Source organism: Candidatus Thiodiazotropha sp. AKAK2 (assembly GCF_058244685.1).
In genome coordinates this window covers 115,343-173,013 of the sequence record NZ_JBSYOP010000036.1, presented here as the reverse complement: position 1 = coordinate 173,013, position 57,671 = coordinate 115,343, and the positions used below count along the sequence as shown (strand labels likewise).

The 57,671-nt window shown below is 48.5% G+C and carries 47 protein-coding genes (2 of these 47 running past the window's edge); 31 read left to right on the top strand and 16 right to left on the bottom strand.

Annotated elements, in window-relative coordinates; all coding sequences use genetic code 11:
- The 3 genes from AC4IE8_RS18835 to AC4IE8_RS18825 form a co-directional block, all read right to left on the bottom strand.
- On the bottom strand, positions 1-253 hold the start of the coding sequence (locus AC4IE8_RS18835) for a tyrosine-type recombinase/integrase (RefSeq protein WP_490791735.1). It extends 1,427 nt beyond the left edge of the window; the window shows 253 of its 1,680 coding nt (coding positions 1-253); the start codon lies at positions 251-253; its stop codon lies beyond the left edge, outside the window.
- Positions 254-437: 184 nt separating this feature from the next.
- Positions 438-635 (bottom strand): helix-turn-helix domain-containing protein, encoded by a 198-nt coding sequence (locus AC4IE8_RS18830; RefSeq protein ID WP_490791734.1) that lies wholly within the window; start codon positions 633-635, stop codon positions 438-440.
- Between the two features lie 121 nt (positions 636-756).
- Positions 757-1,467 carry a hypothetical protein gene (locus tag AC4IE8_RS18825; RefSeq protein ID WP_490791733.1) on the bottom strand — a complete coding sequence of 237 codons (711 nt, stop codon included), beginning with the start codon at positions 1,465-1,467 and terminating at the stop codon, positions 757-759.
- A gap of 117 nt (positions 1,468-1,584) precedes the next feature.
- On the opposite strand from AC4IE8_RS18825, the gene AC4IE8_RS18820 reads away from it, so the two are divergent.
- The 11 genes from AC4IE8_RS18820 to AC4IE8_RS18770 all read left to right on the top strand — a co-directional run bounded on the left by AC4IE8_RS18820 (position 1,585) and on the right by AC4IE8_RS18770 (position 18,530).
- Positions 1,585-1,806: a hypothetical protein gene (locus AC4IE8_RS18820; protein ID WP_490791732.1), complete on the top strand. Its 222-nt coding sequence runs from the start codon at positions 1,585-1,587 to the stop codon at positions 1,804-1,806.
- A 196-nt stretch (positions 1,807-2,002) separates the two neighbouring features.
- Positions 2,003-2,209: a helix-turn-helix domain-containing protein gene (locus AC4IE8_RS18815; RefSeq protein WP_490791731.1), complete on the top strand. Its 207-nt coding sequence runs from the start codon at positions 2,003-2,005 to the stop codon at positions 2,207-2,209.
- On the top strand, positions 2,206-2,820 hold the full coding sequence (locus AC4IE8_RS18810; protein WP_490791730.1) for a DUF1819 family protein: 615 nt from the start codon (positions 2,206-2,208) through the stop codon (positions 2,818-2,820). The genes AC4IE8_RS18815 and AC4IE8_RS18810 overlap by 4 nt, the downstream gene beginning before the upstream one ends.
- Positions 2,817-3,428: a DUF1788 domain-containing protein gene (locus tag AC4IE8_RS18805; RefSeq protein WP_490791729.1), complete on the top strand. Its 612-nt coding sequence runs from the start codon at positions 2,817-2,819 to the stop codon at positions 3,426-3,428. Before AC4IE8_RS18810 ends, AC4IE8_RS18805 begins: the two co-directional genes overlap by 4 nt.
- Positions 3,429-3,443: 15 nt before the next feature.
- Positions 3,444-6,956 carry a BREX system P-loop protein BrxC gene (brxC, locus tag AC4IE8_RS18800; RefSeq protein WP_490791728.1) on the top strand — a complete coding sequence of 1,171 codons (3,513 nt, stop codon included), beginning with the start codon at positions 3,444-3,446 and terminating at the stop codon, positions 6,954-6,956.
- An 8-nt stretch (positions 6,957-6,964) separates the two neighbouring features.
- Entirely contained in the window at positions 6,965-8,635 is a 1,671-nt protein-coding gene (locus AC4IE8_RS18795) for an ATP-binding protein (RefSeq protein ID WP_490791727.1), read from the top strand.
- Between the two features lie 133 nt (positions 8,636-8,768).
- On the top strand, positions 8,769-12,446 hold the full coding sequence (gene pglX / locus AC4IE8_RS18790; protein ID WP_490791726.1) for a BREX-1 system adenine-specific DNA-methyltransferase PglX: 3,678 nt from the start codon (positions 8,769-8,771) through the stop codon (positions 12,444-12,446).
- A gap of 35 nt (positions 12,447-12,481) precedes the next feature.
- A complete protein-coding gene (locus AC4IE8_RS18785; RefSeq protein WP_490791725.1) occupies positions 12,482-12,862 on the top strand; it encodes a GxxExxY protein in 381 nt (126 codons plus the stop codon).
- Between the two features lie 44 nt (positions 12,863-12,906).
- Positions 12,907-15,405, top strand: a complete 2,499-nt coding sequence (gene pglZ, locus AC4IE8_RS18780; RefSeq protein ID WP_490791724.1) for a BREX-1 system phosphatase PglZ type A — start codon at positions 12,907-12,909, stop codon at positions 15,403-15,405.
- 11 nt (positions 15,406-15,416) lie between these two features.
- The gene (gene brxL / locus AC4IE8_RS18775; protein WP_490791723.1) at positions 15,417-17,471 is read left to right on the top strand and encodes a BREX system Lon protease-like protein BrxL; all 2,055 of its coding nucleotides are present in this window, start codon (positions 15,417-15,419) and stop codon (positions 17,469-17,471) included.
- A 195-nt stretch (positions 17,472-17,666) separates the two neighbouring features.
- Complete coding sequence (locus AC4IE8_RS18770) at positions 17,667-18,530, top strand: hypothetical protein (RefSeq protein ID WP_490791722.1); 864 nt, start codon at positions 17,667-17,669, stop codon at positions 18,528-18,530.
- Between the two features lie 7 nt (positions 18,531-18,537).
- On the opposite strand, the gene AC4IE8_RS18765 is transcribed toward AC4IE8_RS18770, so the two are convergent.
- Positions 18,538-20,043, bottom strand: coding sequence for a sigma-54 interaction domain-containing protein (locus tag AC4IE8_RS18765; protein ID WP_490791721.1), 1,506 nt, complete (start codon positions 20,041-20,043; stop codon positions 18,538-18,540).
- A 217-nt stretch (positions 20,044-20,260) separates the two neighbouring features.
- On the opposite strand from AC4IE8_RS18765, the gene AC4IE8_RS18760 reads away from it, so the two are divergent.
- From AC4IE8_RS18760 to AC4IE8_RS18745, 4 genes are all read left to right on the top strand, one after another.
- Positions 20,261-21,388, top strand: coding sequence for a metallophosphoesterase family protein (locus tag AC4IE8_RS18760; RefSeq protein WP_490791720.1), 1,128 nt, complete (start codon positions 20,261-20,263; stop codon positions 21,386-21,388).
- Positions 21,385-24,105 (top strand): AAA family ATPase, encoded by a 2,721-nt coding sequence (locus tag AC4IE8_RS18755; RefSeq protein ID WP_490791719.1) that lies wholly within the window; start codon positions 21,385-21,387, stop codon positions 24,103-24,105. Before AC4IE8_RS18760 ends, AC4IE8_RS18755 begins: the two co-directional genes overlap by 4 nt.
- 535 nt (positions 24,106-24,640) lie before the next feature.
- The gene (locus tag AC4IE8_RS18750) at positions 24,641-25,591 is read left to right on the top strand and encodes an ImmA/IrrE family metallo-endopeptidase (protein ID WP_490791718.1); all 951 of its coding nucleotides are present in this window, start codon (positions 24,641-24,643) and stop codon (positions 25,589-25,591) included.
- A gap of 379 nt (positions 25,592-25,970) precedes the next feature.
- Positions 25,971-26,819: a GIY-YIG nuclease family protein gene (locus AC4IE8_RS18745; protein WP_490791717.1), complete on the top strand. Its 849-nt coding sequence runs from the start codon at positions 25,971-25,973 to the stop codon at positions 26,817-26,819.
- A gap of 12 nt (positions 26,820-26,831) precedes the next feature.
- On the opposite strand, the gene AC4IE8_RS18740 is transcribed toward AC4IE8_RS18745, so the two are convergent.
- The gene (locus tag AC4IE8_RS18740) at positions 26,832-28,508 is read right to left on the bottom strand and encodes a recombinase family protein (RefSeq protein WP_490791716.1); all 1,677 of its coding nucleotides are present in this window, start codon (positions 28,506-28,508) and stop codon (positions 26,832-26,834) included.
- On the bottom strand, positions 28,505-28,873 hold the full coding sequence (locus AC4IE8_RS18735; protein ID WP_490791715.1) for a hypothetical protein: 369 nt from the start codon (positions 28,871-28,873) through the stop codon (positions 28,505-28,507). Before AC4IE8_RS18735 ends, AC4IE8_RS18740 begins: the two co-directional genes overlap by 4 nt.
- A gap of 143 nt (positions 28,874-29,016) precedes the next feature.
- Here AC4IE8_RS18735 and AC4IE8_RS18730 point away from each other — a divergent pair, with 143 nt between their 5' ends.
- The 12 genes from AC4IE8_RS18730 to AC4IE8_RS18675 all read left to right on the top strand — a co-directional run bounded on the left by AC4IE8_RS18730 (position 29,017) and on the right by AC4IE8_RS18675 (position 42,190).
- Positions 29,017-30,021, top strand: coding sequence for a hypothetical protein (locus AC4IE8_RS18730; protein WP_490777325.1), 1,005 nt, complete (start codon positions 29,017-29,019; stop codon positions 30,019-30,021).
- A gap of 632 nt (positions 30,022-30,653) precedes the next feature.
- Entirely contained in the window at positions 30,654-31,787 is a 1,134-nt protein-coding gene (locus tag AC4IE8_RS18725; protein ID WP_490777324.1) for an RNA ligase RtcB family protein, read from the top strand.
- Positions 31,784-32,431: a peptide chain release factor H gene (prfH, locus tag AC4IE8_RS18720; protein ID WP_490777323.1), complete on the top strand. Its 648-nt coding sequence runs from the start codon at positions 31,784-31,786 to the stop codon at positions 32,429-32,431. The genes AC4IE8_RS18725 and prfH overlap by 4 nt, the downstream gene beginning before the upstream one ends.
- Positions 32,428-33,897 (top strand): PcfJ domain-containing protein, encoded by a 1,470-nt coding sequence (locus tag AC4IE8_RS18715; RefSeq protein WP_490791714.1) that lies wholly within the window; start codon positions 32,428-32,430, stop codon positions 33,895-33,897. Before prfH ends, AC4IE8_RS18715 begins: the two co-directional genes overlap by 4 nt.
- Before the next feature lie 11 nt (positions 33,898-33,908).
- Positions 33,909-34,727: a hypothetical protein gene (locus tag AC4IE8_RS18710; protein ID WP_490777321.1), complete on the top strand. Its 819-nt coding sequence runs from the start codon at positions 33,909-33,911 to the stop codon at positions 34,725-34,727.
- Between the two features lie 177 nt (positions 34,728-34,904).
- On the top strand, positions 34,905-35,933 hold the full coding sequence (locus tag AC4IE8_RS18705) for a tyrosine-type recombinase/integrase (protein WP_490791713.1): 1,029 nt from the start codon (positions 34,905-34,907) through the stop codon (positions 35,931-35,933).
- A gap of 255 nt (positions 35,934-36,188) precedes the next feature.
- Complete coding sequence (locus AC4IE8_RS18700) at positions 36,189-38,798, top strand: DEAD/DEAH box helicase (protein WP_490791712.1); 2,610 nt, start codon at positions 36,189-36,191, stop codon at positions 38,796-38,798.
- A gap of 123 nt (positions 38,799-38,921) precedes the next feature.
- Positions 38,922-39,107: a hypothetical protein gene (locus tag AC4IE8_RS18695; RefSeq protein WP_490791711.1), complete on the top strand. Its 186-nt coding sequence runs from the start codon at positions 38,922-38,924 to the stop codon at positions 39,105-39,107.
- A 156-nt stretch (positions 39,108-39,263) separates the two neighbouring features.
- Positions 39,264-39,899, top strand: a complete 636-nt coding sequence (locus AC4IE8_RS18690; RefSeq protein ID WP_490791710.1) for a hypothetical protein — start codon at positions 39,264-39,266, stop codon at positions 39,897-39,899.
- Positions 39,896-40,132, top strand: a complete 237-nt coding sequence (locus tag AC4IE8_RS18685; protein WP_490791709.1) for an ABC-three component system middle component 6 — start codon at positions 39,896-39,898, stop codon at positions 40,130-40,132. Before AC4IE8_RS18690 ends, AC4IE8_RS18685 begins: the two co-directional genes overlap by 4 nt.
- Positions 40,129-41,874: a DUF2326 domain-containing protein gene (locus AC4IE8_RS18680; protein WP_490791708.1), complete on the top strand. Its 1,746-nt coding sequence runs from the start codon at positions 40,129-40,131 to the stop codon at positions 41,872-41,874. The genes AC4IE8_RS18685 and AC4IE8_RS18680 overlap by 4 nt, the downstream gene beginning before the upstream one ends.
- A gap of 115 nt (positions 41,875-41,989) precedes the next feature.
- A complete protein-coding gene (locus tag AC4IE8_RS18675) occupies positions 41,990-42,190 on the top strand; it encodes a hypothetical protein (RefSeq protein ID WP_490791707.1) in 201 nt (66 codons plus the stop codon).
- Between the two features lie 2 nt (positions 42,191-42,192).
- Here the strand turns inward: AC4IE8_RS18675 and AC4IE8_RS18670 are convergent, their stop codons facing one another.
- The 8 genes from AC4IE8_RS18670 to AC4IE8_RS18635 form a co-directional block, all read right to left on the bottom strand.
- Positions 42,193-42,432, bottom strand: a complete 240-nt coding sequence (locus AC4IE8_RS18670; RefSeq protein WP_490791706.1) for a type I toxin-antitoxin system ptaRNA1 family toxin — start codon at positions 42,430-42,432, stop codon at positions 42,193-42,195.
- 66 nt (positions 42,433-42,498) lie between these two features.
- Positions 42,499-43,920, bottom strand: a complete 1,422-nt coding sequence (gene trbL, locus AC4IE8_RS18665) for a P-type conjugative transfer protein TrbL (RefSeq protein WP_490791705.1) — start codon at positions 43,918-43,920, stop codon at positions 42,499-42,501.
- 10 nt (positions 43,921-43,930) lie between these two features.
- A complete protein-coding gene (gene trbK, locus AC4IE8_RS18660; protein WP_490791704.1) occupies positions 43,931-44,167 on the bottom strand; it encodes an entry exclusion lipoprotein TrbK in 237 nt (78 codons plus the stop codon).
- A 12-nt stretch (positions 44,168-44,179) separates the two neighbouring features.
- The gene (trbJ, locus tag AC4IE8_RS18655) at positions 44,180-44,977 is read right to left on the bottom strand and encodes a P-type conjugative transfer protein TrbJ (protein ID WP_490791703.1); all 798 of its coding nucleotides are present in this window, start codon (positions 44,975-44,977) and stop codon (positions 44,180-44,182) included.
- 19 nt (positions 44,978-44,996) lie between these two features.
- Positions 44,997-46,763, bottom strand: coding sequence for a TraI/MobA(P) family conjugative relaxase (gene traI, locus AC4IE8_RS18650; protein WP_490791702.1), 1,767 nt, complete (start codon positions 46,761-46,763; stop codon positions 44,997-44,999).
- Entirely contained in the window at positions 46,760-47,125 is a 366-nt protein-coding gene (traJ, locus tag AC4IE8_RS18645; RefSeq protein ID WP_490791701.1) for a conjugal transfer transcriptional regulator TraJ, read from the bottom strand. The genes traI and traJ overlap by 4 nt, the downstream gene beginning before the upstream one ends.
- Positions 47,126-47,441: 316 nt before the next feature.
- Positions 47,442-47,783: a TraK family protein gene (locus AC4IE8_RS18640; protein WP_490791700.1), complete on the bottom strand. Its 342-nt coding sequence runs from the start codon at positions 47,781-47,783 to the stop codon at positions 47,442-47,444.
- A 243-nt stretch (positions 47,784-48,026) separates the two neighbouring features.
- Positions 48,027-48,896, bottom strand: coding sequence for a replication protein RepA (locus tag AC4IE8_RS18635; protein WP_490791699.1), 870 nt, complete (start codon positions 48,894-48,896; stop codon positions 48,027-48,029).
- 315 nt (positions 48,897-49,211) lie between these two features.
- Here AC4IE8_RS18635 and AC4IE8_RS18630 point away from each other — a divergent pair, with 315 nt between their 5' ends.
- The 4 genes from AC4IE8_RS18630 to AC4IE8_RS18615 all read left to right on the top strand — a co-directional run bounded on the left by AC4IE8_RS18630 (position 49,212) and on the right by AC4IE8_RS18615 (position 54,098).
- Complete coding sequence (locus AC4IE8_RS18630) at positions 49,212-49,997, top strand: hypothetical protein (RefSeq protein WP_490791698.1); 786 nt, start codon at positions 49,212-49,214, stop codon at positions 49,995-49,997.
- Positions 49,998-50,024: 27 nt separating this feature from the next.
- Entirely contained in the window at positions 50,025-50,192 is a 168-nt protein-coding gene (locus AC4IE8_RS18625; protein ID WP_490791697.1) for a hypothetical protein, read from the top strand.
- Positions 50,193-50,413: 221 nt separating this feature from the next.
- The gene (locus AC4IE8_RS18620) at positions 50,414-50,722 is read left to right on the top strand and encodes a hypothetical protein (RefSeq protein ID WP_490791696.1); all 309 of its coding nucleotides are present in this window, start codon (positions 50,414-50,416) and stop codon (positions 50,720-50,722) included.
- 217 nt (positions 50,723-50,939) lie between these two features.
- Positions 50,940-54,098 (top strand): DEAD/DEAH box helicase, encoded by a 3,159-nt coding sequence (locus AC4IE8_RS18615; protein WP_490791695.1) that lies wholly within the window; start codon positions 50,940-50,942, stop codon positions 54,096-54,098.
- A 124-nt stretch (positions 54,099-54,222) separates the two neighbouring features.
- On the opposite strand, the gene AC4IE8_RS18610 is transcribed toward AC4IE8_RS18615, so the two are convergent.
- Positions 54,223-56,106 (bottom strand): UvrD-helicase domain-containing protein, encoded by a 1,884-nt coding sequence (locus AC4IE8_RS18610; protein WP_490791694.1) that lies wholly within the window; start codon positions 56,104-56,106, stop codon positions 54,223-54,225.
- Positions 56,107-56,108: 2 nt separating this feature from the next.
- A protein-coding gene (locus AC4IE8_RS18605) for an ATP-dependent nuclease (RefSeq protein ID WP_490791693.1) crosses the window boundary here: on the bottom strand, positions 56,109-57,671 show its 3' portion. The gene runs 447 nt beyond the window's last position; only the last 1,563 of its 2,010 coding nucleotides appear in the window; the start codon falls outside the window, past its right edge; it ends in the stop codon at positions 56,109-56,111.

The window sequence follows — 57,671 nt, the reverse complement described above, 5'->3', positions numbered from 1 at the left end:
GGATGTTCTGCCAGCGCTTACGGGAGATACCCGCATTGGCATAGTGAATATCATTCAACCGATAGCGCAACAGGGCAAGCTCAGCCGGTATGCTGTCGAGGGGGTGATTCAGAACCCGGCCAATGGCGCGAATCGCAGAGGCCCCGTCCCGCTTCTGGGTGGGTGTCAGCGAGGTTACATCATCCAGGGCCGACAGAGCATCCTGCAGGGTCCGCAGCTGGGCGGAATCGTTCTCTTTGATCGTACTGGGCATTAGATCTCCTAGGTTCGGGAACACAAAAAAGAAGCCACCGCTGGACACGGGATGACAGCCGTGGACAGGGGCCCCTTTTCGGGAAGACTATCATAAAGAAAATGGAACAATTTCAATGAGATAGTATTCCCGAGGGTGGTGTAAGTTACTGAATTGACAGGACAGGAGTGGACAGCTGTGTTCATTACAAACACTGCCTCCTGCAGTAGGCTTCGACATCCTGAGGGTCGATACGCCACTGGGTGCCAACACGATGGGCGGATAATTCGCCAGACTTGATTAGCCGGTTGATGGTCCTGACGGAAACACCCCAATGCTTCGCCAGTGTCTTCTGGCTGAACAGGGGCTTTCCGTTACCGTAAGGAATGTATTTTTGGTTCATTGACGGTTCCCGCACTCAAAAAATGTTGTGGGGGAACCCTAGTCAAATTCGGAAGATGTTCAGCATGGGGAATAAATACCCCCCAGGCCAAGTGAAGATTCAAGTGATAGTTTTTAATTGATTATTGCTTCGTGGATATTTCAACCCCAAGCCGGGTGACCTCATCCACCGGTGGTCGTAACTGTCTCGGGATCAGGCTGATGACGAGTGAAACAAAGGCACGAAAGGGACCTTGTTCATTATATGTTCTCGCATATTGGTAATGCCCATCAGAATCGGAGTCTTCATGTGTTTCCAATGCAACTGAGCGCCCCGGCGACTTACCTGTGGCATTCTTGTAGACCTCAGCCAGTCCCTTCGAGAATCTATGCTGGGCATAGTTGATCGTGGCCTTGGGCCGTCCCCGCTTGGGCTTTTCGAGAGAAGCAAAGGCCGCTTCAGCCGCCTGTCGCAGTCGTTTTGAATTAGTGGGACTTGACTCCAAGGCGCATGGACCATCTGGATGATGATCTTCAATCAAAGCCCGTGTGGCAGGATCGATTTCCCATACTGTATGGTCAAGTAGCCCTCTCTTGGCCAACAGATACTCCAGGGTGCGATAGACCTGCGCTTCAGAGCCTGCCTTGTTTACATCACGCAACACGCTCCAACAACGCCTTAGTTCAGATGAGAGATTGTTTAAGACAGCATCAATTTCTGTCTCTTCGGAGAGCTCAAATACTTCTGTAATAGCATCACGGTAACGGGTTAATCGCCGATCTATCGCATTGCCAACCGTTGGGCACCATTTGTCGCCGTGATGATTGATTAGAGGTTGGGTGGTTTTTGGCATACAGCGGTGAAGTATAACTGACTCAAACATATATAGTCTGGTCCCAGAATTCTCTGTGATATCAGTTCAGCAACAGTCCCATTCCGCAAGTTGCTGATCTCGCTTGAGCGTCGCTCGTTGAAGCATCAGACTGTTGAAGATATCTCACGGCTGGGGTTGGGCAGAGGAGACGAGGGTGCCTGGAAGGGCAGCGATGGTCTTGTATATGAAGCGTTCACCGATAGCATCCTGGCTCATGTAGGCGGCCTGTCACAATTCAAGGATTTGCTCTCTCGCCTCGACCAGACTTTCAGCACTTGGCAATCTGTCGCCTTTCTTCTGATTCACGCTCTGATGTGATGAGAAGATGCTAGTGCCCATAGATTCGCCCAAATTAGACAGTAATCGGGTGAAATCGGCAATAATCGGTTGACATAAGATGCTAAACCGCATAATTTTCAACGATTTGGTCCAAGCGATGGAGGCCGGTTGTTACCGTGCCGGCAGTTCGCAGGCCTATGACTTTTTGACTCATCGTTCACGAGGAATCTGAGGAATGGTTGAGATGGAAGACCGCTGGCTTTCAATCACCGAGATATGCAAATACCTCGGGGTCAGTAATGACACTGTGTACAAGTGGATCGACAAGCATGGCATGCCGGCCCACAGGATGGGGCGTCTTTGGAAATTCAAGAAAGATGAGGTTGATGAATGGGTAAAAGCGGGTGGAGCTGATCAGACAAATAGAAGTGGAGCAGAATGAATACTGAGAAATACAGTATGTCATTCACAACAGGCGCGCTCTTTCACCTGGAGTCGGTCAAAATCGCTGGTCGGTATCTGGAGAAAGGTGACTGGAACGAGGTGCGGGATGAAGTGATTTCCAGAAACACTCTCCAGGCAAGGACAGCAAACAGCGCCAAACGTATTTGTAGGGAAATATGTTCACGACTCAAACGCCTGAATAGAGATGAATTGGAGCTTGTTGTTGAAGGGGATCATCAGGAACAGGCATATCTTCTCTGGCTAGCGATTTGTCGCCGTTACCGCTTTATCTACGATTTCTCGGCCGAGGTGATCAGTGAGCGATTTCTAACGCTTAGGTACGATGTTGGTTACGAAGATTTTGATGCATTCTTCAACTCTAAAATGGAATGGCATGAGGAAATGGAGCGAATATCGACTACAACAAGAAAAAAACTTCGTCAGGTCATGTTTAAGATGTTGCATGAATCTGAGTTATTAAACTCGGGTAACTCTATTGTTCCTGCGATGCTGAGCTCCCGGTTAATTAATGTGATTTGCGACCATTCAAATCAGGATTTACATCTTTTTCCGATCATGGAAACAACATTACAGGGATGTGCTAAATGAAGGCCGACTTAAGCAGGGCGCCAGTGCAGGAACGCTATCGGCATCTGTTAAGAGTAATCGGGGGTGAGCGTTTTCTCAAAATGCAAGGGCTAGGCAATGAAGTGCCATTTTTTGTATGCCCTTACAAGCCTGAAGAGGCAGTGGATATGGATCGCCTGCGAAAGCAGCTTATCAACAAATTAGCTCAAAATGGAATCGCAGTATTAGATATACAACTGTATGACCTGGTGATACAGATACTGAAAAAGGAAGGGGACTGGGAGTGGTGTATGGAAGAAGAAAAATCCGTATCAAAGGATGAGCTTAAAGAAGAACTACAGTCCATGCTTGATGTAGAGACCGTACTCACGCCAGCAATCGAAGAAATAATGGGTGCTTCAGAATTCGCGGTAATGTTTATATCGGGTGTGGGAGAAGTCTTCCCCTATATACGTTCACATAATGTACTCAACAATCTGCAAAAAACAGCGAAAGAAAAACCAACGGTAATGTTCTTTCCGGGGGAATACACACACTCGCTGGAGTCGGGTGCCTCGTTGGAGCTGTTCGGGCGGTTGCGCGACGATAAGTATTACCGTGCATTTAATATCTATCATTCCGAAGTATAAGACGAGGGAAGCTCAATGTCGCTGAGAGAAATTTTCCAGAAGCCAGTCGATCGCAACATTGAAGGCGTAATCAAAGCGGATGATGACGCGAGCCTCCGTTTGGAGCTCGATGAGTATGTTATAACCCACGAGGTAGAAAAGCGCCTCGATATTTTTCTTGATGCCTACAATAATTACCAGGGCGCGAATGGAGTATGGGTTTCAGGGTTCTTCGGCTCCGGTAAATCTCACCTTCTAAAAATGCTGGCGCTGGTGCTGGAAAATCGAAAGGTAGAGGGAGAATACTCGGCGGATCTATTTTTATCCAAACCAACCTTCAAGGATAATGAAATACTCCGGGCTGACCTGGAAAATGCCGTCGCAATTCCCTCCAAAAGCATTCTCTTCAATATAGATCAAAAGGCTGATGTCATCAGCAAGACCCAGCTCGATGCGTTGCTGGCAGTATTTGTAAAAGTGTTCAATGAGGAGTGCGGATACTACGGGAAACAACCCTATGTTGCGGAGTTTGAGCGTGATCTCGATTCAGATGGTCTGTTTGAGGCATTCAAGGACAAATTCCAGGAGATAACATCAAAAGAGTGGGATTGGGCGAGACAGCGTACGAAGCGCATGGCATCCCAGGTTGATGAAGCCTATAACGCAATCACTGGGCAATCAGTCAGCCAGATACTGGATAAGTACCGTAGTGACTATCACCTGTCCATTGAAGATTTCGCGGAGCAGATTCTTGCCTACATTGACAGGCAAGGCACGGATTTTCGATTGAATTTCTTTGTCGACGAGGTGGGCCAATACATCGCGGATAACGTGAAGTTGATGACCAACCTGCAGACCATTGCAGAAAGTCTGGCGACGAAATGTAGAGGACGTTCCTGGATTATTGTCACTGCGCAGGAGGATATGAATTCTGTTGTTGGTGAAATGGGCAAACAGGAAAGCAATGACTTTACAAAAATTCAGGCGCGATTCAAGAACCGAATGAAGCTAACCAGCCAGGATGTGGCTGAGGTAATCCAGAAACGCCTCCTGTTAAAGAACGAGAGAGGCATTAGTGGACTATCCGATCTCTATCACGACCAGGAAAATAATTTCAAGACACTTTTTGACTTTGCGGATGGGTCGCAAACCTATCGAAACTTTCAGGACAGAGAGCACTTTATACACAGCTACCCATTCATTCCGTATCAGTTCGCATTGTTTCAGTCAGCGATTCAGAATCTTTCCCTGCATAGCGCTTTTGAGGGTAAACACAGTTCCGTGGGCGAGCGGTCAATGCTTGGGGTGTTTCAGCAGGTTGCTATCCATATCGCAAATCATCAGGTGGGTCAGCTTGCAACCTTCGATTTAATGTTCGAGGGAATCCGCACCGCACTGAAATCACAAATACAGAGGGCGGTTATTCAGGCGGAAAACCATCTGGATAATCCTTTTGCTGTGCGCATCCTGAAGGCTCTGTTCCTAGTCAAGTACGTAAAAGAGTTCAAGGCAACAGTACGCAACCTATGTGTACTGATGCTGGATGAATTCAACCAGGATTTGCCGGTGTTGCGCAAGAAAGTGGAAGAAGCGCTTAACCTTCTGGAGCAGCAGACCTACATCCAGCGCAATGGTGAGCAATACGAATACCTCACCGATGAGGAAAAAGACGTCGAAGAGGAGATCAAAAACACCGAGGTTGAATCAGCCGATGTTGCAAATGAACTGGAAAAGATTGTATTCGACCATGTGATAAAGAACCGCAAAATACGGTTTGATGAAAACGACCAGGACTATCCATATTCTCGCAAGCTGGACGACCGGTTGCATGGCCGGGAGTACGAATTAGCGATTGATGTCATCACGCCTTTTCATGAAAACGCAGAAAGTCTGGATGTTTTGCGAGGGCATTCAATGGCCCGACCCGAACTCATGGTCATTATGCCACCGGATGATCGCCTCATGCGTGATATCACACTGTACAAGCAAACCGAGAAATATATTCGCCAGAACATATCGGTGACACAGCAGGACACGGTCAAGCGGATCCTGGAGAGTAAGGGATTTCAAAATAGAGAGCGCTATTCGGAGATCCAACAGCGAGTGAAGCGGTTGCTTGGACAGTCCAGGATGCTTGTGGCTGGCGGGGATGTCGAGATCGGCAGTACAGATGCCCAATCAAGAATCACGCTGGGATTCCATGAATTGATCCGCCGGACGTATCCCAATCTCAGCATGTTGAGAGGGATCGCATTTACGGAAAATGATGTCTCAAAATACCTCAAGCATTCGCAGGAAGGCCTGTTTGGCAATGATGCAACCTCGATGGCCGAGTCGGAGCAGGAGATGCTTGCCTTTATTCAGAGCAACAATCGGGGTGGAGTGAGAACCACGCTGAAATCGCTGATTGAAAAATTCGAGCGCAAGCCCTACGGATGGTACTACGCAGCCATTCTTTGCACTTTGGCGATGTTGTGCGCCAGAGGCAAAGTGGAAATACGAAAAGACGGCAATATTCTGGAAGAGGATGACCTCGAGCACGCATTGCTCAACAGTCGGGCTCATGCGAATGTGGTGCTGGAGCCACAAATTGACTTCACGGCCTCTCAGGTTCGTAAACTCAAAGAGTTCTATGAGGACTTTTTCGATGCGCCGCCGCAGGCCGGCGAAGCGAAGGCTCTTGGAAAAGAGACAGCAACAGCGTTTCAGGAGCTGATCGCTCAGCTAAACGTGCTTGTTGCACAGACGGGGCAATATCCGTTTCTGAATGCACTGACGCCGGTAGAGGAGCAGCTCAAGGCAATCTCAGGAAAACCCTATACCTGGTATCTGACGGAGCTGCTTCGCCAGGAGGATGAACTGCTGGACCTCAAGGAGCAAGTGATCGATCCCATCGTTAAATTTATGAGCGGACCGCAGAAGGATATCTACAGTCAGGCAAAAGCATTCGTTCATAACCAAGAGCCGAATTTTACCTATGTAAAAGGCGAGGAAGTTAGTCAGATACGGTCGGTGCTAAACGATCCGGCGTGCTTCAAGGGCAATCGCATCCAACAGCTGAAAAGCAGGCTGGATGAACTGATGGAAGAGGTTGATAAGAAAGTACAGGAAATACGCTCCCAAGCCATAGAAATACTGGGTGCAATGCAGTCACGCATGCAGAGCATGGACGAGTACAAGACGCTTCCCGAAGTTCGGGCGGCTGAGCTGGATACGCCGTACAAGGAACTTGTCGATCACATCAACCAACAACCCTTGATCGCGGTAATCAATGACCGCATGCGCTATTTCGAGGAACAAGGTTATCAAATGCTTCTGGCGAAGATGGTCGAAATGGCCAATCCAAAACCAGCCGCAGCATCCAAAGAAAATGGAGAACCGTCAATAAAAGTCGCTGAGCCAAAAGTTGAATATATTTCAACCCGAAAAATCAGTGTTTCCTTCGACAAAGCCTGGCTGGCGAATGAGGCTGACGTCGATCACTACTTGGTGTCCCTGCGCGAAGCCTTGCTGGAAGTGATCCGCAAAGGCAAAAGGATTCAGATCTAGGAACACGAATGGACCCGAATAAACAGGAAATCGCGAAACTGATCCAGCAAGGTGAGAGCCTGTCACTGGAGTTCAAGAGCGACCTGAAGTCTCTTCCGGATCGGGACCTGGTAGCAACGGTCGTTTCTTTGGCCAATACCGAGGGCGGAGACCTGTTACTTGGCGTTGAGGACGATGGCACCATTACCGGCTTGCATGCGAATCACCTCAATGTGTCGGGTATTCCTTCACTGATTGCCAATAAGACCAACCCTGCTATCTCAGTCAGAGTAGAGCGCTACGACCTACAGGGTAAGACCGTCGCCCGCATCTACGTCCCCAAGACCCGGCAACTGGTATCAACCTCCGATGGTCTTCTGGTCCGAAGACGCCTCAAACTTGATGGCACACCGGAAGCGGTGCCGTTCTACCCGCACGAGTTTATACAGCGCCAGTCTTCCATGGGTCTTGTCGATCCCTCAGCGATGGTGCTTGAGGAAATAGACGCCAGCCAACTCGATCCGCTGCAACGGCAGCGCATTCGTAACGCCATCAAAAAATACGGTGGCGAACAATCTCTGCTGGCGCTGGCAGATGACGAACTGGATGGCGCCCTGGGGCTGTGTCGCGAGATAAACGGCATCAGGCGACCAACCATCGCTGGCTTGCTGCTGCTGGGAACAGAAGAACTGTTGCGCGCGAACCTGCCCGCTTACGAAGTCGCCTTTCAAGTGCTGCATGGTACGGATGTCAGGGTGAATGAGTTCTTCCGCAAACCTCTGCTGGAAACCTTCGAGGAGGTGGAGCTTCTTTTCAAGGCAAGAGTCGAAGAAGAAGAGATTCAGGTTGGTCTCTTCCGGGTGCCGGTACCCAACTATGATCGCCGCGCCTACCGTGAAGCCTTCGTCAACGCCCTGGTGCACCGTGATTTCAGTCGTCTGGGCGCCGTGCATGTCAAGATCACGAACGAAGGTCTCTCGATCAGTAATCCCGGGGGGTTCGTCGAAGGCGTTACACTGGATAATTTGCTCGTTGCCGATCCCCGCTCCCGTAATCCACTGCTTGCTGATGTGATTAAGCGGATCGGCCTGGCCGAGCGCACCGGGCGCGGCATTGACCGCATTTATGAGGGCATGCTGCGATATGGCCGGCCGGCACCGGATTATTCCATGTCCGATGAATTTACGGTTTCTGTGCAGATGGTTAATGCGGTCGCCGATCTCGATTTTCTTAAAATGGTGGTCGAGCAAGAGGACAAGCTGGGGAACATGCCCATCGATTCCCTGATCATCCTGTCCCGCCTGCGTGAAGAACGCCGCCTGACCACCGCCGATCTCGCGCCATCCGTCCAAAAATCGGAGGCCAATGTCCGCGCAACCGTGGAAAAGCTGGTAGAAACCGGATTTCTGGAACCCCACGGTACCGGCCGAGGCCGGACCTATACCCTCAGCGCTGCCCTGTACCGTAAGGCAGGAAAGAAATCGGAATACATCCGCCAGGCCGGCTTTGCACCCATCCAGCAGGAGCAGATGGTGCTCAACTACATCGATAAGCACGGCAGCATAAAGCGTGCGGATGTCATGGACTTATGTCATGTCACCCAGGACCAGGCGTATAAACTTCTCTTGCGCCTGAAGAAGCGGGGCGAGATTGTTCAGATTGGCGATAGGAAAGGGGCTGTTTATGAGCGCAAGCGTTAATTTATGCGCTCGGCGTAAATATATGCGCCCATTTATGCGTCCGCGCATAAAAGCGTGTATAGAAAGCGCCCCTTCCGTGGTTAAAGATTATTCGCGTGGATTCGCGTCCATTCGTGATTCAAAGGATTCTTGAATGGAAACAGCCAAACTAAAAAAATTCGCCCAGTTTGCCCGCCGCAGCCTGATTGAGCAGGTCTCGACCAAGTTGAAGCTGGTGCTGGCCGTTGACAGTGCGGCGCGGCGTGAAAGTGCGGAGGCGGTTAAAAAACTCGAAGAGCAGATCAAGGCAAATGACAAAGAGCAGGTGATCGAAAAGGTGGCCTACATCTGGTTCAACCGCTTCTGCGCCCTGCGCTTCATGGACGTGAACCGCTACAGCCGAATCGGCGTGGTGTCGCCTGCCGAGGGGCAGTTCCAGCCCGAGATTTTGGCCGAAGCTAAAATGGGCCACATAGACGAAGACATGGTGCAAGACCAGGCCCGGCAGCAGATCTTCGCGCTACTTGACGGTAAAGCACCCAGTAGCGACCCGCAAGGGGAGGCATACCGTCTGTTGGTGGTGGCCGTCTGCAACTTTTGGAACAAGGCGATGCCGTACCTGTTCCAGCGCATCGAGGACTACACGGAACTACTGATGCCCGACGACCTGCTTTCGGGCAACTCTATCCTCGCCTATACACGGGAGGCAATGACGCCGGATACCTGCGAGGATGTCGAGGTGATCGGCTGGCTATACCAGTTCTACATCTCCGAGAAGAAAGACGAGGTGTTCGACGGCCTGAAGAAGAACAAGAAGATCACGCCGGAGAACATCCCCGCCGCTACCCAGCTATTTACCCCGCACTGGATCGTCCGCTACCTGGTGGAAAACTCCCTCGGCCGCCTGTGGCTGCTCAACCGTCCCGGCTCGAAGCTGGTCGAGCAGATGGACTACTACATCAGGCCCGAAGAAGATTTAACCACGAAAAACACGAACGACACGAAAAAAGAGCACGAAGAAACCTTTCGTGATTTTCGTGCCTTTCGTGGTTCAGAAAAAGATTTTTTAGTGGTCAACTCGCCTGAAGAGATCAAAATCTGCGATCCGGCCTGTGGCTCCGGCCACATGCTCACCTATGCCTTCGATCTGCTTTATGCCATCTACGAGGAGGAAGGCTACGAGCCAGCCGAGATTCCGGAGAAGATCCTCACCCACAACCTCTACGGCATTGAGATCGACGAGCGCGCCGGAGAACTGGCCGCCTTCGCCCTGACTATGAAAGCCCGCGGCAGGCAGCGCCGATTCTTCAACAAGGGCGTCAAGCCGAATATCTGCGTATTGGAGAATGTGTACTTTGATGAGGAAGAACTCAAGGAGTATATGGATTACATCGGGCGCGACTTGTTTACCGCGCGTCTGCAAACCACCCTGCGCCAGTTCGAAGAGGCCGATAACTTTGGCTCACTGATACGCCCGGATCTTACCGATGTCGACGAGATATATAGCGTACTGGAAGCCAGGGATGTGTCCGGGCAACTGTTTCTTAAAGTAACGCATGACAAGGTGCTGCAAGCCCTGCGGCAGTCCGAGTTCTTAAGCCCGAAATACCATGTAGTGATTGCCAATCCGCCGTATATGGGAGGCAAGGGGATGAATGGGCGATTGGGCGCATGGCTCAAGGATAACTACGCTGATGTGAAGTCTGATTTGTTTTCAGCCTTTATTGTTCGCAATACCGAGCTGGCTTTGCCAAAAGGCCAGCTCGGTTTTATGTCACCCTTCGTGTGGATGTTTATTTCATCCTACGAGAAACTTCGAAGTTTCCTGATCAATCAGAAGACCATCACCTCGCTGGTTCAGCTTGAGTATTCGGGCTTTGATGGCGCAACAGTCCCTATTTGCACTTTCACGGTTGAGAACACGCACCAACCTGAATATAGAGGCGGATTTGTTCGCCTATCGAATTTTCGTGGAGCTACTAATCAGGCCCCTAGGACATTAGAGGCGATAAAGAATAAAGATTGTGGTTGGTTTTATCGTTCATCTGGAAGCGACTTTAAAAAGATACCTGGTAGCCCAATTGTTTACTGGGCTTCTGAAAGAATTTTAGAGCTTTTCCAGGGCAGCGCTTCCCTATCTGAAAAAATCGAGACGAGAGAGGGACTCACCACAGGTAGCAATGATTTATTCCTACGGTTTTGGCATGAGGTTCAACTAAAAAATATTGGTTTTGGAATAGAAGACAATAATGAAGCGCAAAGGAGTCAAAAACGATACTTCACATGTATCAAGGGCGGGGATTTTAGGCGCTGGTCTGGAAATTTCGAGTACATCGTCAATTGGTTTAATGACGGTGAAGAACTCAAGGCATTCAAAGATCCTGTAACAGGTAGGGTAAGATCCCACAATTACAACGGTGACTATGCTTTTAGGACAGGCTTTACATGGTCAGGGATTTCAAGCGGAACATTTGCTGTTCGACATGTGCCGACTGGTTTTATGTTTGACACAAAAGGACCAATGGGGTTTTCCAAAGAATTGAGTGATCAACCCCTGCATGAAGCGCTTTTGAACAGCGCAGTCACGAATCACTTGATAAAGATGCTTGCACCAACGCTTGATTTTAAGCTCGGGCACATTTTGAATTTGCCAGTTGTTAGGAATGTTTCTAGTGATATTTGCCAAACTAGTAAATCAGCGGTCAAATTATCCAAGCGTGACTGGGACTTCTACGAAACCTCCTGGGACTTTTCCAGCATGCCTTTGCTGAATCCCGACTACCGCCAGCCGAAACTGAAGGCCACCTATCAGAAGCTCCGAGTTCACTGGCGGGAGATGACGTTGGAGACTCAGCAGCTAGAAGAAGAGAACAACCGCATCTTTATTGAGGCCTATGGTCTGCGGGAAGAGATAAGGCCCGACGTACCGCTTAATGAAATCACCCTGACCTGCAACCCACATTACCGCTACGGTAACGACAAAAGCGAGGAAGAGTTGGAGGCACTGTTGCTGGCCGACACCATCCGCGAGCTGGTCTCCTATGCCGTGGGCTGTATGTTCGGCCGCTATGCGCTGGACAAGCCGGGGCTGATCCTGGCCAACCAGGGCGAGACCATCGAGGACTACTATGAAAAGGTTTTTAACCACGAAATACACGAACCACACGAAAAGGAAAACCAAGAAAACTTTCGTGATTTTCGTGCCTTTCGTGGTTCCTGTCTTTTCCCGGCAGACGATGACAATGTGATTCCCATGCTCGACGGTGACTGGTTCACCGACGACATCGCCGAGCGCTTTCGTCAGTTCCTGCGCGTAACCTTTGGGGAGGAACAATACGAAGAAAATCTCCAGTTCGTCGAGCAGGCGCTGAATATCAAGGGCAAGCGCAATTACGGCATCCGCGACTATTTTCTCGGTGAGTTCTACACCGACCATGTGAAGCGATACAAAAAGCGTCCTATCTACTGGTTGTTCAGCAGTCCCAAGGGGAGCTTCAACGCACTGATCTACATGCACCGCTACCGCCCGGATACCGTCAGCGTGGTGCTCAACGACTATCTTCGCGAGTTCCGCACCAAGCTGACCGCTCGCAAGAACCATCTTGATGCGGTGAGTGTCAGTGCAAGCGCCACCCAGGGCGAAAAGACCAAAGCCCTGAAGGAGATCGATAAGCTGATCAGGATGATCCAGGAGATGGAAGAGTACGAGCGTGACGTTCTTTATCCACTCGCCACTGAACAGGTTGAGATTGACCTCGATGATGGCGTGAAGGTGAATTACAACAAGTTTGGCGTGGCTTTGAAAAAGATTGCAGGGCTAAGTGGAAAATGAACCACGAAATACACGAAAGGCACGAAATACACGAAATGCACGAAAAGATTATTTTCAAGGATGAATGCTATGCCATTCAGGGGGCGATATTTGATGTCTATCGGGAGATGGGGTGTGGTTTTCTGGAAGCTGTATATCAAGAGTGTTTGGAAGAAGAGTTATTGCGCAGAAAGATCCCTTTTAAGGCGCAACCTGAAATTTCACTTTCATATAAGGGGGCGCGGCTTAAACAAACATACAAGCCTGATCTGATTTGCCATGAGAAGATAATTGTTGAATTAAAGGCTGTAAAAGAGGTGGCAGCGGTACATGAAGCCCAGCTACTCAATTACCTGAAAGCTACGGAAATGAAACTCGGTTTGCTGGCGAACTTCGGAGCTTATCCAAAAGCAACAGTCAAAAGGTTTGCTCTATGAATATTTCGTGTTTTTCGTGCCTTTCGTGGTTAAAGGTCTTGTAAATGAATAATCGTATTGCGCAAGCCTTAACCAAACTCTTCGAGCGTCACCGCATTATTTTCTGGTACGACGCGAAAAAGGAGTTGCGTAGTGAATTTGAGGCGCTTGAACTGCCTGATATCGAGAAGCTGGAACTCGCCAATAACGAGTTCAGTGTGAAATATCACCTGTTACGTGAAGCGCCGGAGCAGAAGTTCCTTCTCTACCACGAAGGCCCGCAGCCCGAATACCTCGATAACTGGCTGCTTGATGTGCAGCTTGCACAAGGTGAGTTCCGAACCGACCAGATCGGGCTCTGGCTGAGTGAACTGGAGCTGAGTCTCGAGTTCGCTGAGGTGATACAGGCCCATGAGGAGTTCTTTAAAGCAGTCAAGCGCAAGGATAGTCTGAAACGGCTGCTGAAATCCGATGATACTCCCGGGATGGTTCGGCTGAAGACGCTGGGTGTATGTGCCGGCGCGGAGCCCCGGCTGGATACCGTGCTGGAAAGTTTGCTGGCAGAGCTCTCGGAAGACCGAGATGACAAGTTCAAACTAATTGCGCGCTGTGGCCTGGACACTTTTCTCTGGGAGCAAATGAATCGGACCTATGGCTATCAGTCCGATACGCCCGGTATCCGGGATTTTGCGATCGAGCTGTTCAAATCCTGTTATGCCATGGGCACGGAGGGTCAGGTACTTCTATCTTCCGACTCGCTGGTGTTTCTGAGACGGTGGAAAGACAGCCGCCAGTATGAGGCGTCTTTTGAATCCCTCTCTGACGAGTGTGCGGATCTGTTGGGTATTGAACAGGATCTCAACAACAGAGATTTCCGGACATTGATTGATCTGGACTATTTCCGGTTGATTGATCAAAAGATCATCAGTGAGCTGGTACGGCAGGTGGTGGGCAGGACGGTATCCACCGGGGATGTAGCACTCTGGGTGCGCCAGCGGAGACAGGGGCACTGGTATCAGGGCTATCGGCATCTTTACGAAGCGGTGGACTATGCAGCGCAATTTGTCCATATGCTTGATGAGGCCACACTGGAGATGGAGTCCATGGCCGATGGTATTCAACGTTATTCCGGTTCCTGGTTCCGGCTGGATCAGCTCTACCGAAAGTACAATTACCATGTCCGTGGCTCTGGACAATCCTCCCTGATGGGGCCGTTAACCGAGCAGATTGAAAACCTGTATTCCAACAATTATCTGCTGAAGCTGAATGACCGCTGGCAGGTTTATGTGGATGCAGTCAATCGATGGTATGTGCCATCTGTTTTGCTACAAAAGGAATTCTTTAATCGGTGTGTGCAGCCCTTTTTGAATAAGGATAAAAAGGTCTATGTAATCATCTCTGATGCCTTGCGCTATGAAATTGGTGACGAGTTATTGAGCCTGATTCGACAGGAAGATCGGTTCGACGCCAGCCTTGAACCGGCGCTTTCGATGCTACCGAGCTATACCCAACTGGGAATGGCGGCGTTGTTGCCAAATAAAGCCCTCGGGCTGGCTGATAATGATACTGGCGCGGTCGACATTGATGGGCAGAGCTCCCAGGGAACGGCAAACCGAATCAAGATTCTTGATCAGGCCATCAAACAGCGTGCAACAGCGCTTCGCGCGGAAGAACTGATGTCTCTTAACAAGGATCATTGCCGTGCATTGGTTCGTGACCACGATGTGGTGTACATCTATCACAATCTCATTGATAAAACCGGTGATTCCAGAGATTCAGAAGAACGGGTATTTGATGCGGTTGAGGATACCCTGCAGGAACTGGTAAAGGTTATCAAAAAACTGGCCAGCGCCAATGCCAGCAATCTGTTGCTGACCTCGGATCATGGGTTCATTTATCAGAACCGGGTTTTGGAGGAAAGTGATTTTTCAAGCGCGGCTGTAGAGGGTGAGCAGGTACTCTTTCGCAACCGGCGTTTTGTCTTGGGAAAGGGATTGAAGCAGGTGCCTGAACTCCGGGCGTTCAAGTCGGAAGAGCTGGGCCTGGCGGGCAGTATGGAAGTTCATATCCCGAAATCAATTAACAGGCTGCGCGTAAAAGGCGCTGGTAGCCGGTTTGTGCATGGGGGCGCCTCGCTTCAGGAGGTAGTGATACCTGTTATTTGGATCAACAAAAAACGCAAGAGCGATATATCTTCCGTTGAAGTGGATATTTTGCGTGGAGGCACCTCGGTGATCACATCGGGGCAGCTGGCATTGGTGTTTTACCAGACCGAGCCATCAACCGAGAAGGTTCAACCCAGAATCCTGCGGGCGGGCCTCTACACTCAGGACGGAGAGCTTATTTCAGACTCGCATGATCTTGTCTTTGACCTGATCTCGGATAATCCAAGAGAGCGGGAATTGCAGGTCCGGTTTGTCCTGACCCGAAAGGCAGACGAGGCAAACGGGCAGGAGGTCATGCTTCGACTGGATGAGAAGGTGCCGGGTACATCCCATTACAAAGAATACAAATCACTCACCTATGTGATGCGGCGCTCCTTTACAAGCGATTTCGATTTTTAGGAAGGTCAACCATGAATACCTTGGATGATAAAGTAAATAAACACTTCCCCGGTCTTGTGGTTCGAAAGGATTTGGTCAAGACCGTCAAGGGAAATGCGATCGTTCCATCCTATGTCCTTGAATATCTGCTCGGCCAATACTGCGCAACCAACGATGAAGCTTCTATCCAGACAGGGATTGAAACAGTAAAGGAGATTCTGCGTAAGCACTACGTACACCGAAACGAAGCAGGCCTGGTACGGTCGACAATCAAGGAGAAGGGCCACTACAAGGTCATTGACAAGATCAGCGTAGCCTTGAATGAAAAAACAGATGCGTACGAGGCGACGTTCGCCAATCTTGGCATCAAAAAGGTACTAGTCGATTCAGGCACCGTAAAAGCCCATCCGAAGTTGCTGGTGAGCGGTGTCTGGTGTATCGCAGATATTGACTATGAATTCACAGAGGATAAAAGCGCGAGCCCCTGGATTCTGGCCACCCTGAAGCCGATACAGTTATCTTATTTCGATTATGAGGGTTATCTTGAAGCACGAAAACAGTTCACGCTTGATGAGTGGATAGATCTGCTGGTTCAGAGTATTGGGCTTAATCCGGAGTTACTAGGCCGACGAAGCAAAATAACGCAACTGATCCGCCTCATTCCATTCTGTGAACGGAATTACAACCTCATAGAGCTTGGGCCGAAGGGAACGGGCAAGTCACATATCTACTCTGAATTTTCACCTCATGGCATCTTGATCTCCGGGGGTGAGGTTACTGTTCCCAAGCTATTCGTAAACAACTCAACAGGCAAGATTGGGCTGGTTGGGTATTGGGATGTTGTGGCTTTTGATGAATTCGCCGGCAAAAAGAAAAAAGCCAATAAAGCGCTGGTGGACATTATGAAAAACTACATGGCCAATAAGACCTTTTCGCGAGGTATAGAAACGCTGGGAGCGGAGGCGTCGATGGTCTTTGTAGGCAATACACAGCATACCGTGCCTTATATGCTGAAACATGCGGATCTCTTTGATGAACTGCCTGAGCAGTACCATGACTCCGCTTTTCTTGATCGTATCCATTTCTATATACCTGGATGGGAGGTGGATATTATTCGGGGAGAGATGTTCTCGGACGGGTATGGATTTGTTGTGGATTATCTCGCCGAGATCCTGCGATCACTGCGCGATCATGATTACTCCGATCGCTATCAGGACCATTTCACATTGGTTCCAGATATTTCGACCCGGGATCGGGATGGTATCCATAAGACTGTGTCAGGGCTGATTAAGATCCTTTATCCACACGGAGAGGCGTCGTCAGAAGAGATCGAAGAGATACTCAAGGTGGCAATCGAAGGGCGTAAGCGCGTCAAGGATCAATTGATGCGTATCGACACGACTTATACGGACGTGCGCTTTGCATACGAAGATAAGTCAGGAAATGCCTATACAGTGAGCACACTGGAAGAAGAGGAGTATCCCCATCACTATCACAAAACAATCGCTGAAGCAGCACCCGACGTAGGGCAGATGCCTAAATCAGCGCAGGAAGCAGTCGATACCGGAAAGACCACTAGTAAAATAGAGCCTGAACAACCGAGCGAAGGGCATTTGACCTTCAGTGAAAACCAAAAAGGTGTTTCATACGATAAGCTTTTAGGACCCTATGTCCGTGGTGCGAAACAAATTACAGTAACAGACTCGTACATACGGCTCTTTTACCAGGTCAGAAACTTTATGGAATTCGTTGAGACACTTGTAAGGTATAAAGAAGCCGATGAGGAGCTTTCACTCAAACTGGTTACTTCTGAAGATGATGTAAGAAGTGAACAACAGCGAGAGAATCTGGACAAAATCAAAGATGCATGTGAAGCAGTTGGTATTGACTTCGAATGGGTGTTTGACCAGACAGGTTCTATTCATGCGCGTCATGTGATCACCGATACGGGGTGGAAGATATCACTCGATCGTGGACTCGATATATTCCAGCACTACGAAATGAATGATGCGTTTACGTTTACCAACCGGTTGCAGCAGTTTAGGCAGTGTAAGGCGTTTGAAGTGACATATCTCAGACAAAAATAGTTTAGGTGATATTCTTAATCTAGCATACGAAATAATTGATCGTTGTCCTGCATAATAGCCCAATTAACTTATAAGAGAGACACATTATCGTGTCTGTGATTAAACCAGGAATAGCAATTGGATCATATTCACAATAAGTAAAGGTTTGTGCATGTCAAGATTAGCCAGAAAAAAACATGAGGTGTTGTCAGAAGTATGTCTAAAACGAAAATGCCAAAGATTCTAAGAGAACGTATAAGTGGATTAGCACGTTCATTACATTGGGAAGAACAACTTAAATCAGACGGTGGTGATAGATACGACAAACTGGTGAGCTTAACTCATCATAAGTACCCATCACGTGTCTGTATCGACAAGAATGCTGGCATCACTAAGTCTGGGGTTGTTAAATATTTTAAGGTCATCGTGCATCCTGATTATTATCAGTCAGATCTAGAGAGTACAATGCATGGGGTAAGGCCGGCAATTAATCGAGTGACTAAGGAAAACCGTCATAGTCACAGTGGCTTTCGGGGTTTTCCTACTTACGAAGGGAATGATGAACCCTGTGGTAAAGGGTATATCACAGAGGGAGAGGAAGCGCTTGCTTGGCTTCTTAAACAATTGGTAAGCCAAGAGAAGGAAGAGGTTAAACATAAGCAGGATCAAATAGTAATTGATCGAGGCTTAGTAATCGACACACCATGGATTGATAAGATCCTGAATGGTGAAAAGATATGGGAAATGCGCTCTCGGCAGTCAACTCATCGAGGATGGTTTGCTCTTATCAGAAAGGGGAGCGGTGTTGTAGAGGGTGTTGCTCGATTGGTTGATTCTAGAGGACCGTTAACTTCTGTGGAGTTAATGGAGGCAATTGATCGTCATGCAATAAAGTCAGAAATTGATCCTAAGGAATGGGTGGATAGATGGAATATCGCATGGGTTTTGGCTAATGTTCATGTATTACAAAATCCAGTTCCCTATGTACATAAGCCTGGTGCCGTTACATGGGTGAAACTTGATGATAAGGCGATTAAAGAAGTGAATATGCAGATTGAAGAGCTGCTTTCTATTGCTTAGCGATTGTCTAATCCACTCTATACTTTTGTACCCAGTTCGAAAATGTCTGATAGCTGGGTAAGCCCACAAGGTTTGCAGCACGGCTTTTATTGCCGGCAGTCGTCTCGAGAGCCCGGCGTAGGTAGTGCTTCGCCACATCCTCCATTAATGCCGGAAGGTCAAATCCAGGTTCAAGAGGTCGATTTAAGATGCCATCTACCGAAGTGGTTGTCGTAGGCAGCTCTAGCAAAGCTTCTGCGATGTCTTGCTCATCGATTGTGGGGTTTGTGGACCAGACGGCGGCTCTGGTCAGGGTGTTCGCTAACTCACGGATGTTTCCAGGCCAAGCGTGCCGTTGTAAAAGGTTCCTTGCAGATGGTGAGAGTGATTTTTCCTGCCAGGTGGGGTCTGTGGAGCTCTCAGTATTGAATCTGTCTATTAGATGATTAGTGAGTAGAGTGAAATCACCTTTACGTATGCGTAGGGGGGGGAGCTTTATCAATGCAACCGCAATCCTAAAAAAGAGATCATCACGGAACCGCTTGGCTGCGACTTCTTCAGCCAGCATACGATTAGTCGCGGCGACGATTCTTACGTCAATTGGTACGGGTTTAGTGGTGCCGACGCGAACTACCTGCCGCTCTTGAAGAATGCGTAGCAGTTTCACCTGAAGTTGCAGGGATAGTTCGCCGATTTCATCCAGGAACAAGGTCCCGCCATTAGCAGCTTCAAAATACCCGGTCCGATCTGAAATGGCCCCAGTAAATGCACCTTTCTTATGGCCAAAAAACTCTGATTCCGCTAGCTCATAGGAAACGGCGCCACAGTTGACGGCAATGAAAGGGTGGTCGCGTCGTGGGCTGGCGCGGTGAATCGCTCTTGCCAGCATTTCCTTGCCGGTACCACTTTCCCCTTCGATGAGAATCGGTACTGATCGAGGTGCAACCATTTGTGCCTTCTCGATAACACGCCGCATCACTGGGCTACGGTGAACGATATCAGAGAATTCAGGTGCGTCTTGTGGAGCACCTGAGCTTAATCGTGCTATATCCCCGTCTGCACGGCGGTACACCTCAGGGATGAACTCTGCAGATATATCAAAAGGGATGTTGGCCGTGTGAACACCCTGCTGTTTCGAAGACTCTATGAGTTCGGCACCATACCGGGTTTTGGCGATGATAATCCAGACTGCCGCCATGGCAGGCGTACCTGGGCTCAAGTGGAAAGTTAGGCGGGCAGAATCCCCATGTTCGGCTAGAAGTGTGCCAACCTTGTCTGTGACAGCCTGGTAGATCTCACCGAAGTTGGTGGGGCCTGAGAGTTCTATGAGATTCAATTCTACAACTGTGGATGTATGCTTCTTAACCCAGCTTATGTAGTCAGCCGACTCTGCTCTGGGGTAGTTACTGAGCAAGACGATAAGGTCAAAAGATCGTTGGGTGATAGCTTGGCCTATCGGGCCCAACCCGGCTTGCTCATCGCCTGATGCAGCATTCAGGTCAGTCTGGCCGATCCAGCTTAGTAGGATGTTCATGGGTGCTCAGGTATAAAGTTTTAATAAAAATGTATAAGAAAATTTGTATAAAGACAAGAAAAATAGTAGTAACTGCAGTGGCATTACTAACCGTGGCCTGAGAGAAAACTGCATAACTTATTGAAAATAAGTATATATATTGGAAATTTATTAAGTCTCGGAGACTTGGCACGCCAACTGCAATATTAGTGGTAACTGTAAAAAAGGAGAAATTACGATGAGCGTAACTTTCATACATACTGCAGACTGGCAAATCGGTAAGCAGTTTAAAAACGTCTCGGGAGATCCGGGTGCTGCACTGCGAAGTCAACGGTTGGATACTGTCAAGACTATTGCCGAACTCGCCCAGGAGCGGCAAGTGGACGCTGTTATGGTGGCTGGGGATGTCTTCGAGGATAACGCCGTCTCTGATGAAACGCTCAGGAGAACTATGAATGCGATGGCTTCTTTTAAGGGGCCCTGGGTATTGCTGCCCGGCAACCACGACTCGGGTTTGACCCAGAGCGCATGGAGTCGCCTGCGCAGACTTGCTGTGGTGCCAGAGAATGTCATATTCGCTGATCAGCCTGAACCTATCGAGTTGTGCCAGGGGCGGCTGGTTGTGTTGCCAGCCCCTTTGCAGCGTCGGCATGAGGTGAGAGACCTCACTGAATGGTTTGACGCATTTCACTCAGATGAGGGGGTGTTCCGCGTAGGTATAGCGCATGGTGCTGTCACGAACCGTTTGCCTGAAGCTGCCGAAGCCCAGAATCCTATTGCTGACACAAGGGTGGAAATGGCGAATCTTGATTACCTCGCACTTGGGGATTGGCATGGAACATTAGAGGTGGCACACAGGACCTGGTATGCCGGCACTCCAGAGCCCGATCGATTCAAGGCGAATGAGCCGGGTAACGTGTTGCTGGTGGAGCTGAATGAAGCAGGTAAAGATCCCAAAGTCGAAAGAGTTCCTATCGGCAATTACCAATGGGTTCAGATGGCTTTTGAGGTTATGGATGATCAGGCTATATCCGTACTCGATAACCAGCTGGCTGCTTTAGGAGAAGGTGGACGAACTCTCGTGAGATTGAAACTCACAGGTACGGTGGGACTAGCCACAAGACATCAGCTCGATGAACTGCTTGACGATTGGCATGCTCGGTTGCACTTTCTTGATGTTGACGATACTGCGCTCTTAGCTCAACCAAGTTCAGATGATATAGCTGCACTTGGTGCAACGGGTTTTGTGCGAGATGCAATCGAGACTTTGGTTGGTATTGAGAGAGATACCGAGCATCCTGATCACGGTGATGCCGGTAGAGCGCTGCAGATCCTTTATCTCGAGCAAAAGGGGCTGCAGAAATGAGTAAGTTGCTTTTCAAATCCATTGAGATAGAGCAGTTTCGTCAGTTCCGAAGTTCGGTAACAGTACATGATCTCACATCTGAGCTAAATGTTATTGCCGGCAGCAATGAGGCAGGCAAATCCACCTTATTGCTGGCAGTCCGTGCTGCACTGTTTGACCGCTATAAAAGCAGTGTAGGGGAGAGTTTTCGGCCTTATGGTAGGAAAGTTAGTCCAAAGGTATGTCTGGTGTTCGAATTGGATGGAGTGGAGTATCGTCTCACGAAAGTTTTTTCTCGCCGGCGTGATGGTGAAGCTGCCCTGGTGGCATCTGATGGCCGCCGTTGGGAAGGACCGGCTGCGGAAGACTTTCTTGCGGAACTGTTGGGCTTTTCTTACGCAGGCAGGGGAGGTAGTCGCCCGGAATTTCAGGGTCTTGCTGGTTTGCTGTGGGTCGAGCAGGCGAAGGCCTATGAACGAGTCATATTGACGGATCAATCTCGGGAACAGGTTCATGGGGTGTTTGAAGAAGAAATGCGCGAGTTATTGGGAGGTGGCCAAGGGGAGGCATTACACCGTCGAATCACGACATTGCAGGGTGAGTACTTTACATCCCGTGATAAGCCTCGAGGTGACTATCAGCGTTTGATTGAACGAGAGGTTGAACTAAAGCGACGACTGCAGGATAAGCAGGGGGAGCTGGAAGAGTATGAGGAAAAAGTTGACCACCTTGAGCAGAAACAGGCAGTGCTACGCGCCTATCGGGAAGATCGGACCCTTGAAAAGGCCGAGGAACGAGTAAAGTCAGCAAAAGCAGCGGATGCACGCCTAGCCGAATTGCGAACACAGGTTCAAGCGGGCACTGATAAGCTCGGGCGAAAAGAGGCAGAGTTGGGAGGTGTAAAGCAGGCTTTCGACAATCGCAACAAGTTGATTAGTGAACTCAACGAGGCTCAGGAATCAGTAAGAGCCGCTGAACGTGCACTAACAGGCAAGGAAGGCGAATTGAAAGTTCTGAACCAACGTCGTACAGAGCTTAAGAAAGGGCTTGATGAGTTGAATGCCCGGAAACAGCAAAAGGATGCAGAACTGAGCCTGGCGCGTGATGCTGAGACTCTCAGAAATCTCGTTGCTGACCACGATCGCCTGCTCGGCATTTTCAAAGATGCTAGAGATGCGGATTCGGAGAGGCGGGGATGCGCATCAGAACGTGATGCAATCTGTGTGACTGAGAAGGCAGTATCTGAACTCAAGAAGATAGAGAGAGCGCGAGACCTTGCCAATGAGCGCTTGAATGCTGCCGCGACGTGTATTGAGCATCGATTGCACGCGGGCGCTGCTGCTCTGTTGGGTGATCAGCCACTATCTGGTGATGGATCGGTCATGTTGACCCAGCGAACTGAACTCCAGGTTGACGGGGTGGGGCAGTTTTCGATCATCCCTGGCGGGGAGGATCTGGATGTACTTCGTCGCAACGTTGAAAGTAAGAGCCAGCAGTTGGCTCAGGCGTTGTCTGACGTGGACGCTGACAGCGTAACGAGTGCAGAGACCAGTCTAAATCAAAAGAATGATTTTAATAGCCAAGCAGCGCAATATGCCGCAACCTTAAGAGGTCTTGCGCCAGAAGGTTTACCCGTTCTGGAAGATCAAGTTAGCGCCATCAAGGCGAAACTGGAAAGTCTTCAACAGAAGCTGGGTGATAATGCTAACAAGGAATTTGATGTCGGTAACCTAGAAGAAGAGGTCCAATCGCTACAAGACCAGGTCGCCGAGATTGAGAGTGATGTCATAGATGAAGACAAGGTACTCCAGAAGCACCGGGAGGCTCTAGCGGGGCTGCGCGCAGAAAAGACATCAGCTGAGCGACTTGCCGAAGGACGTGCGACAGGTCTTGAACAGTCTCGAGGTGAAACAGCAGACGATGAGTTGCGGAAAGATGTTCAGGATGCTGTTCAACAGGTTAATGTGTGTGTCCAACTACTAGAAGAGGCAAAACAGGCGCTCAATTCTGAAAATCCAGAAGCAGTCGAGATCGAAGTCGAAAGATCAAATCGTGCCCTTGATGACATAAGGCAAGAAATAGAAGCTCTCGATCGTGATGTCCGCGATCTGAAAGTGGAGCTTAGTGCCATTGGTCAAAAGGGATTGGCGGAAGAGGTGGCATCTTTTGAAACAGAATATGCATTCGCAGCGATGCAACTTGAAAATGCCAGCCGCCGCGCTCGAGCACTTGCTCTACTGCAGCGTGCCCTGGACGATGCACTCCGTCAGGCAAAGGAATCAGTTGCTCAACCGGTCACAGCTAAGCTCGTTCCTTATCTGCGCCAGCTGATTCCAGGTGCAGAGCCAACGGTTAATGAGGATCTGATACTTACTGGGATTAAACGTGACGGTGCGAAGGAAGACTTCGACGATCTGAGTATTGGGACACGTGAGCAGCTGGCGGTCCTGGTTCGGTTGGCATATGCGGACTTGCTCAGTGAGGCAGGTGTGCCTGTATCCGTGGTGCTCGATGACGCTTTGGTCAATTCTGATGACGAGCGCCGAGACCGTATGAAGTCGATCCTTTACCAAGCAGCCAAACGTTACCAGGTTCTGATACTGACATGTCATGGTAGGGAGTATAGGGACACGGGTGGAACCTTCATTCGTCTTGAGGAGCGTGTAGAGCGCTCGGAAAATGAAGAGTCTTTGGTTCAGGATAAGCAGCATGCGGTGATGGATGAGATTATGGAATGAATAGGGAAGTGAGTTCTGCCTTCGCTGAGTAATTATCCACTTTTATCCGGGCGAACGGGTGGTCGGGACGTTTCTTTTTCCTGCATATCATGTGTTCGTCTTCTCGAGAATGATTAGTTCAAATGTCGAGTTGTTATCCAGGGGTGTAGATATTGATCGTTTATAGTGGCTACCCAATATTTTAACTTAAAACTGCTGGCGGTTAGGAATACTATATATTGTGGTTGACGAATAGTAAAAACACAATATAATGTGATAGTGCCATAGGTTTAGTGGGGTAGATATTAAGGCAAAGAAGCAAAGCAATACTGGACATCGTAGCTCGAAAACGTGGCAATTTGTCACTGAGTGGTATGCTAAGCGGCATCCATCTATAACCCAGAAAGTGGCTGTTCCTAATCCGGGGTGCTGTGACATAAGATGCGGTAAGTCGAAGTAATTAGTCTATATTTTGTCAATATGGCTGCAGCAGTTCTGAGTAGATCATGGCCATTCTTTTTCATAAAGCATAGGAAACTACTATCTGAGGGATATTGTGAAGATACCATCGAAAAGCAAGATTTCTGAAAATCGCCGACTACTTCAGAACCCCTATGCATATCTAGATGATGCTGGCGGGTATGATGCTGAGCCGAAGATAGTAGAGGCTACTGCTGAGCAGATCGAATCTAGCCGCCGATCGCTTGAAAACCAATATGCCTTTCTCGACGACGTGGGAGAACTAAGTGGTCAGTTATCTGCAGAAAGCTCAAAACCTGAAAAGGTTCAGGAGCAGATACTGTTGCCAAAGCGTAGTGGGCAGGGTTACCAATGGATTGGGCAGGCTGTAAAGAATATACAGAAAGCTATCTGGAAACGTCGGTATGAACTTTGGCCAGATGGTGTTCCCGATGATCCCGTAAAATTACTCGATCCCGCCATTGCTCTTGATCTTATAGGTTTTGAATACGAGATGGCAGAAACACTTGGCCAGTTTACCAGTAATGGTTCAACATTCGAGGTGGCTGGAGTTATTGATCGGACTGCAGAACGTGTTCAAGTTTCGCGCCAGATGCCATTCAACACCATACGCTTTACGGCAGCCCATGAACTTGCTCATGCTGTTCTTCATGAGGGTGTTCACATGCATCGCGATCGAGCCCTTGATGGATCAGGGCAGGTGCGTGGGACACGTGACAAGATAGAGATTGAGGCTGATAAGTTTGCCAGTTTCTTTCTCATGCCAGAAAATCTTGTTAGAAAACGCTTTCAGCAGATTTTCTTATGCGAGAAGTTTTTATTAAATGAGGCCACCTCATTTGCTCTTGATCCATCCGGTTCACAGAGTTTGCTGCAAGGAAGAAAGTCTATACGAGAATTGGCTCGAATACTTGCGAAAACTGAAAGCTTTAATGGGGAAAACTATCGCTCGCTTGCTGGACAGTTTTTTGTGTCTATAGAAGCTATGGCTATTCGCTTGGAAGAACTAGATTTGTTGGAAATATAGGAAATTACTATTTATAAGGTATTATGCAAAAAGTGCCCCCGAGCAAGCAGGCGTAAGAATATGCTATGAATAGGGTTGTCAGCACTAATCAAATATTTCCTATATAGAGCCACAAACAACGACGAAGGCCTGTCAAAACTTCATTTGAGGAAGAAACTTCTGGTGGATTTGCCTTCTAAAACCCAGTTACCCCAAATTAAATAGGACTAGGTATCCGAAAGGTCCTGGTTCTCTTTTTACTTATTTTACCATCTTGGTGTTTGGAGCGACCTTCTTAAAGGCATTTTCTATGACTTGGACTGGGTTGGCCTGGTTGTATAGCTAGATTTATAACACAATAAAATGAACTATTTTCGAAAGGTAAGGCGTTCCTGTTGCAATGAATTTTGATGACCTGTTAAAAATAGAAAATTTGAATGTAAAAGAATTTAGGCTTGTCCGTCACGGTTACAAGGAGATCGATCCTCTGGCAATCTTTCGCGATGAGCCAGGTTTATTTGATGCCTATCAAGCTTTCCAACAAATCAGAAAATTTGGTAATGCGAAATATCTTGCGGTATTTGCACCTTATCATAGTACGCAAGCACTTTTTCTGGGTGTCTGGAAAATCGAAAAGGAAATGCCGGCATTGGAGGCCCCCAAACGTATGCGCAAACAGGTTGAGCAATTTGGGTGGGATTTGTCCAGGGACTCTTATTATATGTTGAAACAGGTAGATAACCTCTCCGATCTCTCAGAGCGTTTGGTGATTGAGTGGGGTGGTTCAACAGTGAGTTGGGTTCAGAAAAAAAGCAACAAGCCTGTTATTATAATTCTACCACCTGCACATATTCAGGAGTTCAAAAGCTATGATCAGGTAGTTATAGATCGAGAGCAGTTAGTTAAGATGATTGCAAATCCCACCTACAATGCTACATGGTACAACGCACTCAGGTCGGTAAATGGTATTTACTGTATTAGCGATAAAAGAAATGGAAAGCTGTATGTAGGTTCGGCTTATGGTAAAAACGGTATTTGGGGCCGCTGGAATGAATATATCACCACTGGGCATGGTGGTAACAAGAAATTGTTGGAACTACTATCTGATACACCTGATGCAGTTAATCATTTCCAATATACAATTCTGGAAATTTTACCGGGTTCTTGCACAGCTGATGATGCTATTGCTAAAGAGGCCTTGTGGAAACGCAAGTTATGTAGTAGGGATCATGGGTATAACGATAACTGAGGCGGAAGAAAATTAATTTGTGGGATTTTTGCGGGAATCAGTCCCGCATTGTCGTGCGTAATCCTGCAAATAGGGCAACGGGCGTCTCGGTAACATATTGAAAAATAAGGGCCTGCAATCTCTTTTGCGTACTCTTAATCCATTGGTCGAAGGTTCGAATCCTTCATGGCCCACCATTTCATTATTCCCTTCCCGTAAATCGGCTAAAAGCGAGAATGGCTGCGAGAAAGCGGCGGTTCTAAAACCGTGATTTCTGTCATAGGTAATCTTGTCCGCAAATGCCATTCGAAGCAGCATTCTGCGCTGTTCGATGCACTCGCTTTCCCAAAGTTTAAGCGGGTTTCCAAGGAATGTGATAGCGGTTCTAAAAGTATCCTCGAAGCTCTCTATCGGACGACCGCAATTTTTGATCTTTTCGTCCATAATCAGCTTCTCTTCTTGCAGGCTTCTGATCTTATCCTCATAGGTGTCGATTAAAATCGGATTATCAGCCTCTACAATGCGGTCTAGGAATTGATTGACCTTCCGATCAATCAGCGCGAGTTGCTGTTTCAGCGCCTTTGTTTGGTCTTTGGCTTGGCCTTGGCGATCCTTCCAATGCTGATCGAAAATGTCTAAGGCCATATAGAATGTTTTCGGTGAAGGTTTTAGCGTTTTTACAATCTCAAGGAATTCTTCTTCCATTTGTGCTTTGCGAATGGACTTGCCGTATTCGGCGCAGCTCTTATTCGAACATAAATAATACGGGTATTTGGTGTTACGCCCCTTTGACCAGCACGAGGTTAAAGGCCGATCACAGCAGCCACATGTCACAAAGCCGCGCAACGGAAAGTCGTCTTTGATATTCGCCTTCATCGGGGCTTTGGCGCGTCCGTCCAAGCGTTCTTGTATCCTCTGAAAGTCTTCATAACTAATCAGTGGCTCATGCTTGGCAGGATGCAGCGATATACCCCATTGCGGCACGTCGATATAACCTGAATAGAGAACGCGGCGCAAAAGGTCAGATACGCGCTGCACGTTCACTTTACCGTTTCGCATTCTCGGGAACTCTGCATGGAGATCAAAGAAGCGCGTCAGTTCTGCGATGCTCTCAAAGCGGCCTGAGGCAAAGCCAAGCAAGCCCTCTTGAATGATGGAGGCTATCGGCTCATCACGCACCAGCATTTTACCGTGACCACTGACGCGCTCGTACTTATACCCCGTTGGCGGGTAAAACACCCAATAGCCATTGAGCACCCTTGCGCGCATGCGGTTCTTTACTTGCTCTGTGTTCTTTTGGCGGTGGTGCTGCGAAACACTGGCGAGAAGATTTTCAACGAGCTTGCTATCGGAATCCTCACCAAACTCGATGGACGGGCTTTCGAGCTTTCCGCCCGCATCACCTATAGCAGTGCGAAGCTGTATATGCGCTTCAAGGTCACGCGCAAGGCGGCTGATATCATCGATGATGACAACGGGGTTTTCGTGTTTGTGCTTTTTAAGAAATTTGAGCATGGCTTGCATACCCGGGCGATTGATGAGACTTCCTGATACGCCCTCATCGCGGAAGACTTCTATCACTTGATATTGCTTGTGGTCGGCATATTCGCGGCAACGTGTTTCTTGTGATCCGAGGCCATCACCTTTCTTGACCTGTTTAACCGAGGATACGCGGGCATAAATAACGGCGGTTTGTTTATGGCTCTTCATGGGCGGACTCCTTGCTGCGGCGGTGGATCGGTTTTCTTTTGTATTGGATGGGAGGATTCTAGCCGCTTCATTGAATCCTGTCTATCGGCGTTTGAGGATTTATCACGCGCATGCTGGACGGGATGTTTACAAAACGCACGATCAACAAAGTTTTCCATGATGTGCCAAAGATCAAAGATGTATTGAATTTTCTGCTCGCGGGTCATATCCCAATCGTCAATCATCGCGAGGTATTTTTCTATGTCGGGTTTCATGATATCTGCTCCTGTTCGTGTGTGTGGCGACAGGATCAACAATATCATCGCATGTGCATGCGTACGGGCGAAGCCCCACAGCCAGAGGGATGAAACGGGAGAGCGCAGCATCTCCCTTTCCAAGCGTATTGTATTACAATACACAGCTTGCCTTTCGTCTTAAGTCTGGTCTTTGTTACTAAAAACTGCTCAATTCAGTTTTGATAGAATTTTTATAAGTGCTAAGATTTTGTCTAAGAAGAGGCGTGTAATCCATGACATCATCTGAAAACAAACAAAAAGAATGTCTTTCGAAGTCGTTTTTTGAACGGCTTGGTTTTTTACTAGGATGCTCTTTAATTGTTTTATTTTTTTCTGAATATTTTTTCTTTAATGAAGGTGTAACAGAACATCTTCATGCCACACTACGATCACCGAAGTTACTGTTACTTAACCTCATTGAAATGAGCATTTTCTATCTTCTGGCCGTAGCGCCAGCCATTTTGGTTTTATATTATACGCGCGTGTCTTCTATCTGGGGGGTATTTCTAGTCGGAGCTATAATAGGATATTTTATTGAAGGGCTGGTTGTTCCAGTGATTTACATGGAACTGCCAATCTCTATTATTTGGACAGCTTTATCATGGCATCCAATCATAGATGTAATCTTCGGTTTATGGATATTGCAGTATTGCTTAAGAGAAAAGAGCTTTTCTATTAATTGCATTATATGTTCTGTAATAGGAATTATATGGGGAATTTGGTCAACATGGCCTATTGGACATCTATCAGATGCAACTGGCGAAATTTTGACTTTTGTTCCAGCTGCAGAATTTACAGCCTTTTTATTTGTAACCACAGGTATTTTGTTTGTCGGTAACATTTTAGTTTCTTCGGGGGCTGATAAGCCGTTTGCACCTACTCGTTTGGATTATTCGATTTTTGTGATTACGTCACTCTGCCTCTTTATATTAATGGCTCTGCAAGTTTCAGTTTTGATCTTAATATTTATTATCGCAGTCAGCCTGTTCTACATGCCTTTGCATTATGCAAACAAAAAATGCGGCAGAGATAAAAGCATAGTCCTGCATAGCTTTGAGAAGGCTCCGCCTTTTCCCAATCAACTTACAATATGGGCAATGCCTGTTACAGCATCTATAACTTACTGGGTTATGTCTGAACAGAATTGGCATGTCGAGTCTTGGATACTAACTCTGCCGCTTATGATTTTGGGTTTCGCTCTAGCTGTTATATCACCTTTCAAAATGCTACGATCATAATGATGCTTTAATAGCATCTGCTGATGCGTTAAGACCGTCCGCAAGCTGTGTGTTGTACTACAACACGCTTGGAAAGAGAGACGCTGCGCTCTCCCGTTTCATCCCTCTCGCGGATGGTTTTAGGCATGGGAACACAATCCGTTCTACCATGCAAAACCATCAAAACGTATCACCGTTTTATCCCTCGCAGGACTTGGAGAATTTCCTCTCCACCTGCGCCGAACCATGCATGAACATATGGATGTTCAATCGCCATTTAGGGGAGCACATCCGCTACCCCTAAAAACCCCATGATAATTTCATCAAGACCAATCGTACGCCGATTGGATGCGCTTAACAAAAATATATTGCCAGATTTTTTTCGTTCTGTTACCTTAAGACAACTTTTTAGGAGTTTAACCGATGAGAAATATACATACACATAAATAACAGCCGTTCGGCAGATTGTGTTCGAACGCCATCAAGATAAACGCGTTCGGTATATTTCATACCTTTCCAAAATCTAATGTCCGGTTGTTAAAAGCTTTTCGAGCAGGCGTTTTGCTGTTCGTTTGGCTTAATTTGCTTTGGCGTACTTTTTGAAGCGCCCGAAGCAAAAACTCAATTGCTTTTGAAAATTGAAGAGAAAAACAATGGACAATTTATTGAATACACCGAAACCAATCATTCGTGTGATTGCTTCGGACAAAAATTGGATTGAGGGTAACGCAGTCCAACAACTTGAAAAAACAGCAGAACTTAACGGCATTAAAATGGCCGTTGGTTTGCCAGATTTACATGCAGGAAAAGGATACCCTGTTGGTGCGGCATTCGTGTCGCAAAATTGGATTTATCCTGCTTTGGTCGGAAATGATATTGGCTGTGGCATGGGGCTATGGCAGACGGATATGAAACTATCCAAAATGAAACCCGAAAAATGGGCATCGCGTCTTGATTTGGACGATTCTTGGGATGGAGATGCAAAGGCATGGCTGGAACGTTATGGCTTGCCATCATCCTTGCTTGAACGTTCGCTTGGCACAATAGGCGGCGGCAACCATTTTGCCGAGTTACAGCGTGTTGAACGTATAGAGAATGCGAATGTATTTGAAAATCTGGGATTGGATAAAAACAAACTGCATTTACTTGTGCACTCCGGCTCTCGCGGCTTAGGGGAAATGGCGCTGCGTCACCATGTTGAGAATTTCGGTCATAACGGTTTGAAAACCGACAGTAACGAAGCAAAAGACTATATCCGCAAACATAATCAGGCGGTTTTATGGGCACAGGCAAACCGTGCGCTTATTGCGTACCGATTTACAGATGCTTTACGCAGCGAATGTGAAAAGGTCTTTGATATGCCTCATAATACCGCTTTACCAAAAAAATTAGACGGGCAGACATACTGGCTTCATCGTAAAGGTGCGTCTCCTTCTGATTGTGGTGTTTTGGTTATACCGGGATCACGCGGTAGCTTTAGTTATTTGGTCAAGCCTATTGGTGATCAAACGAACAATGCTTATTCGCTCGCACATGGTGCAGGTCGTAAATGGGTTCGTTCTGATGCTAAAGAACGTCTGGCTGGTAAATACAAAGTCGATGATTTCCAAAAAACAGATTTGGGAAGTTACGTCATTTGTGAAGATAAAGACCTTATTTATGAGGAAGCTCCGCAAGCTTACAAGAATATCGATATTGTTATTCAAGACATGCAACAAGCAGGCTTGATTGAGATCATCGCTCTTCTTCGTCCTGTTATCACCTACAAAACACGGAGGAAGAAATGAGCAAGCATACAACAAATGCAATATGGCTTCATGTAACTGCCGGACAAGGGCCGGATGAGTGTGCACTTGCTGTTGCAAAATTCATCCGTCATTTACAAAAAAAGGCCAAGGCGCAGGTTCTTGCGTTGGATATTGCAGATAGTGTTGAAGGCGACAAAAAAGGAACTGTGACATCTGCTTTGATAAAAATATCAGGGCAGAATGCAGAACAATTCCTTATGCCTTATATGGGGACAATAAAATGGGTTTGTGAAAGCCCATATAGGCCGCGTTATAAGCGCAAGAACTGGTTTATTGGTGTTGAACGTATTACCCCTGTTAAGGACACAGAAATCACAATAAACCCCGAAGATGTAACATGGAAAACCATGCGGGCATCCGGCCCGGGCGGGCAACATGTCAACACGACAGATAGCGCCGTTCAAGCAACGCATAAGCCTAGTGGATTGCAGGTCATAGCCAGTGATGCGCGTTCACAGCATGCAAACAAAAAAATCGCCTTAGCTAAGCTGGAGATGATTTTGCGAACACGACAGGAGGAAAAAACCGCTGAGAGTAAAAAAAATAATCGTGATCAACACCACGCCCTTGAGCGCGGAAACGCGGTTAAAACCTTTACAGGAAAGGAGTTTACAGAGCGATGAAACGCAGAATGAAAAACTCCGATTTTCAGGGTAAGGCAATTACGCCATCCATGAAAAAGCATTTTAAGGCATTGGATATAAAAACCGAGCGGAAATATTTCGCATGGTGTAATGCCAGAAATTTCAATGCCGACTTGAATAAAGATAAAGGTGCTAGAGACTTAGAATATGAACGTTTTCTGGGTGAGCAAAAAGCTTTAAAGGATAACGCCCGCATTCATCACAATGCGGATGCGTTCCTCCATGCGGTTTGCATGGGAGAAGTTGCCCCAAAAGCGATCATCAGACCAGAATGGCAGAAAATTGCATCATTAATTTCAAAAACTCCGAATGACAGGCCATATCGAACAGGACTTTCACAATTTTTGATTTTGATGAACAAGAAAATGAAATGCACCTTTGAGAAAGCAGAGATCCGAGGTAAGCAATTTTTCTACATACGTGCATTTATCAATATCTACAATTATCGCTGTTATTGGATACGCGATCTTGAGAATTGGACACCAAACACACACAATATGCATGGCCAGTTTTGTGCTTTGATCAGCCATTTGTTTGAAGAATATCCGGCGCCGGAATTTATGCGTTCTGCATGGTTTCGAATGGATGAGGTGGCCGATAACTACCGTGACTGGTATTTAACGGTGGTTTCAGGGAAAAATATCCGTAGCGCAGAGTTGCCTTTCCCATTCACCAAAAAGCTTGCACATCACTTTATGCATGCGCCTGCTTTTTGTTCAATTGAACAGGCCATTAAATGGGGAGAAATTCATGCGCTTGGTGGTGATGAAAATCTGGCCAAGGCCGTTATTGCCTCGCGTATTGGTGATGCTATGAGCCATAAAAAATTCTGGGATAGTGTGTTTCAGTTTTTTGTTGAAAACCCAATGCTTGATCGAGCGCATATAGCACCCATTATAGATTTTTTATATGCACAAAAATTTGAAGTGCGTGAATGCATTACCGCACCTGGCGTTGTGGAGCATATACACCCGCCACAGCCCAATTTATCTATGAAAGGAAGAACAGCGGAATCACTATTAAGACAAGTGGAGCGTTGGCATGGCAATCTTGCAAAATCCAACGATGCTCAAAAATACTTCTTCAAAAAATCGGGCATTCCTGAATTTAGGCAAAAAACCGGAGAAGAAAAACAGGATATTCGGATTATTCGTGAATTGCTTTCGGGTGCAGAGCTCATCAAAGAAGGTCGTGAAATGCGACATTGTGTTGCGTCTTATGCACGCAGGTGCTCATTGGGGCACTGCTCAATTTGGGCGATGGAATATGTTTCTGCCAAAGGGAGTATTGAAAAGCATCAGACTATTGAAATCACAAAAGACAAGCATATCGTGCAAAGCCGAGGCAAAAGCAACCGCCTGCCTACGCCATCAGAATTCAATATTATAAAGAAATGGGCACAAACGGCAGGGCTAACAATTGCTTCATATGTTTCGAGCCGATAGGAGAAAAAATCATGAGAAAACCAACAAGACGGAACAGAAACATAGGAACGAAAAAAAGCGGCTATTCTCAGGATAACAATATGGTTATTCCTCAAAGAAAAGATGATTTGGCTTTTTGGGAACAATTAAATAATCCCGTTATTATTCCCATTAAGGCGCATGATCATGAAATCGCAATATTTGTAGAACCTGTACGTGATGGATACATTCATGCTTGCACGCCTCAAGACATCATAAAGATTTTGGAACTGCTTCCACCTGATGATGTTGAAGAAGTCGAAATCATAGTCTTAAGGCAGCCTAAAAAGAAGGAGGAAATTCTTTCGCCGGTATGGGGGCGTTATCTTTATTATGTTGATTTCGACAAATACAATGGTTCTGCTATTTGTATTGAAGCAATCAAACCTCACACGATTGTAAAATGGGGATCAAGCCTAAGTCCGTTCGAACAAAAAGAATTAAAGCTGTTAGAGCAAGACGGCGACCGCATAGAACAAGTTAAGCGCGGATGGAACATACACACAACGCCCGAAAGCGTTAGGAACCGGCAACTATACAGAACGCTCCCTCATGAATTTGGGCATGCCGTTGATTATGCACGAAACTGTCTGGAACCTTGTGTCGATGCAAAAACTGAGGAAGAAGATGAATATATATCCAAAGTCTTCGATTCAAAACCAACATTGGAGAAAGAAGAATTCGCTAATCGCTATGCTAAAGCATTCTATGAAAAACATTTTCGTTTAGGTAACATTCCTTTTAACAGAGTTTTGAATGAAGACTTTCTAGAAAAACACAATCTTGATATTCGTTGGTTTCAGGAAAGCTAGTAAAAGTCGTTTTACTTATTTAAGCACTCCTTCCCAAAGCGCCAAAGCCTCAAATAATCGGTTCGAGGTGTCACCTGATACCTCCACCAACAAATTCAATGAGTTACGTTAATGGCGTAGCTCCTTTTTTATTGGCCAGGTACAATATCGGTACACTTAGCATGGAGTGCAGTACCGATGGCCACAATCGTAAAGACCCCTTCTGGCACCTGGAAAGCCGTCATCCGGCGCAAGGGGTGGCCTACTTCTTCGATGACATTCCGTACTAAACGAGATGCTGAGGACTGGGCCAGACGAACCGAGGATGAAATGATCCGTGGTGTTTATGTCAGGCGTTCTCCCTCCGAAAAAATACTCTTGCAGGACGCCCTGAAGCGTTACCTCAAGGAAATCACCCCCACCAAACGCCCATCCACCCAGCGTGCTGAAAAGATGCGAGCAAAGCCTCTGACCAGTCAGCTCGGTAAATACTCATTGGTCGCTCTCACACCTGATGTTATTGCGACCTATCGGGATGATCGGTTGGAAGAGGGGAGGAGTGCTTCGACAGTCAGGCTCGAACTGGCGTTACTCGGTCACCTCTATACTACGGCTATTAAGGAGTGGGGATTAGGGCTGGTCTACAACCCGGTATCCAATATCCGCCGACCAAGCGCTGGGCAGGGGAGGAATCGCCGACTATCCTGGAGTGAGGCAAGGAAGATGCTGAAGGCCTGCGATGCACACTCCAACCCTATGCTGGGATGGGCCGTCCGGATCGCCCTATATACGGCTATGCGGCAGGGCGAGATTCTTTCCCTGACGCTGGAACAGGTCGATCTGCAAAGGCGGGTCATACGGCTGAGCGAAACAAAAAACGGCAGTGCCAGGACTGTGCCGCTATCAAAGCGTGCTGTTCGGGTGCTTCGTCAGGCTATTAAGCATCCGGTGAGGCCAAAAGATGTCGATCTGATCTTCTATGGGGAGCCGGGTCGTGATGGCGCTAGGCGCCCCTACAGAACCAATAAAGTTTGGTCTGAGGCGTTGAGGCGCGCAGGGATCACCAATCTGAGGTTTCATGACCTACGGCATGAAGCGGTCTCTAGATTGGTGGAAAAGGGGTTGAGTGACCAGGAGGTTGCAGCAATCAGCGGCCACAAGTCTATGCAGATGCTGCGGAGATATACGCATCTGAGGGCGGAGGATCTTGTGGAGAAGCTTGGGTAGATGATTTTGGATGCGAGAGAGTATCTGGTGGTAGTAATAAGAATATTATTCTTATTACCTTTCGGGATGCAGTTTATGTCAGAGACCAGCCGATCTTAGAGTGCCGGGAGTTCATCAGCATATCCACAGTGAGATAATTTCTGTGTTCCCGTATTTTAGTAACACATATATGTGCAGGTATGCTGCATATTTTTACAAAGATTTCGATGGTTTGGCGTAATTGTTTGGGGCATTCACCATTGAAAGGGAGATTAAATGGCTTTTACAAAAATACCGCCAAAATCTGTAGCGCCCGCAAGTCCCGACTTGTTATTTCGAGAATTACCGCGCAGAAAGTTCCCGGACGTATTACCTCACCAGCAGGCAATGATGCAGCGCTATGCTGCTGAAGCTGAGAATACTTCTGACGTTGCACTACAGCTACCCACTGGAAGTGGAAAAACGCTAGTTGGACTGCTGATTGCAGAATGGCGGCGCAGAAAGTACAAAGAGAAAATTGTCTATCTATGTCCAACTAGGCAATTAGTCCATCAAGCAGTCGCACAGGCTGAGCAGAAGTACGGGCTATCAGTTGTTGGTTTTACAGGGTCGTGGCGCGATTATCCTGCTGGCGACAAGGCCAGATACAATCAAGCAGATTCTGTTGCGATTACTACTTATAGTAGCTTGTTCAATACAAATCCCTATTTTTCAGATGCGGACGTAATCATCGTAGATGACGCCCATGCAGCCGAGAATTATGTAGCAAAACTGTGGACGGTTAGCATCAGCAGGTATGACAAGTCCCTCGCAACCCTACATTCGGTTTTGTCAGAAGCATTTCGGAACTATATTGATGGGACAACTTATTCGCGGCTAACTGCTCAGTGGGACAGTCCTGCCGATTTGGCTTGGGTAGATAAGCTTTCCACTCCCATAGTCATCGAACTGCACGACGAGATTATTGGGATTCTAGATACATACACAAAAGATACAGATCTACACTATTCGTGGTCTATGGTTCGTAATCACCTGCTCTCGTGCCATGTTTACCTATCCTGTTCAGAAATAGTGATTAGGCCGATTATCGCCCCAACGTGGGTTCATCCGGCTTTTGATAACGCCAAGCAAAGAATATACATGTCTGCCACGCTTGGTGAGGGCGGGGATCTTGAACGACTTATGGGCAGGAAACGGATTCTCAGGCTTCCGATTCCAGACGGTTGGGATTTACAGGGGGTTGGAAGACGCTTTTTTATGTTCCCTGGTCTTTCATTGGATAGTGATGACGAACTACAGCTTCGGCGCAATCTGATGAAGAAAGCACCGAGAAGCTTGGTTCTTGTGCCAAGTGATTATATGGAGAATGAAATATCGCAAGATGTAGGTACGAATCTGTCGCTCACCGTGTACTCTGCTGAAGATATTGAACGATCAAAAGACGACTTTATTCGCTCTTCAGGATCTGTGGCTGTGATAGCAAATCGCTATGATGGTATCGATTTTCCAGGAGATGAGTGCCGTCTTTTGTTTATAGGGGGGCTTCCGAAGGCAGTCAATGCGCAAGAGCGTTTCATCATGAGTCGAATGGGAGCAAATATTCTTTTCAATGAGCGAATACAAACCCGGGTGCTACAAGCCATTGGTAGATGTACGAGGTCATTGGAGGACTATTCGGCTGTAGTTGTGACTGGTGAGGAATTACCAGATTACCTTTCAGATCTAAGACGAAGGAAGTATTTCCATCCTGAGCTACAAGCTGAGTTATGGTTTGGTGTGGAACAGTCTAAGGAAAAGAGCATTGTTGATTTCACAGATAACTTCGATGTTTTTATAGAAAATGGAGAAAACTGGGAATCGGTAAATCAAGCAATAGTGGATCAGAGAAATGCTTCAACAAAGTCACCGTTCCCTAGCATCACGCAACTAGCAGAGGCTGTTGAATACGAAGTTCAGTATCAAATCTCAATGTGGCAAGAGGACTATGTCGAAGCTCTTGATAGTGCAGAATCCGTGATCGGTTTGATCAAGGATCCAGAGCTCCGAGGCTATAGAGCTCTTTGGGAGTACCTCGCGGGTTCTGCCTCGGTTCTTGCTACCACAAGAGGTTGCAACGATAGTTTTAAACCTAAAGCTAGAGAGCATTATTCAAGAGCAAAGAAAGCGGCGAAAGGTATTCCATGGTTAGTACAGCTCTCACAGCAGCTTACGACGGGTGAGGTGAATGCTGAAGAAGATGTACGCAACACGCTCTTGATGACTCAGGTAGAGAATATAGAAGCTGTATTGAGTGCATTGGGAGTGACGCACGATAGGAAATACTCGAAAAGCGAACGTGCGATACTAGAGGGACTCAACGAAGTGAAAACATTTGAGGGGGCCCACAAATTACTTGGTGAACACATTGGCTTTGAGGCTGGTAAAGTAGAGGTAGATGCTTCGCCCGACCCTTGGTGGCAACTTGGTGCTATGTGTCTCGTTTTCGAGGATCATGCGAACGCCAACGAGCAATCTTCTCTTGATGCGACCAAGGCGCGGCAAGCAGCGACCCATCCTGCGTGGATGAGGGATAACGTGGTGTCTTGCCAGCCAGAGGATGTCGAAATAGTGCCAGTTCTGGTTACTCCAGTTTCATATGCATGTACTGGTGCGATGCCGCATCTCGGTTCTGTATCTCTGTGGAAGTTGTCCGATTTTGTTGAATGGGCTAAAAACGCAATGGCAACGGTTAGACAGTTGAGAAAGACATTTGTAGAGCCTGGTGATCTGGTGTGGAGAGCTGAAGCGGCAGATTCTCTTTTAAACAACCAAATGGACATGCTTAGTCTCGTACAGAACTTAAAGGCCAGAGTAGCCAAGGATTTGTTGGTTGAGAGGGACTGTTGAAATCTCCAGCGTTTCAAGATGTAAGCTTTGGTGGGGCACTCAAAAGGTTTTGAAATGCAAGTGCCTTGCGCTAAGTTATTGAACAAGCAATAGAATTAGACAGTGGCGGCCAAAGGGGGAATCGTGAATTCAGAAGAACAAGGCGTGCCTAAAGAGGATGGCGACTATCTTACACGCGAGGGCATGTCTGACGTGAGGGCCAATCGCATGGTCGATCACCAAACCGTCGAAACCTGGAAAAAATGGGACAGATCTATTTTTTCGCGTCTTGCTGGCTTCGGCTACAAATCAACGTGTTTCAGTTGTTGAGCATTTTTAAGTATGAACCAAGTTAAGCAACGAAGAGTTAGGCTTAGAGACCCAGACCTTAAGCGGTTATGGGCGCTCTCCGCTGGACGCTGTAACAAACCCGACTGTCGCGAAGTCCTGCTGGTAGATCCTACTGAATTTGATGAGGCCGTGGTCATGGGCGAACAAGCCCATATCGCTCCTCATGGAAGCGGTGGACCACGGCGCATCAGCGAAGTCCCTGAAGGTGAGCGCGACACTTACGATAACATTATTCTACTCTGTCCTAACCACCATCGTGGTCCAGTAGATGGACAACCTAACACTTACACTGAGCAGCTTCTCCACCAATGGAAGAATGACCATGAGGAGTGGGTAAAAGACACCCTGACACAGGCTATCCCCAGACTACAATTCGATGAGCTCCAGGTTGTTGCTGAACGTCTAGCTGAGGCTGAGCCAACAGAATCTACACCGTTGGTCAATGTCAATATCCCGGCTAAGATGAAGGCAAACGACCTCACTGCTGCAACAAGGGGTGTTCTTGTAATGGCCGTTGCAGGGGCAAAAGAGGCACAGCGGTACATCAACTTCACAGAACCTACCAAGCCCAAGTTCGGTAGAAAGCTAAGGTCGACTTTTATGGCTCAGTACCATCAAGGGGTGGCCAACGGCTTGGAAAGCGATGACCTATTTTGGCACCTTTACTACTTCGCAGCAGGGCCAGACACGCACGACCCCAAGGCGATGGCACCAGGTGTCGCCATTCTCGGTTATTTGTTCACAACCTGCGAGGTGTTCGACGCGTCATGATTCTCCCGAACAAACACCTCCTTAGCCGAGACAGTCTTATCGGCGTTGGTGGTCTCCTGCTGACCAAGATCGGTCCTGAGGGCACAACCGTGTCCAATCTCTGGGAGGGGGTCCGTGATCGTCTTGAGGTCGGCACCTACGACCGCTTCATCCTGGCCTTGGACACTTTGTATCTGCTCGGATACATTGGCTTGGAAAAAGGGATGCTTACCATACGAGAGCGTGCGGCATGATCATATCCGTTACTGCTAACAAGAACACCTTCCAATCCGTGACGTTTCAACCCGGTCTCAACCTCATTCTCGCAGAGCGTGCTGAGGAATCAACTGACCAGGACTCCCGAAACGCGGTCGGCAAAACCACGTTCCTCCAGATCGTCCACCACTGCCTAGGAGGTAACCTCTCCGATCACCTTCGCAAGTCTATGCTCAAAGAGGAAGCTTGGGAGTTCACTCTCGACGTGATGACACCCTCAGGCCCCATCTCGATCACTCGAGGAATCGTGAACGACCGGGTAGCCAAAGTTCGTGGTGTTACGTTCCCTCAGTACCTAGAGACAGAGCCACTGGGCAATGGTATACAACAGGTAAGTATCAAGACTCTTAACGCCTGGCTGGGCCAGCAGTGGTTTGGCCTGCCCCTAGAAAAGCCCAGCAAGTATTTCCCGACCTTCCGCAATCTCATCAGTTACTTCGCTCGCCGCGAATTCGAGGTGGCCCCTTATCAGTTCATGTCGGGCCAGCCGGCATGGGACCGCGATGTCCACAATGCCTATCTCCTCGGTCTGGATTGGCAGCCCTTTACAGACCTCAAACTGCTCGGTGATCGCAAGGCTGTCTTACAGACGGTGAAAAAAAGCATCAAGGATGGTGTACTACGGGGACCACAAAGTGACCCAGCGGCAATGGAGTCGCAACGAGTTCGGCTCGACCAGGAAATTGGAGAACTCGAGCACCAACTCCACGACTTCAAAGTCCACCCGGACTACCGGGAGATCGAAGAACAGGCCACTGCCCTGACTGCTGAACTCCGCAAGAAGCGCAACAACGGATTCCGGCTTAGAACCACGTTACGTCACTACGAGGAGAGTCTTGTATCGGAAATCGCCCCTACTGATGGCTCTGTTGTAGGCTTGTTCCAGTCAGCCCAGGTAGAGCTTCCAGATGAAATCAGGAAGACCATTGAGCAAGTAGAGGCCTTTCATCAACATGTCATCCACAACCGGGAAGAATTCCTTCGGGAAGAATGTGAGAGCCTTCAAGCTCTGATTACCGAGAACGAGGCAGAGGAAGCCCGTATCGGTGAAGAAAGGGCCAAGGCTCTAGGCATCATCGACAGCTTTCATGCCCTGGACGAGTACAACCAACTGCACGAGCGGTTGGCCGATCTCAGGCACGAGCGTGACAAGCTTGTCGATGCTCTCCATCAGCGTCGAGAGATCGACAATACCGATGATGAGATTGCCACTGAGCGGCGACAGGTGATCAGTCATGGTCGGCGAAATCATGAAGAGCAAGAGGCTGTTCGTGCTCGGGCCATCGAACTCTTCAACAGCAACAGCAGGGCACTCTATGGTGAAGGTAGCCACGGGACTTTAGAGATTGCCTTCACCAACCGAGGAAGCTTTTCGTTCAACGTGGACATCCAGGGTGAGGGCAGTCAAGGCATTGAGAAGATGAAACTCTTCTGCTTCGACCTCATGTTGGCGCAACTATGGGCAAATCGTGACACTACCCCAGGCTTCATTTTCCATGACAGCCACATATACGATGGTGTGGACGACCGCCAAAAGGCCGCCGCCCTTCGTCTAGCAGCTCAACAGTCTGAGGAACATGGTTTTCAATATATTTGTTCTTTTAATAGCAATGACCTGCCAAGTCAGGAACTGCTTGGAGGGCTAGATCTCGCAACTCAAACGCGATTAATCCTCACAGACGAAGGGCCACAAGGTAAGCTCCTTGGCCGCGACTTCTGATATGGCGATTCTCTGCGGACTACGAAACAGGTCGCATATCGGTCATAGCAAAGATATAAGTCTACAAAGTTGAGATCGAAGAGTTCAGTTTTGATTGCTGTAGGGGTAAGAAGGTATGGGTTTCGATGAAATAGATCTGGAAGAAGAGCGTGATCGTCAGACTCGCGATGGTATGGCCGACGTGAAGGTTGGCAGTGTATTTGATCATCTGGCCGTCCGAGCATGGGCCGAGAGTTTGGATTCCAACAATCCGCTGCCAGCACCAACAACGAAAAAGGCGGCACAAGAGGCCGCCTCGTCAAAGTCGAATATCTGAAACTATTCAGGGTCAGAAAAAGGCATCGCCTGGCGCAATGTAACCTGTGCCTCCAGGAAGTCATCCCTACACGCCAGACCTGTTTCCGCCTGGTAGTACAGAACCGTGACCATATTGGCGACGGCTTCCGCCATGGGCGAAATCTGCTTTGCTGTTTTCTGATCGACCCAGTCGATCTCCATAAGCTGAGTGGCCGCCTGATGCATTACCTGGCCAGGTTCTATAGTATGTTGTGTTGCCATTTTTCACCTCCTATCAGGTGTTGAGTGGAAGTGCCGGTCGGTTCTTCACCATCCGACCGGCGCGCTTTAGGACTTCTCAGTATCGGTTCCAGCAAAAGCCGCAATCTCTTCCGCTTCATCAACCTCGGTTTCGTCGGTAGAGGCCAAACTATTGCCATCGAACGCCGATGTGGACTCAGCGCCGTGGGTTTGGCCTTCGTCTTCCGTCGATGTCTGGCTGTTATCGCTTGGCGCTTGTTCGCCCTGCGATTCTGAAGATGTAGAGGATGCAGAACCCCCAGATGCATGTTCAGAATACCCTGCTGCCTTAGAAAAAGGTGTTTCGTAACTGCCAGAAGAGCCTTGACTACTACCTGGGTCAGTCCCACCTCCAGGCCCGTTATTATCTCCACCATCACTAAACGGATTCGCAAGAATGTCACTTCCGGCAGCAGAATCTGAATTCGCTTGGGTAAAAGCTGCCTTCAATTCCGACATCCCTTCGGCTGCCCCGGCTGCGGTGCTTTTAACAGCATTTCCGGCAACTTGCGCGCTGGCTACCATCGCACTTGTGGCGCCGATGGCTCCACCAACAGCGCCACCCATTGCACTCGCACCAAAGTTCCCGATCCCGGCACCCGCACCAATGCCGGCTCCAGTAATGATTCCGGAGATCAATGGCGGAACCTTATTCACGAGAAACAGCAAAATGACTGCGACAACCAACATGACCGCCAGCTCTTGGGTGGCCATCGTTTCATTGATCTGGCTGTAGTAGTGAGTAAGAAACTGCTTGCCAATCGCGACGATCAAAACCATGGAAAGCAGCTGCGCCGCCACGCCCAATACTGTCTTGAAATAATTGATGGCGATATCGGATGTCCACCTGGACCCACCGAAGCCAAGAAAGAAAACGCCAGCATAGAGCAATATCCAGCTTGCGGCCAGTAACAGCAACATATTCACCGCAACCAGGGCTAATACAATCAGGACCCCAAGCGCCATTAACATCATGACGATCTGGGTGCCCATCTCACGCCAACTCAGTTCATCCGTGGCCTTGACCGTTCGGTCATAAAGCTCAAACCCCAAATCGACCACACTTGATGGCCCGAGATTTGTGGTGCTAAGACCACCAGCCTCAGCACCCAGCATCTGTAAGGAATCCATGATTGTGCCGCCGATGTTCCACCCACTAACTGCATTCGTAAGCAGCCACCAGAAGAAACCTGTGAATAACGTAAATCGGACGAGCTCTGCGAAGAAATCTCCAATGTCAGCTTTCTGTAACGCCATGAAACCAAACGTTATCACCATAGAAATCAGTACCAGTGTCCAAAATAAACGAGATGCCGCATTCTCAATCGCGCCTGCCCAATCGCTTGCAGCGCTATGAAAACGGTTAAGCACATCATTCATGATTCCTGAGCTACCCAACTCGGCAAAGGCGGGGCTGGCAAACAGCAGCAGCACAAGCGCAGCAATCCCATACCAATGTATAATCTTCATTTCCCTGCTCCTAATAGTTGTCCGGAGCACTGGGCTTGTAAGTCCAGTCCTTCATATTTCTAGCCTGTCGCCACGACTTGCAGGCGGCAACAAATGATTTCTTCTGGGTATCGTTAAAGTCAGAAAGAATTTGTTTCATTGCTTGTGGCTCGCACGTTGCCTGAGTCGGCTCCGGCATTTGTTGCGCTTTCTCAGAACAACCGCTCAACACAACAGCAAGTGCGAAAAATAGGTGATACTTTTTCATACAAACTCCTTATCAGTAGTCGTCCGTTGGACTGGCGCTATAGGTCCAGGTGGTAATTTGCTTGAACCTGGCGCGTCCCCTTGCTTCTTCCGCCGTCTGTGCCTGCATCCTGGTGGTTACAGCGTTCTGCTGTGCCATCAACAGGCCTCGAATTTGCAAGAGCTGATTCGCCTGCTGGCTGGCAAGCTGATTGGCGTATCCAATTGCTTCTAACTGCCCTTCTGCGCTTTCAGCAGCAACTTGAAGTCTTTGTAGCCTCCTTGCATCGTTCTCTATGTCATCCTGCTGTTGATCCAGGCCCTCAAACAGCGCCCGGTTTGCACGCTGCTGAGACTCATATCCGAGTGACCGGGTTTCTTCAAGCAGAGCCCTCTCTTCTGGCGTACAATCATCACTGCCATTGAAGCACGGCGAATTAACGTAATAATCAAGATCACCGAACTTATCCAGATAACCGTCCAAGCTACCGAGCTGTGTTTTATAGTAGTTGAGCGTGTCAATAGCTTCGCGCAGATTGTTTATCGTAACTTGTGCATCAGTCCAAATGGTGTAAGCAGGCTGCATAGTGTTCTGCAGCATATTTTCATACTGTTGTAATTGCGTCCTGTATTCATCAATCTGTTTAAGCGTCTGTGCCGTTTCCTCAAGTACAGTCATAACATTCTGTATAAGATTTAGGCCGTCAAATGTCGGTATGCCAGCATTGGCATTCGTGATGCTAAGCATTACAGCAGTAATAACGCCAAATAATTTTCTTTTCATAGTCATGAATTGATCTCCTTTTTTAGCCGCTAAAATTTTGTGTCTCATTTTGGTATCCCTCCTGTCGTTACAGTGTTAGTCCTTTGTTGTTCCGTTTAGCCTTCTTGGCAGCTAGCTCAGCCTGTATCTTGGCCCGGCGTTGCTCTTGCTTATCCGGTATTGGCTCTATTTTCACAGCACCGGTGCGCATCACTTCTAGCTGACTCAAGGTCCGCAAGCCGTTCCGTCGATGGGAAGGAGGCAGCTTGCTGATGAGTGGTATGCCTGGTCGCTTGACCTTCGTCTTGCTCTTGGCCACAGTCTGGCTGTTCTGCATGGCTTTCCGGCGTTGCTCAAGTCCCGGGTCGGCGAAGGTGATAGGAAGCTGGGAGTCCACCGCTGATTGGATCGCCTGGGCCTTGAATTCAGGTGAGCCGTTCACGATGATACGATTACCATATCGTTCCATGGTCATCCTCAAGGCCGCTGCGACAGTTTGGCCGGTCGCCTGGCGGGAGACTTGCAGCTTGTCGCCGTCGTCGCGTACAGCACTCGTTCCAGAGCGGTAGATGATGGTTCCCTTCTTGGTGATGCTGTCGATCACCGGCGTAAGACCAGGCGTTGCCCGACCCCTGCCCTTAATGGTGTTCCCTTTGAGCCCCTGAGCGGCCTCCCTGGCCCGCAGTGCATTCAGGGCTTGCTTGTCTCCTTTAAGGGCCTTCTGTTTCAACCAGTCGGCCCAGGTAAGGCGGCGGTGGGTGTCGTGGATCGCCTGACGTTTTGCCCGGTAGTGTTGTTGGATTTTATCGATCTTAGTTTTCAGGGAACTGCTGGCTTGCGTGTACAGGAGCTTCTTGGTGAGTCGACCACCTCCAGCGAGCTTGATGACCGCACGTCGCGCCTTGCCTTTCGTCTTGGCATACGCGATTTGGCTATCCTTCCCTTGTTTGGCTTTGCTCAGGGCCATCGTCTTATTGGACGCTACGACCTGCTGCTCAGCCTTGTAACGGGCATATAGCTCAGTGGTATTTACACGAAGTCGTATGGGGTCTTTGCGGTACTTTCGGCAGGGTTTTGTCTTCTGAGTCTGGTTATGCTCGTAAGGCCCGAAACGAGCCTCCAGTTTCGGTTTGGAGAAGTTACGCCCCAAGGTGCTTGCCTTGATCATTGTCCCATCGTTGGCCGCAACAATCAGCCCATTACCTCGCGTCCTGAGCTCCAGTCCGTTATCACGCATGACCTGATGCAGCTCCTCCCAGGACTGTGCCTCCTTGATATCATCCAGACATTCGCGCTTGATCCAGCCAATAAGACTCTCAACGCCGGCATGGTGCTCCATGTCTGACGCCCGGCTCTCGGCTCCACGCCGGCGCGGGGTATGGTTGTCCTGCTGTAACCCGTAGTCGCGCTCAATGTGCTGACTCAGTTCGGCCAGCTTATGGTGCGGATAGTAGGGTTCGTGAATGGTGTTCCTGATTGGATGAATTTTGTTGATAGCGATATGGATGTGGAGATTGTCCGTGTCATGGTGCACGGCGCTAATACGTTGATGCTCGCCAAATCCCAGACCCTTGCAAATATGATCTTCGATGGCCGCCAGGGTACTGGCGTTGATCTGTTCGCCGGCGCGAAAGCTGATGATCAGATGGTAGGTCTTGTCGCTCTTCGCCCTGGTGTTTGCAAACTGCGTGGCCAGTACTTCGCTAATAGCATCCCGGAGAGAACACGCCTCGCAATTTGTCAGACGGACCTCACCCAGGCGGTGTTCCTTACGCTGTTCGTCGGTGATGTAATCCACCAGCCCGGCAAAATCGCTTTTGCCCAGGGAACGCATAGGGACGTGCTTGGTAATCAATGTTCAGCCCTCGGTCGAAGGATGGACTCCATGAGATGGCTCATCTGGTGTTGAGTCATCTTTATGCGATCCAGCACGGCCAAGATGGTACTAACCTTAACGTCTGCCACCCTGGCGTCATTATTCAGCCAGAGTTTCAGCAATCCACCCAAGCGGCCCAGGTCGCCATTGACGCGGACCAGCTCGCGGACCTGTTCAGCGTCAACGACGCCGTGCACTCGATATCCCTGACCAACCAGTCTTAGGTAGGTAGAGACGCTATGGCCGGCCATCCTGGCATTTGCCTCAATCTCTGCCCGTTCATCAGGAAGGCAATAGACCTTGATTAGGGGACTGTTTTTTCGTGTTATCTTGCTCATCATTGGCTTGTTATCTTGATGTTTCAGCTGATGGTGTTTTGGCCCCGCAGGGCAGGATGTCCGTTGAGCACCTCAGGTGCGAATAAGGCAAAGTGAAGAGGGATATCATGCTTGCATGGTGGGCCTACTTCACACATCCTGCCCGCTGTTCGACGTCCATTACCGGTCTGTTGGAAATCGAATTTCCGTCCATTTCCTCGCATCAATCTGTGTTGTACGGTGATTGACCGAGAAATGAAAACAGTGAACGCAGTTTGAACGCCAAGCAGTGGTGTTACAGTGCGGTAGCAGTGCAAAAATAGATATTGAATCGAGATCATCAAAACAAATCCTCTTCATCCGGATTTGCATTGAAGCTAAAGCCCGTGCCGGACGTTCGCTGCGAGCTATTTTGAGCGGTCTTTGTAGTTCCATAGCATCCATGCCTTGATTCCGCATTGTTGAAAAAGATACGGTTCACATGTCGGCGGAACGCCTGGTAACTGAAATTGACCTTACCTTCGTCTTGAAGAGTCTGGTAGATCGCTAGAACAGACCAGCCATCATTGAGTGCAGCTTGGATGTCACCTCGCAGAGCGAGCACGATGGCTCGATTCGCGTGAGGTGTACAAGAAGAGGTTGTCCTTGCTCGGTCTCCGATTCTCTCTGATAGGCTTTTCATCATTTCCTCTATCGACGTAACAATCCGTTTTGATACTTATCCACAGAATGAGCACTCCAACTACAGGTTTATGTATACAGGTAACTACAGGAGCACCCTTGAGACCCTCGTTGTGACAGGGCATTCGGCCTGTTGGCGCGACCGTTTATGCGTAACCTAGCGAACACCCCGCGACCGTTTATGCGTAACTTGGCGAACACCCCGCGACCGTTTATGCGTGGATAACTCCGCCTCTTAACAGGGTTATGCACAGCGCGGTATATGAGTCCGAGATGGCTTGATGAGTAATCCATTACCATGCTCCTCCACATTGGCTCCGTAGATACAGAGCACTTTCCTCAACGCCGAAACGAATGCAGCCTTGAAATCCCTCGCCCGTCCATATTCGGCTCCCAGCTGTATCTGTAACGCAACCCATGGGATGACTGTTGGCTTTCTGAGGTAGCTCAAGCGGTAGGTAAGCCAGCAATATATATCCAGCGCCATGGGAGACCGCTTAAGCGCCTTGAGGGCTCTTAAATCGATTGGGACAGGGCTGCGGGTGATCTCATCGAAAAACTGCTCACCCAGCTTGAGTGTAGATTCCCAAAGAGCTGCTTGTTCCGGTCTCTTTGGGTCCCACCAAAGCCGTGCAGTATCCGCTATTGGTTTTGTGTTGACGCAAAATCCGTGCGTACTGTTATCGGTGTAGATAATGGACGATGCGAAAAGCCGCCGCATTTGTTCCTTAAGACGAGTGACTGTGCCCCATCGCCCGCCGGTAGGCACCATGCCCAACTCACGCATGAACTGGCTGAGGTTGTCACCCAGGATCAGCTCGCGTTCTCCAGTCCTTACGGCCTCTGTCGTCACCCAGGAGACGAGTAATCGCGGAATCGACCCGTAGGGTAATCCCACATGAGATGGAGCTAATAGCGAGAGCGTAAAAGCACCATTCCTACGCGTGAACTCTGCACCGTCGCGCTTTCTGTGAGGCAACGTAGCCTGGACCAATGCGCGGGCCATATATCCAATCGCACCCGCTTCTTTGGCTGCCAAAGCTTCAATAGCCAGAACCTCGTTTATGAACTTATCCCTAGGCATGATGTGCTTCGAGATCATGTCTGATTTCATGGCTTGATCAACTCGGCAACTGCAGAGGTGTGAAAGTAGATGCGCTTACCAATTTTTTTCTTTGCTGGATTCAGTATTTCTGATACTTCATTTTGTCGGCATAGTGAAACGCGCAAGCCATCAGGGCTTCTCCTCAAGATTTGTGCGACATCGTATAGTGTTAGTAGAGGGCCGTATCGATCTATTAGTGAGCGTTCTATGTCCATGCAACAACCTGCCAATTTACGTTCAAGTTCGGTTTTTTGTGTTATATTTCTTCGAGGAATATTCGTCCATAACCAAAACATGGTTATAAACAAAACAAGGAGATAATGAGTGGCTAAACTAAATGACGAAATAAGAACAAAGGCATGGACTCATTACGTTGCGTCAGTCGTAGCGATGGATGATGTCGGGGGGCAGAAATTTACGGGGTGGCTTGGAGAAAGTGATACATCAAAGGTCCACTTGTTAGAAAGAAAGACAGGGGTGCTTGCACAAAACTGGAGCCGATACAGAACTGGGGACAGAAATGTTGGGGCAAGCACACTTAAGAGAGTAGAGCAGAAAGTAAAGGGCTCATCAGATATTTATTATATCGGCCCAGAGGAAGCGCCGCTATGGACTGCACTGTGGTCTGATGATGAACAGGAGTTATGGAGGGTATCAAAAGCCACTTCTGGAATCGTACAAGTTCACCAGGCATGGAATTCAGACAGGTATAATTTGTGTGACTTTACTAGAGTCGAAAGTACCAAAATATACTATACAGCTATGTCAGAATATTATGAGGAGAAAACAAGGACGGGAAAGGGGCTACTCGATATGGATGACATGGCTGCCCTGATCGCAGCGTTTAGGTTAGGGCAATTCAGAAGAGAGGCGGCGAAATATCAGGAGATACTGGGGTGTTGTCTTGAGCTATCCTTAACGGAAGGGTCACTTGCCCTGATTATACTTAGAGATTATGGAATTCTCGACTATTGTTCTAATTTTGTAGACAGGTTGATCCCACATTCAGAAAAACCAAGCCAAGTAATACCTCTGATTAGTCGACAAAGCGCTTTTGACAACTACAACGAAGGCTTAAATGAAGAGCTAAGTTTTGATGAGATGCTTTAGCCGCTAAAATTTTATGAAATTTCCCCTATGAAAAAGCAAGATCAAAACAGTTGTAAATATCCACGCCTGCTTACTTCAGAAGAAGCTGACAATCTATTGAAGGATGCAAAGGATTCGTCCGCATGGATGCGAGCTGAAATCAAGCGAAGGCGTGCTGAAGAATCAGGCAGTCTGATCATAAAAGAGAAACAGTAGTTTGTAATGTGACAACCTACCTCAAATCTCTGACATTCCCCACGTGCTCGGCTAAATTTTAGCCGCTAAAATTTGCTTCACATATCAAGAACGAATACCGCTGAAATAGTGCCTTCTGAATATTGGTACATATACACCAACATCGCAAACAAATTGACAGTGTCAACATATAGGCCATAATGTTGACACTGTCAACGGATATCGTACTAGGGAGGATTGCTATGGCAGGCACTGCAGAAGAGGAACATTCTAAGCAAGATGAACTCGACCGTGTTAGGCAGAAAAGGGAGTATTTACGATCGAAGAAACGTGAGTCCCGCCTCCGCGCTCAACAAAAGCGTAGAATGCTCGATCCCACGGCGCCGGATCAGATTACGTTGACACTGTCAACAGGTGCGAAGGCGATTATAAAACACGCCGCAAAAAAGGATGGTATTAGCGCCAGTGAGTGGATTGAGCGCCTAGTGATGAATCAAAAACCTGTTTTACAGGCTGCTTATAAGGATATGCCTAGTTTGTTCCAGCAGTAGCCCGTCCAAGTAACCACATCTTGATGGTTGCGTGGTGAGGGTGGTGCTATCCAATATCCATAATTTCGAAAGTGACATATAAATTTTAGCCGCTAAAATTAGTGGCTCTTTAGAATCGCTAGCATCGGACTGTTTTGTCCCATGCCTCTCTTATGTGGAAAAAGTGCTAGATAATTCAATGGATTAGCCATTTTTTCGGCAGAAAAAGCAGGGAAGAATGAAAGAAGATACCAAAGTAGAAAAGGTGCCGGTTTCATATTGGCGGGCAGCGCTTGCAGAGGTATATTTACTCCATCCCCGAGTACCAGCAGAAAGCAAGCCTATATTGATAGGTGATGCTGAAGGGGTATGGAGAGTCACATTTGCTGAACCAGATGTGGCCGCTTGGACGTCAGCTCAGTTTGCTGCCAGTAATAAATCACGAACAGATGAAAAGTCGGCAAGGACAATACCCTTCGTTTTGATTGCAGCTCGATTGTCTGAGTTGGCAAGTCATGGTGTTAAACGCAAGGCTAGAGACGTCCATGAAGGCCTGACGGCAATATGTATTCCTTGCCTATTAGATCGTTCAGCATGCTTGTGGCCTGATCCTGACCGAGATCCGTGGATACCTCGGGATATTCTGGAACCGACACAAATGCCGGTGGCGCTAGGGCATCTAGATGACTATGACAACTATGTAAGTAATTTACCCGGCAAAGCAACTACTTTTTCGGATACATTGCGAATTGCAGGTGAACTTTTTGAGGCCGTAACGGATGCTAGGTTGCCGTTGTTGCCTTCTGAATCAGATGCAAGCGAAAGCGTTCCGGAGTTTTCGCTTGATGATTATGAGGTTGTATCAGAGTGGCACGGGATTCCCTATGACCCACCCATTATTTCCAGGCATATTATCAGGCTCTATGATCGAATCATCGCAAATAAATCGAGGCTGCCACTACTAGAAAATTTACAGACGTGCGTTGACCGTGAGTCTGTAAAGCCAGTGGGCGTACCGCAGGCAGAGCGCTGGTATGCGAGCACTGTTGGACATATCAATCGAAAGCACTGCCTGTCACCTTCACAGCGAGAGTCGATGTTGGAACTAGTTCGTCTTAATGAGGGACAAGTGCTTGCTGTCAATGGCCCGCCAGGCACAGGTAAGACCACATTGCTCCAGAGTGTGGTAGCCCAATTGTGGGTAAATGCTGCGCTGACGAAATCCAAATGTCCACTGATAGTCGTCACATCAACCAATGTCAAAGCTGTTGAAAATGTATTGGATGGCTTTGAGAAAATTTGTTCGGAGACAGGTCATAGGCGTTGGCACCCCTATACTGGTGGGTTTGGATTGTTCATGGCGTCCGGATCACGTGAAAGCACGCATCCAACCTGTACTACTGACGAGAACCACCCATTTACCGAGGATGAGAGCTTGGAAGAGGTCGAGTCGGCAGAGAAGTTGTTTCTTGATAAAGCATCGGGTTTCTTTGGTCAAAAACAAACTTCAGTTTCTGATGTCGTTAAGGCTCTGCAAAATCGCTTGAAGTGCTGCCATGAGATGCTTAAGCGCATTGTTGAAGTTCGTTATGAAGTATATGAGGTAACCGGTCAAGACATTGATGCTGGAGCGTCATCTACCTGTACGCAGTTGCTTGATGGCTATCAGGCAGTAATTGGAACCGAGCAGTCCAATATAAGAGAGGCGGATCAATCAATTAAGGAATGTGATGCGGAGTTGAAAACGATCGAAAGCGACTATGAAACTGCGCGTGAAGAGATTAATCGAGCCGAAATGGCATGGAACGACTATCTTGCAAACTCGCCTCTGTGGCTTGATTTTCTCTCGTTTATATCATCAATACGTCGGCGCAGAATAGCACGTGATCGGAATTTTCTTATGACCAATCCGCTAACCGCTGATTGCCAACACAGAGATGATGGTATTCCCGAACATTTCCGCTTTCTCCGGAAGTCTGCATTGGATTGCAAGTCTTCCAACCAGGCAGTTGTTGCAGCCCGTCGTGCTGATATAGAAAAGTGCAAGTCTACGGTGCTTCAGCGTCTCCATATTGCAAAACAGGCTTGGTCAAAAATTGATGCCGTTTTCTGTCGATGGAAGGATGCCGTAAAAGACAGTAATGAGAATATGCTCGATGTATCACTCAGTGCTCTGAATGATCGACTTGACACTGATATTCGAGCGCTAATGTTCAGTACTGCGGATTGGTATTGGTCAGGGCAATGGTTGCTTGAGATGCGAGATCGCTTAAAGCAAGGTAAAACCGACACAAAAGGGCGTGCTAGCAAGGAAGCTAAATACCGCCGGTTCGCAAAGCTTTCCCCATGCCTTGTTTCAAACTTTCACATGGCACCTGCGTTTTTCACCGCTTGGCAGGGCGAGAGCATTCCTTTTTGGAACACTATAGACCTCTTGATTGTGGACGAAGCAGGCCAAGTTTCGCCTGATGTTGGTGCTGCGATGTTCGCGCTTGCCAAGCGTGCGCTTGTGGTGGGAGATATCTATCAAATTGAACCTGTGTGGAACAATGGAGAGGGTACTGACAGATGCAATGCTGTTAAATTTGATTTGATCTCAAGCAAACATGATCCACGTTATGACGCACTAGCAGAAAGTGGATATACGCCCGCAAGTGGCAATTTAATGCGAGTTGCCAATCGAAGCTGTGTTGTACAAAAATTCGAAGATATGCGTGGTTTGATGTTAGTTGAACATCGACGCTGTGTACCGGAGTTGATCGGTTATTGCAATAAGCTGATCTACTCGGGAAGGCTCGATCCTTTGCGGCCCAGTATAGAGTCTGTTAAACGTATTCTCCCGGCGTTTGGGTACATGAACGTTACGAGCCAAGATAAGAAGGTTGGGAAAAGTCGATGTAACCACGTAGAAGCTGCATCTATAGTGAGATGGCTAAAGACTAACAGAGCCCAAATCGAGGAATACTATCTCGATGAGGACGGCAACAAAAAGCCACTTTGGAAGTTGGTGGGGATAGTAACACCGTTTAAACCCCAAGCCGGTACCATTACAAAGCAGTTGCGTAAGGAAATGCCAGATCTTACACGCAAAAATAGCAAATTGACGGTCGGTACCGTTCATGCCTTGCAAGGTGCAGAGCGAGAGATAGTAATCTTCTCGCCGACTTATGGAGAGTCATTTACTGGTGGTGCGTTCTACGATAGGACGCCAAATATGCTGAACGTGGCAGTATCCAGGGCTAAGGATAGCTTTCTCGTTTTTGGGAACTTGGGAATATTCGATACCAAAAAGCGCAGTCGTCCTTCGGGACTTTTGGCAAATTACCTTTTTCATGGTGAGCAAAGCTCAGCTCTGGAGTATCAGTTGCCTGTAGCGCGGATACCTATGTCAGTTTAGTATTTCATATACGAAGGTTCGTTTGTGAAGCTTGGGTTTTGTGCCTCTGTTAAAGCTATTCGCTTTGAGGCATGTGTCGGCGTCTGAAATAGAACTGGAAGTCAGTTCTGCAATTTCTACTAACTTAGATCAAGATCTCAGGCACGCCTGCATTGGTGAGAAGTTGATAGAGTTCACCGACCTTGTTGCGTTCACCTCGTTCTTGGCAAAAGGCAAAGATGGCGCGCTGCTTGGCACGTGAGAGCGCAACGAAAAAAGCGGCAATGCCTTCTGGATCGCCAGGAGTATGTGCCCACCATGCTTGGTCATCGAGACCAATAAATACGATAGTGTCGTATTCGAGGCCTTTGCTCTTATGAACGGTCATCATCGGGATCTGAGAAATGCCTTCAAAGGCATCTAGACATGCGGTCCAGTCTGATGCGCCTTCGCTTGATTCAAGGAAATGTAGATAGAAAGCCTCGATCATTATTTCTAGTATGTCGCCGGTGCTGTATTCGATATAGGTTTGCGCGACGGCCGCCTGATCTAGATACTCAAGTACCCGCGTGGCGAACATGTAAGCACTGGCATGCGAAGGGACGATTGCTGCCATATCGGCTCGTAGCGAGTTGAGAAATACGGTCAAGTTGGTCTCTACCTTTGCCTGTTCCACATCATCATCGGGGGCAACGGTTCGAAGCGCCAGAACAGAGGACGACGCCAATTGCCAAGCAGCAGGAGCGCGGCGGACCGAACCAAGCCGAAGTATCGCGATCATTATGTGGCAGAATTCATCGGAAAGAAGGTCTTGAAGGGTCGTTCGCCCAAGGGTGTGGCTCTCGTTCCGAATACGTAGGCCCTGGGCAGCAAAATACCCTGTGAGTTCACGTTCATACTCGTCGGATTTTTGCTTGACGAGCAGTGCATATTCACAAGCTTCGCGCCCACGAACTGCAATATCATTTGCAAGCCAATGTGCCAGATGGGTGGCCTCGGCAGTGATCGTCTGACTGCACCAGACTTGCACTACATTACCATCGACCTTTCGTGTTGCACGTGCGACGGTCTCAGAGGCATTAGAATCAAGTGCTCGCGCAACAACGTGCTGGATCGCCACCAAGTCTGGTGACGAACGGAAATTGAAGAGCAGCGGAATAAGCTCGGCAACAAAATCGGCTTGAAAACGAGGGAAAGCATCTTTGCGAGCACCAGCAAAAGTCATTATCCGTTGTTTGTTATCGCCAACTGCGGTGATAACTGTATTCTCTCTTCCAAATGCCGATAGAAGGAAGTCATATTGGGCGAAGGTTGTATCCTGGAATTCGTCCACAAATACAAATGGGTAAGTGGCCTGAAGTGCCCGGAGGATATGGGGATTCGAGCGAAGTAGCAGTTCTGCCAGTCGGTTAAGACCGACAAATGTTAGGGATGAGCATTGTCCCGCGGGCAACTGAGTGAACCACCATCGACCAATAGTGAACTCGATGCCGGTCATGGGAGGTCGATGTTCCAGCGGCAGGCGATAACCGCCAACGAAGCGCGATTCGAAATCCGATGCGCCCAAGCCAGCAATAGCGGCTTGCCATTCAACAGGGGCACTAAGGCGTGAGGTCGTGAGGAAGTCTTGAACCTGCCGTCGCTTCGGAAAGGCTACATCATAGGGGCGCGTTGGACGCCAGACCTGTGGGATCGCAGTCAAAAACCTATCGACGAGACTTTTTGTGAAGGCGTCAAATGTGACCGATACGAACCTCTCAGCTAGCTCCGGAGGGCAGCGCTGACGCACACGTGCGGCGAGATTGCTGGCGGCATCAGTCTTGAAGGAGATCGCGAGTATACGGTACGGCGGACGACAAAGCCCGGTTTCCAGGAGATAAACCGCACGCTGTGCCAGGAACTCGGTCTTTCCTGCACCTGGGCCAGCGACGACACAGGTTGATTCCGAGTGCCGGAGCGCCTTCCAAGCATTGTGTTCGAGATCCTCGATATCACGTGGACGCCAGTCTTTAGGAGGAACAAATATCATGCTCAGTCATCCACAGGGGGCGGTGGCGCCGGGCGTGAGGAGATCGTAGATAGGAGGGCACGAAGTTCCTCAGGCGCATCAGCGGCGAGTACAGCCGGGTCTTGAGCACTCAGCACGCGAACGTGAGTGCTCGGTTTACCTCGCCCAAGGAAGAGGTAGCGATACCAACGCAGCAAAGTCTCTTTATCGGGGCCGTATAGGTGCGGTAATCCGTCGTCACCGAGAATTGCGGTACGGGGATCGCCTTGACGAGATGGTCCCTGACGGCCGGGCTCTATGACCTGATAAGCCGCTTGAAAGGCCCTCAGCATGGAATAATCGAGGTCAAGCGGCACACAGAAGAAGACATTGAATTGGCGCAGCCACTTTAACCACTTGTCTATATTCACACTATCTTCTGTAGATAACGAGTCAAAGGTGGCTAAGTTGGCTGCAGAGTCTTGAGGATTGGGGAATCCACTGAAAATGGCTTCAGGTGCGACGCCATTCTCAATAAGTTGCGTGCAGGTAGTCTTAATACGTCCCCAGCCGCCGCCGGCCCTTCCCCAATCCAGATCGAGCAATGTTGCATGCGGAATATCGAGGTCAGTGAGCAGGCGCCAGAGGTGGTTTACGTGGCGACCGCCGAGCGGCACTACAGCAACAAAAGAGCGATCAATGTCAAGGCCCATTGCTTCGCCGAGACGAGGTAAAACCACTTCTTCAGACGCACCTTCACCCAGTACAACAAAACGTGCGAAATAAAGTTCGGGGTAGGTCCGCACAGCTTCCCTAATATATTTGGAGGCCTCCTCGTCTCCTGGCGGGAGGGTGATACCCCGGACTCGCGAGCTCCTATCGGCTGCATCAAGCCTGAAATGACGGACGTTACTTGGCTCGACCCTCGCCAGAATGCTTGGGGAGTGGCTGGCGAGAACTGCCTGGGCGCGCGTATTGCCGGTCAGATTCTCGATCTGGCCTACAATGCGGGAAAGGTAGAAGGGGGCTAGGTTGTTTTCGGGTTCTTCGACGGCGATCAGGGTAAGTGCTGGGAGCGGAATGCCCCCTTCCTGGAATCCCTGAGCCGTCTCTGCTGCGATTCCAGCCTCGACATCAAGAATCGCTGCCGTCATTGCCAGATGAAATAACGAACGCTGGCCGTCGCTGAGATCTTCTAGGGCACGCTCGCGCCCAGTCTCATCCGGGTGGAAAACGACTTCGACCTTACGGATGAACTCCTGGAATCTGAGATCGATCGGACGGAATAGGGGGGTTGAGTCAGTCCCAGCGGTATGAACCTCCTGCCACCTGCGCGTAACAGCGGCGACGATAACATCGACAGCTGGTTCCGCTGAAAAGGCGTCATTAAGCGCCCCTCCAGCCCCGGAAAAGGTGTCCCGAACTCCCTGGGACCAATTGATTGCGCGCCAAAGCCTGCCTCGTAAGAAAGCACTAACCTGTGATGCAGCGTCTCGAGACGCGGGGACGTAGATTAGCTGAATTCTTCCGCGATCCGTGGCCTTGAGTTCAGTGCAATCTGCATCGGTGTATTCACCAAAGGTACGGATAGCCCAGTATTTTTGCTC

Bases quoted from the DNA above. Each gene is read 5' to 3' on its own strand.
- AC4IE8_RS18830 (WP_490791734.1), bottom strand. From the start codon at position 635: ATGAACCAAAAATACATTCCTTACGGTAACGGAAAGCCCCTGTTCAGC.
- AC4IE8_RS18825 (WP_490791733.1), bottom strand. From the start codon at position 1,467: ATGCCAAAAACCACCCAACCTCTAATCAATCATCACGGCGACAAATGG.
- AC4IE8_RS18815 (WP_490791731.1), top strand. From the start codon at position 2,003: ATGGTTGAGATGGAAGACCGCTGGCTTTCAATCACCGAGATATGCAAA.
- AC4IE8_RS18810 (WP_490791730.1), top strand. From the start codon at position 2,206: ATGAATACTGAGAAATACAGTATGTCATTCACAACAGGCGCGCTCTTT.
- AC4IE8_RS18805 (WP_490791729.1), top strand. From the start codon at position 2,817: ATGAAGGCCGACTTAAGCAGGGCGCCAGTGCAGGAACGCTATCGGCAT.
- brxC (WP_490791728.1), top strand. From the start codon at position 3,444: ATGTCGCTGAGAGAAATTTTCCAGAAGCCAGTCGATCGCAACATTGAA.
- AC4IE8_RS18795 (WP_490791727.1), top strand. From the start codon at position 6,965: ATGGACCCGAATAAACAGGAAATCGCGAAACTGATCCAGCAAGGTGAG.
- pglX (WP_490791726.1), top strand. From the start codon at position 8,769: ATGGAAACAGCCAAACTAAAAAAATTCGCCCAGTTTGCCCGCCGCAGC.
- AC4IE8_RS18785 (WP_490791725.1), top strand. From the start codon at position 12,482: ATGCACGAAAAGATTATTTTCAAGGATGAATGCTATGCCATTCAGGGG.
- pglZ (WP_490791724.1), top strand. From the start codon at position 12,907: ATGAATAATCGTATTGCGCAAGCCTTAACCAAACTCTTCGAGCGTCAC.
- brxL (WP_490791723.1), top strand. From the start codon at position 15,417: ATGAATACCTTGGATGATAAAGTAAATAAACACTTCCCCGGTCTTGTG.
- AC4IE8_RS18770 (WP_490791722.1), top strand. From the start codon at position 17,667: ATGTCTAAAACGAAAATGCCAAAGATTCTAAGAGAACGTATAAGTGGA.
- AC4IE8_RS18765 (WP_490791721.1), bottom strand. From the start codon at position 20,043: ATGAACATCCTACTAAGCTGGATCGGCCAGACTGACCTGAATGCTGCA.
- AC4IE8_RS18760 (WP_490791720.1), top strand. From the start codon at position 20,261: ATGAGCGTAACTTTCATACATACTGCAGACTGGCAAATCGGTAAGCAG.
- AC4IE8_RS18755 (WP_490791719.1), top strand. From the start codon at position 21,385: ATGAGTAAGTTGCTTTTCAAATCCATTGAGATAGAGCAGTTTCGTCAG.
- AC4IE8_RS18745 (WP_490791717.1), top strand. From the start codon at position 25,971: ATGAATTTTGATGACCTGTTAAAAATAGAAAATTTGAATGTAAAAGAA.
- AC4IE8_RS18740 (WP_490791716.1), bottom strand. From the start codon at position 28,508: ATGAAGAGCCATAAACAAACCGCCGTTATTTATGCCCGCGTATCCTCG.
- AC4IE8_RS18735 (WP_490791715.1), bottom strand. From the start codon at position 28,873: ATGCTGCGCTCTCCCGTTTCATCCCTCTGGCTGTGGGGCTTCGCCCGT.
- AC4IE8_RS18730 (WP_490777325.1), top strand. From the start codon at position 29,017: ATGACATCATCTGAAAACAAACAAAAAGAATGTCTTTCGAAGTCGTTT.
- AC4IE8_RS18725 (WP_490777324.1), top strand. From the start codon at position 30,654: ATGGACAATTTATTGAATACACCGAAACCAATCATTCGTGTGATTGCT.
- prfH (WP_490777323.1), top strand. From the start codon at position 31,784: ATGAGCAAGCATACAACAAATGCAATATGGCTTCATGTAACTGCCGGA.
- AC4IE8_RS18715 (WP_490791714.1), top strand. From the start codon at position 32,428: ATGAAACGCAGAATGAAAAACTCCGATTTTCAGGGTAAGGCAATTACG.
- AC4IE8_RS18710 (WP_490777321.1), top strand. From the start codon at position 33,909: ATGAGAAAACCAACAAGACGGAACAGAAACATAGGAACGAAAAAAAGC.
- AC4IE8_RS18705 (WP_490791713.1), top strand. From the start codon at position 34,905: ATGGCCACAATCGTAAAGACCCCTTCTGGCACCTGGAAAGCCGTCATC.
- AC4IE8_RS18700 (WP_490791712.1), top strand. From the start codon at position 36,189: ATGGCTTTTACAAAAATACCGCCAAAATCTGTAGCGCCCGCAAGTCCC.
- AC4IE8_RS18690 (WP_490791710.1), top strand. From the start codon at position 39,264: ATGGGCGAACAAGCCCATATCGCTCCTCATGGAAGCGGTGGACCACGG.
- AC4IE8_RS18685 (WP_490791709.1), top strand. From the start codon at position 39,896: ATGATTCTCCCGAACAAACACCTCCTTAGCCGAGACAGTCTTATCGGC.
- AC4IE8_RS18680 (WP_490791708.1), top strand. From the start codon at position 40,129: ATGATCATATCCGTTACTGCTAACAAGAACACCTTCCAATCCGTGACG.
- AC4IE8_RS18675 (WP_490791707.1), top strand. From the start codon at position 41,990: ATGGGTTTCGATGAAATAGATCTGGAAGAAGAGCGTGATCGTCAGACT.
- AC4IE8_RS18670 (WP_490791706.1), bottom strand. From the start codon at position 42,432: ATGGCAACACAACATACTATAGAACCTGGCCAGGTAATGCATCAGGCG.
- trbL (WP_490791705.1), bottom strand. From the start codon at position 43,920: ATGAAGATTATACATTGGTATGGGATTGCTGCGCTTGTGCTGCTGCTG.
- trbK (WP_490791704.1), bottom strand. From the start codon at position 44,167: ATGAAAAAGTATCACCTATTTTTCGCACTTGCTGTTGTGTTGAGCGGT.
- trbJ (WP_490791703.1), bottom strand. From the start codon at position 44,977: ATGAGACACAAAATTTTAGCGGCTAAAAAAGGAGATCAATTCATGACT.
- traJ (WP_490791701.1), bottom strand. From the start codon at position 47,125: ATGATGAGCAAGATAACACGAAAAAACAGTCCCCTAATCAAGGTCTAT.
- AC4IE8_RS18640 (WP_490791700.1), bottom strand. From the start codon at position 47,783: ATGAAAAGCCTATCAGAGAGAATCGGAGACCGAGCAAGGACAACCTCT.
- AC4IE8_RS18635 (WP_490791699.1), bottom strand. From the start codon at position 48,896: ATGAAATCAGACATGATCTCGAAGCACATCATGCCTAGGGATAAGTTC.
- AC4IE8_RS18625 (WP_490791697.1), top strand. From the start codon at position 50,025: ATGAAAAAGCAAGATCAAAACAGTTGTAAATATCCACGCCTGCTTACT.
- AC4IE8_RS18620 (WP_490791696.1), top strand. From the start codon at position 50,414: ATGGCAGGCACTGCAGAAGAGGAACATTCTAAGCAAGATGAACTCGAC.
- AC4IE8_RS18615 (WP_490791695.1), top strand. From the start codon at position 50,940: ATGAAAGAAGATACCAAAGTAGAAAAGGTGCCGGTTTCATATTGGCGG.
- AC4IE8_RS18610 (WP_490791694.1), bottom strand. From the start codon at position 56,106: ATGATATTTGTTCCTCCTAAAGACTGGCGTCCACGTGATATCGAGGAT.